The 57,490-nt window shown below is 66.5% G+C and carries 53 protein-coding genes (1 of these 53 cut by a window edge); 32 read left to right on the top strand and 21 right to left on the bottom strand.

All coding sequences use genetic code 11. The features are described 5' to 3' along the window. The 11 genes from B9Y64_RS18965 to B9Y64_RS18915 form a co-directional block, all read left to right on the top strand. On the top strand, positions 1-811 hold the 3' portion of the coding sequence (locus B9Y64_RS18965) for an alpha/beta hydrolase (protein ID WP_100442035.1). 107 nt of this gene lie to the left of the window's left edge; the window shows 811 of its 918 coding nt (coding positions 108-918); the start codon falls outside the window, past its left edge; the stop codon is at positions 809-811. Positions 812-883: 72 nt separating this feature from the next. Further along, positions 884-1,231 carry a carboxymuconolactone decarboxylase family protein gene (locus B9Y64_RS18960; RefSeq protein WP_100442034.1) on the top strand — a complete coding sequence of 116 codons (348 nt, stop codon included), beginning with the start codon at positions 884-886 and terminating at the stop codon, positions 1,229-1,231. 13 nt (positions 1,232-1,244) lie between these two features. Next, on the top strand, positions 1,245-2,180 hold the full coding sequence (locus B9Y64_RS18955) for an alpha/beta hydrolase (RefSeq protein WP_100442033.1): 936 nt from the start codon (positions 1,245-1,247) through the stop codon (positions 2,178-2,180). Between the two features lie 116 nt (positions 2,181-2,296). Beyond that, a complete protein-coding gene (locus tag B9Y64_RS18950) occupies positions 2,297-3,070 on the top strand; it encodes an SDR family NAD(P)-dependent oxidoreductase (protein ID WP_100442032.1) in 774 nt (257 codons plus the stop codon). An 18-nt stretch (positions 3,071-3,088) separates the two neighbouring features. Further along, positions 3,089-3,727: an SDR family oxidoreductase gene (locus B9Y64_RS18945; protein WP_100442031.1), complete on the top strand. Its 639-nt coding sequence runs from the start codon at positions 3,089-3,091 to the stop codon at positions 3,725-3,727. Positions 3,728-3,750: 23 nt separating this feature from the next. Continuing rightward, positions 3,751-4,458, top strand: coding sequence for an FMN-dependent NADH-azoreductase (locus B9Y64_RS18940; RefSeq protein WP_202909086.1), 708 nt, complete (start codon positions 3,751-3,753; stop codon positions 4,456-4,458). A gap of 20 nt (positions 4,459-4,478) precedes the next feature. Then, positions 4,479-5,234 (top strand): dihydrofolate reductase family protein, encoded by a 756-nt coding sequence (locus B9Y64_RS18935; protein ID WP_100442029.1) that lies wholly within the window; start codon positions 4,479-4,481, stop codon positions 5,232-5,234. A 29-nt stretch (positions 5,235-5,263) separates the two neighbouring features. Further along, positions 5,264-5,965 carry an SDR family oxidoreductase gene (locus B9Y64_RS18930; protein WP_202909085.1) on the top strand — a complete coding sequence of 234 codons (702 nt, stop codon included), beginning with the start codon at positions 5,264-5,266 and terminating at the stop codon, positions 5,963-5,965. Between the two features lie 24 nt (positions 5,966-5,989). Then, positions 5,990-6,820, top strand: coding sequence for an SDR family NAD(P)-dependent oxidoreductase (locus B9Y64_RS18925; RefSeq protein ID WP_100442027.1), 831 nt, complete (start codon positions 5,990-5,992; stop codon positions 6,818-6,820). Positions 6,821-6,830: 10 nt separating this feature from the next. Further along, positions 6,831-7,508, top strand: a complete 678-nt coding sequence (locus B9Y64_RS18920) for a flavodoxin family protein (protein ID WP_202909084.1) — start codon at positions 6,831-6,833, stop codon at positions 7,506-7,508. 66 nt (positions 7,509-7,574) lie between these two features. Next, the gene (locus B9Y64_RS18915; RefSeq protein ID WP_100442099.1) at positions 7,575-8,735 is read left to right on the top strand and encodes an NADH-dependent flavin oxidoreductase; all 1,161 of its coding nucleotides are present in this window, start codon (positions 7,575-7,577) and stop codon (positions 8,733-8,735) included. Between the two features lie 358 nt (positions 8,736-9,093). Here B9Y64_RS18915 and B9Y64_RS18910 read toward each other — a convergent pair whose 3' ends face one another. Beyond that, positions 9,094-10,077, bottom strand: coding sequence for a LacI family DNA-binding transcriptional regulator (locus tag B9Y64_RS18910; protein WP_100442026.1), 984 nt, complete (start codon positions 10,075-10,077; stop codon positions 9,094-9,096). Between the two features lie 158 nt (positions 10,078-10,235). Between B9Y64_RS18910 and ptsP the strand changes: the two genes are divergently transcribed. From ptsP to B9Y64_RS18885, 5 genes are all read left to right on the top strand, one after another. After that, entirely contained in the window at positions 10,236-12,746 is a 2,511-nt protein-coding gene (gene ptsP / locus B9Y64_RS18905; RefSeq protein WP_100442025.1) for a phosphoenolpyruvate--protein phosphotransferase, read from the top strand. Beyond that, positions 12,743-13,699 (top strand): 1-phosphofructokinase family hexose kinase, encoded by a 957-nt coding sequence (locus B9Y64_RS18900; RefSeq protein ID WP_100442024.1) that lies wholly within the window; start codon positions 12,743-12,745, stop codon positions 13,697-13,699. Before ptsP ends, B9Y64_RS18900 begins: the two co-directional genes overlap by 4 nt. A gap of 85 nt (positions 13,700-13,784) precedes the next feature. Further along, positions 13,785-15,488, top strand: coding sequence for a PTS fructose transporter subunit IIC (locus tag B9Y64_RS18895; protein WP_100442023.1), 1,704 nt, complete (start codon positions 13,785-13,787; stop codon positions 15,486-15,488). Positions 15,489-15,570: 82 nt separating this feature from the next. Continuing rightward, complete coding sequence (locus B9Y64_RS18890) at positions 15,571-16,824, top strand: carbohydrate porin (protein WP_100442022.1); 1,254 nt, start codon at positions 15,571-15,573, stop codon at positions 16,822-16,824. A gap of 130 nt (positions 16,825-16,954) precedes the next feature. Beyond that, positions 16,955-19,150 (top strand): hypothetical protein, encoded by a 2,196-nt coding sequence (locus B9Y64_RS18885; protein ID WP_100442021.1) that lies wholly within the window; start codon positions 16,955-16,957, stop codon positions 19,148-19,150. A 10-nt stretch (positions 19,151-19,160) separates the two neighbouring features. On the opposite strand, the gene B9Y64_RS18880 is transcribed toward B9Y64_RS18885, so the two are convergent. Beyond that, positions 19,161-19,835, bottom strand: a complete 675-nt coding sequence (locus B9Y64_RS18880; protein ID WP_100442020.1) for a ChrR family anti-sigma-E factor — start codon at positions 19,833-19,835, stop codon at positions 19,161-19,163. Continuing rightward, positions 19,832-20,455: a sigma-70 family RNA polymerase sigma factor gene (locus tag B9Y64_RS18875; RefSeq protein ID WP_100442019.1), complete on the bottom strand. Its 624-nt coding sequence runs from the start codon at positions 20,453-20,455 to the stop codon at positions 19,832-19,834. Before B9Y64_RS18875 ends, B9Y64_RS18880 begins: the two co-directional genes overlap by 4 nt. A gap of 133 nt (positions 20,456-20,588) precedes the next feature. Here B9Y64_RS18875 and B9Y64_RS18870 point away from each other — a divergent pair, with 133 nt between their 5' ends. From B9Y64_RS18870 to B9Y64_RS18825, 10 genes are all read left to right on the top strand, one after another. Continuing rightward, complete coding sequence (locus tag B9Y64_RS18870) at positions 20,589-21,356, top strand: hypothetical protein (protein ID WP_100442018.1); 768 nt, start codon at positions 20,589-20,591, stop codon at positions 21,354-21,356. Positions 21,357-21,437: 81 nt separating this feature from the next. After that, a complete protein-coding gene (locus B9Y64_RS18865; protein WP_100442017.1) occupies positions 21,438-22,388 on the top strand; it encodes an acyl-CoA desaturase in 951 nt (316 codons plus the stop codon). 1 nt (position 22,389) lies between these two features. After that, on the top strand, positions 22,390-23,667 hold the full coding sequence (locus B9Y64_RS18860) for an NAD(P)/FAD-dependent oxidoreductase (protein WP_100442016.1): 1,278 nt from the start codon (positions 22,390-22,392) through the stop codon (positions 23,665-23,667). Next, a complete protein-coding gene (locus tag B9Y64_RS18855) occupies positions 23,664-24,431 on the top strand; it encodes a DUF1365 domain-containing protein (RefSeq protein ID WP_100442015.1) in 768 nt (255 codons plus the stop codon). Before B9Y64_RS18860 ends, B9Y64_RS18855 begins: the two co-directional genes overlap by 4 nt. Then, entirely contained in the window at positions 24,428-25,687 is a 1,260-nt protein-coding gene (locus B9Y64_RS18850; RefSeq protein ID WP_100442014.1) for an SAM-dependent methyltransferase, read from the top strand. The genes B9Y64_RS18855 and B9Y64_RS18850 overlap by 4 nt, the downstream gene beginning before the upstream one ends. Position 25,688: 1 nt before the next feature. Next, on the top strand, positions 25,689-26,234 hold the full coding sequence (locus tag B9Y64_RS18845) for a DUF2878 domain-containing protein (protein WP_100442013.1): 546 nt from the start codon (positions 25,689-25,691) through the stop codon (positions 26,232-26,234). Continuing rightward, positions 26,231-27,016 carry a DUF1295 domain-containing protein gene (locus B9Y64_RS18840; RefSeq protein ID WP_100442012.1) on the top strand — a complete coding sequence of 262 codons (786 nt, stop codon included), beginning with the start codon at positions 26,231-26,233 and terminating at the stop codon, positions 27,014-27,016. The genes B9Y64_RS18845 and B9Y64_RS18840 overlap by 4 nt, the downstream gene beginning before the upstream one ends. Further along, entirely contained in the window at positions 27,013-28,086 is a 1,074-nt protein-coding gene (locus B9Y64_RS18835) for an SAM-dependent methyltransferase (RefSeq protein ID WP_100442011.1), read from the top strand. The genes B9Y64_RS18840 and B9Y64_RS18835 overlap by 4 nt, the downstream gene beginning before the upstream one ends. A gap of 8 nt (positions 28,087-28,094) precedes the next feature. Beyond that, complete coding sequence (locus B9Y64_RS18830) at positions 28,095-28,637, top strand: lipocalin family protein (RefSeq protein ID WP_100442010.1); 543 nt, start codon at positions 28,095-28,097, stop codon at positions 28,635-28,637. Positions 28,638-28,721: 84 nt separating this feature from the next. Next, the gene (locus B9Y64_RS18825) at positions 28,722-29,282 is read left to right on the top strand and encodes a fasciclin domain-containing protein (protein ID WP_100442009.1); all 561 of its coding nucleotides are present in this window, start codon (positions 28,722-28,724) and stop codon (positions 29,280-29,282) included. Positions 29,283-29,384: 102 nt separating this feature from the next. Here B9Y64_RS18825 and B9Y64_RS18820 read toward each other — a convergent pair whose 3' ends face one another. The 3 genes from B9Y64_RS18820 to B9Y64_RS18810 form a co-directional block, all read right to left on the bottom strand. After that, positions 29,385-30,599 carry an ABC transporter permease gene (locus tag B9Y64_RS18820; RefSeq protein ID WP_100442008.1) on the bottom strand — a complete coding sequence of 405 codons (1,215 nt, stop codon included), beginning with the start codon at positions 30,597-30,599 and terminating at the stop codon, positions 29,385-29,387. An 11-nt stretch (positions 30,600-30,610) separates the two neighbouring features. Continuing rightward, positions 30,611-31,930 (bottom strand): ABC transporter permease, encoded by a 1,320-nt coding sequence (locus B9Y64_RS18815; RefSeq protein WP_100442007.1) that lies wholly within the window; start codon positions 31,928-31,930, stop codon positions 30,611-30,613. Positions 31,931-32,050: 120 nt separating this feature from the next. Then, on the bottom strand, positions 32,051-33,541 hold the full coding sequence (locus B9Y64_RS18810; protein WP_100442006.1) for a serine hydrolase domain-containing protein: 1,491 nt from the start codon (positions 33,539-33,541) through the stop codon (positions 32,051-32,053). A gap of 25 nt (positions 33,542-33,566) precedes the next feature. Here B9Y64_RS18810 and B9Y64_RS18805 point away from each other — a divergent pair, with 25 nt between their 5' ends. Beyond that, positions 33,567-34,163, top strand: a complete 597-nt coding sequence (locus B9Y64_RS18805) for an ArsR/SmtB family transcription factor (RefSeq protein ID WP_100442005.1) — start codon at positions 33,567-33,569, stop codon at positions 34,161-34,163. A gap of 265 nt (positions 34,164-34,428) precedes the next feature. Here the strand turns inward: B9Y64_RS18805 and B9Y64_RS18800 are convergent, their stop codons facing one another. From B9Y64_RS18800 to B9Y64_RS18760, 9 genes are all read right to left on the bottom strand, one after another. Continuing rightward, on the bottom strand, positions 34,429-35,184 hold the full coding sequence (locus B9Y64_RS18800) for a SapC family protein (RefSeq protein WP_100442004.1): 756 nt from the start codon (positions 35,182-35,184) through the stop codon (positions 34,429-34,431). A gap of 110 nt (positions 35,185-35,294) precedes the next feature. Continuing rightward, positions 35,295-35,567, bottom strand: coding sequence for a hypothetical protein (locus B9Y64_RS18795; RefSeq protein WP_005409616.1), 273 nt, complete (start codon positions 35,565-35,567; stop codon positions 35,295-35,297). Between the two features lie 198 nt (positions 35,568-35,765). Further along, positions 35,766-37,802 (bottom strand): elongation factor G, encoded by a 2,037-nt coding sequence (gene fusA, locus B9Y64_RS18790; protein WP_100442003.1) that lies wholly within the window; start codon positions 37,800-37,802, stop codon positions 35,766-35,768. Positions 37,803-38,204: 402 nt separating this feature from the next. Further along, a complete protein-coding gene (locus B9Y64_RS18785; RefSeq protein ID WP_100442002.1) occupies positions 38,205-38,945 on the bottom strand; it encodes a hypothetical protein in 741 nt (246 codons plus the stop codon). 91 nt (positions 38,946-39,036) lie between these two features. Next, complete coding sequence (locus tag B9Y64_RS18780; protein ID WP_100442001.1) at positions 39,037-39,798, bottom strand: heme ABC transporter ATP-binding protein; 762 nt, start codon at positions 39,796-39,798, stop codon at positions 39,037-39,039. After that, positions 39,795-40,838: a FecCD family ABC transporter permease gene (locus B9Y64_RS18775; RefSeq protein ID WP_100442000.1), complete on the bottom strand. Its 1,044-nt coding sequence runs from the start codon at positions 40,836-40,838 to the stop codon at positions 39,795-39,797. Before B9Y64_RS18775 ends, B9Y64_RS18780 begins: the two co-directional genes overlap by 4 nt. Further along, positions 40,835-41,881 carry a heme/hemin ABC transporter substrate-binding protein gene (locus tag B9Y64_RS18770; RefSeq protein ID WP_100441999.1) on the bottom strand — a complete coding sequence of 349 codons (1,047 nt, stop codon included), beginning with the start codon at positions 41,879-41,881 and terminating at the stop codon, positions 40,835-40,837. The genes B9Y64_RS18775 and B9Y64_RS18770 overlap by 4 nt, the downstream gene beginning before the upstream one ends. 51 nt (positions 41,882-41,932) lie before the next feature. Further along, positions 41,933-43,309, bottom strand: coding sequence for a YncE family protein (locus B9Y64_RS18765; RefSeq protein ID WP_100441998.1), 1,377 nt, complete (start codon positions 43,307-43,309; stop codon positions 41,933-41,935). A 122-nt stretch (positions 43,310-43,431) separates the two neighbouring features. Continuing rightward, complete coding sequence (locus tag B9Y64_RS18760) at positions 43,432-44,460, bottom strand: alpha/beta hydrolase (protein WP_100441997.1); 1,029 nt, start codon at positions 44,458-44,460, stop codon at positions 43,432-43,434. 280 nt (positions 44,461-44,740) lie between these two features. On the opposite strand from B9Y64_RS18760, the gene B9Y64_RS18755 reads away from it, so the two are divergent. Next, complete coding sequence (locus B9Y64_RS18755) at positions 44,741-45,115, top strand: hypothetical protein (protein ID WP_100441996.1); 375 nt, start codon at positions 44,741-44,743, stop codon at positions 45,113-45,115. 42 nt (positions 45,116-45,157) lie between these two features. Here B9Y64_RS18755 and B9Y64_RS18750 read toward each other — a convergent pair whose 3' ends face one another. From B9Y64_RS18750 to B9Y64_RS18730, 5 genes are all read right to left on the bottom strand, one after another. Then, entirely contained in the window at positions 45,158-45,529 is a 372-nt protein-coding gene (locus B9Y64_RS18750) for a DUF805 domain-containing protein (protein WP_100442098.1), read from the bottom strand. Positions 45,530-45,632: 103 nt separating this feature from the next. Continuing rightward, a complete protein-coding gene (locus B9Y64_RS18745; RefSeq protein ID WP_238379937.1) occupies positions 45,633-46,910 on the bottom strand; it encodes a replication-associated recombination protein A in 1,278 nt (425 codons plus the stop codon). Positions 46,911-47,212: 302 nt separating this feature from the next. Next, entirely contained in the window at positions 47,213-47,851 is a 639-nt protein-coding gene (gene lolA / locus B9Y64_RS18740) for an outer membrane lipoprotein chaperone LolA (protein ID WP_100441995.1), read from the bottom strand. Between the two features lie 111 nt (positions 47,852-47,962). Beyond that, positions 47,963-49,906: a DUF3857 domain-containing protein gene (locus tag B9Y64_RS18735; protein ID WP_100441994.1), complete on the bottom strand. Its 1,944-nt coding sequence runs from the start codon at positions 49,904-49,906 to the stop codon at positions 47,963-47,965. 46 nt (positions 49,907-49,952) lie between these two features. Then, entirely contained in the window at positions 49,953-52,313 is a 2,361-nt protein-coding gene (locus B9Y64_RS18730) for a DNA translocase FtsK (protein ID WP_100441993.1), read from the bottom strand. A 233-nt stretch (positions 52,314-52,546) separates the two neighbouring features. Between B9Y64_RS18730 and trxB the strand changes: the two genes are divergently transcribed. Both trxB and B9Y64_RS18720 read left to right on the top strand, forming a co-directional pair. Beyond that, positions 52,547-53,518 carry a thioredoxin-disulfide reductase gene (gene trxB / locus B9Y64_RS18725; RefSeq protein ID WP_100441992.1) on the top strand — a complete coding sequence of 324 codons (972 nt, stop codon included), beginning with the start codon at positions 52,547-52,549 and terminating at the stop codon, positions 53,516-53,518. Between the two features lie 147 nt (positions 53,519-53,665). Beyond that, on the top strand, positions 53,666-54,790 hold the full coding sequence (locus B9Y64_RS18720) for a GNAT family N-acetyltransferase (RefSeq protein WP_100441991.1): 1,125 nt from the start codon (positions 53,666-53,668) through the stop codon (positions 54,788-54,790). 169 nt (positions 54,791-54,959) lie between these two features. Here the strand turns inward: B9Y64_RS18720 and B9Y64_RS18715 are convergent, their stop codons facing one another. After that, positions 54,960-56,228, bottom strand: coding sequence for a hypothetical protein (locus B9Y64_RS18715; RefSeq protein WP_100441990.1), 1,269 nt, complete (start codon positions 56,226-56,228; stop codon positions 54,960-54,962). 72 nt (positions 56,229-56,300) lie between these two features. Here B9Y64_RS18715 and aat point away from each other — a divergent pair, with 72 nt between their 5' ends. Continuing rightward, on the top strand, positions 56,301-57,041 hold the full coding sequence (aat, locus tag B9Y64_RS18710; protein WP_100442096.1) for a leucyl/phenylalanyl-tRNA--protein transferase: 741 nt from the start codon (positions 56,301-56,303) through the stop codon (positions 57,039-57,041). An 86-nt stretch (positions 57,042-57,127) separates the two neighbouring features. Next, a complete protein-coding gene (infA, locus tag B9Y64_RS18705; RefSeq protein WP_005409596.1) occupies positions 57,128-57,346 on the top strand; it encodes a translation initiation factor IF-1 in 219 nt (72 codons plus the stop codon). The last annotated feature ends 144 nt before the right edge of the window (positions 57,347-57,490 follow it).

Genomic DNA, 57,490 nt, shown 5'->3' with positions numbered 1-57,490 from the left:
CGTGTCCCATCCCGGTGGTGGCGTGAAGGAGCAGACCGCCGGACTGTACGCCAGGAAGCTGGCCGAAGCAGGCCTGGTCACGATTGCCTTCGACCGTTCGTACCAGGGCGCGAGCACCGGCGAACCGCGGCAGCTGGAGAACCCCTATGTCAGCACCGAGGATGTGAGTGCGGTCATCGACTACCTGACCACCCTCCCCTACGTGGACCAGGACAAGATCGGTGCGATGGGTATATGCGCCGGCGCTGGTTACAGCGCCAACGCCGCCATCAACGATCGTCGCATCAAGGCACTGGGCATGGTCAGTGCGGTCAACATCGGCCAGATGTTCCGCAATGGCTGGGAGAACACGGTCAAGGACGCCGATGCCGTGGGCTACCTGGACTTCGGCTCCAATGCGCGCACCACCGACATCGCTTCGGGCGAGTTCGCGACCATTCCTCTGGCACCGCTGCGCGAAGAAGACGCGCCCAATGCCGAGCTGCGCGAAGCATGGGAGTACTACCACACCCCGCGCGCCGAACATCCCAATGCCCCGGGCTTCGCGCTGACCCGCAACCTCAACCAGATCATCACCTACGACGCCTACAACAAGGCCGAGGCATTCCTGACCCAGCCGATCCTGGCGGTGGCCGGCAGCGTTGCGGGGAGCAAGTGGATGAGCGATGACCTGCTGGCCCGGGCCGCAAGCAAGGACAAGTCCCTGCATGTGGTTGAGGGTGCAAATCACATGTCGCTGTATGACGTACCGAAGTTCGTCGATGAGGCGGTTTCGGTCCTGGCCCCGTTCTTCCAGACCCGTCTGAAGTAATCCAGATGCCCGGTGAGGCGGCTACGGCAATGCCGGGCCGCCTGGGCATCCCATCGAATACGTGAGCAGAACATGACTACATCCACATCATCGAAGGACAAGGCACCTTCGGCGGCCCAGGCGGCCTGGGGCGATATCGCCCCCGCGCTGGCGGACTACACAGTCCGCGTTCTCTTCGGCGACCTGTGGGAGCGGCCAGGCCTGTCCCCCCGCGATCGCAGCCTGATCACCGTGTCTTCGCTGGTCACGCTCTATCGCATCAACGAACTGCCCTTTCACCTCGGAAAGGCTCTGGACAACGGCGTGACACGGGAAGAACTGGTCGAGCTGATCACCCATCTCGCCTTCTACTCCGGCTGGCCGACCGCATCTACCGCTCTCGGCATCGCCCGTCGCGTCTTTGAAGAACGCGGCATCTGACCAGGAGAACGCCATGAGCTCCATTTCCATCAAGACTGTCAGCTATCAGAACCTGGGCTGGCAGACGGCTGCCGACATCTACCTCCCGGCGGATTTCGACGAGAGCAGAAAGTACCCCGCCATCGTCAGTACCCATCCCATCGGCAGCTGCAAGGAACAGACGGCGGGCAATGTCTATGCCAAGGGCTTGGCCGAACAGGGCTTCGTGGTGCTGGTGCACGATGCCAGCTTCCAGGGCGCCAGCGGCGGGGAGCCCCGCTTCATCGAAGATCCGTCGATCCGCGTTTCGGATATCCGCTTCGCCGTCGACTACCTGCAATCGCTGCCGTACGTCGATGCAGGCCGCATCGGTGCCATCGGTGTCTGCGGTGGCGGTGCGTACACCATCCACGCTGGCATCACCGACCACCGCATCCAGGCGCTGGTGTCCATCACCGGCGTGAACTACGGCCGCCTGATCCGCGAGGGCTTCGCGCAGTTCAAGCCGCGCGAGCTGGCGGCAAATATCGCCGGCATGCGCACGGCCCAGGCGCAGGGTGCCGAGCGTGATGTGGCCAACCTGCTGCCGGATTCCGTTGAAGCGGGCAAGGCTGCGGGCATCACGGATATCGACGTATTGGAAGCCACCGAGTACTACAAGACGGCTCGCGGCCAGCAACCCAATGGTGCCACCAGCCAACTGATGTCCTTCAGCGGTGCGGCGATGGGTTGGGATGCGTTCCTCAACGCCGAGGTGCTGCTGACCCAGCCACTGATGGTGGTCATCGGTGACAAGCCCGGTGGCTTCGGCGCCTATCGTGATGGCTGGGAGATCTACAGCCGCGCGGCCTCAGAGAACAAGCAGATCGTCGTCGCTGAAGGCTGGTCGCACTACGACCTGTACGACAAGCCGGAGTCGGTCGCAATCGCGATGGCCCAGGTGGTTCCGTTCTTCAAGGCCAACCTGTGACGGAGCGGCGGCCGCCCGATCCCAAGCGGCCCCGAAGCTGAAAGCCGCGAATCTCATACGGCATCCGGTCGACCGGCGCATGCACGCCGGTCGACCCACACGCAATGGAAGTGAACATGAAACCTCTACTGACTGGAAAGACCGCCATCATCACCGGTGCCAGCAAGGGCATCGGCCTGGCCACGGCCAAGCTGTTCGTCGAGCAAGGCGCGAATGTCGTTCTTACCGCGCTCAAACAGGCCGACCTTGATGCCGTGGTGAAGGAGATCCAGGACGCCGGTGGCAATGCGCTGGGCATCGTCGCGGACTCGGCCGATCCGGCAGCGCCCCGGCTGGTATTCGCCAAGGCAATCGACGCGTTCGGGCAGGTCGACATCCTGGTGAACAACGCCGGGTATGGCGACATGATGTCCATCGAGGAGTACACGGACGAGCACTTCGACGAAGTAGTGCAGGTGAACTACGCCGGCGTCTTCCGCTTCTGTCGCGAGGCCGTCGGGCACTTCATGCCGCGAGGCACCGGCGCCATCGTCAACGTTACCTCGGTGAACGGATCACTGCCGCTGGGCGGCCTGGCGTACGTCTCCACCAAGGCTGCCGTGAACGCGATGACCACCAACATCGCAGTCCGCTTCTCGGGCACCGGCATCCGCTGCAACGCGGTGGCCCCGGGTAACACCGATACGCCGATGGCCCGTGACTGGGCGGCCGGCAAGCTCACCGGCGGATCGACGATGGTTCCCTACATCACCAAGCACACCGACCAGTCCCTGCCATTCACGCAGCCCGAGGATCAGGCGAACGCGATCCTCTATCTGGCAAGCGACATGGCACGCGCCGTCACCGGGCGGGTTCTGGTGGTAGACAACGGCGCCTACATCGGTGCCTGACAACAAGGAGTCGTGATCATGAAGAACGTTCTCATTCTGGGCGCAAGCGGCCAGATCGCCCAATGGGTCATCAGATCGCTCGCCACAGAGAAAAACATCCAGCAGACCCTGCTTCTTCGTGACCCGAAGAAACTGACGGGCAAAGAACCTGCCAACGCGAAGGTGGTCATCGGCAACGTCTTGGACAAGAAGCTGCTGAAGGATGCGGTCGCAGGACAGGACATCGTCTACGCCAACCTGACCGGCGAAGACCTGGACAAGCAAGCACAGGCGGTGATCGCCGCGATGAACGCCGCAGGCGTCAAGCGCTTGATCTTCGTCCTCTCGCTGGGCATCTACGACGAGGTCCCGGGCAAGTTCGGCGAGTGGAACAACGACATCATCGGCGAGGACCTCAAGCCGTTCAGGCGTGCAGCGGACGCGATCGAGGCCTCGGGCCTGGACTACACGATCCTGCGCCCGGCTTGGCTGACTGACAAGGACGAGGTGGACTACGAGACCACGGAAAAGGGCCAGCCGTTCAAAGGCACCGTGGTTTCCCGCAGAAGCGTGGGTGACCTGATCAGCCAGATCATCGTCGATCCGGCTCGCCACACCGGTGGGAATCTAGGGTTGAACAAGCCAGGAAGCGACGGCGACAAGCCGTACTTCATGTAACCGCGATGGATCCCGGGCGCCCAGTGAGAATCCTGCACCTTGATGCCAGTGGTCGCCCGGGCCTGCGAGCCATGTGTCCTCACGGCCAGCATGGCTCCTACTCGCGTCGGCTCAGCAGGCATTTCGTCGACTGCTGGTTGGATGCGTGGCCAGAAAGCGAAGTGGAGTACAGGGATCTGGGAGCGGCACCACCAAAACAGGTGGGTCCGCGCTGGATTCAAGCGGTGTGTGATGGCGGTCCGCTGTCACCCGCACAGCTCGACGCCGTGGCCGAGAGTGATCTGATGGTGGATGAGCTGTTCTGGGCAGACATGGTCGTCATTGGAACGCCGTTGTACGACCTGACCATGCCATCGTGCCTTAAAGCATGGCTTGCCAACGTTGTACACCAAAGCCGGACGGTGCCGGATGACGCAGAAAACGCCGACCCTCGACGAGCCTTCTGCGAGCGGTTCTTTCCCGTGGTCGTGCTGAGTGCGCGCGGTGGCCACGGCATGGATGAAGGCGGCGAGTTCGCGCACCTCAACAATCTGGAGTCCAGCCTGCGCGCTGCGCTGGGCCGCATTGGAATCACCGAGATACATGCCATCGCGGTCGAGCATACAGCCGAGGGAGGCCAGGCACTGCTGCAATCCCTGGCCAGCGCAATTTCGCGGATGGAGAGCCTGGCAGCCGCACTGCTTGAGCGCTGCCAGCGCGATCAACAGCGAAAGACGACTGTCCACCCCTAGTGAACGAATGAGGTCCATCCATGGAACGTCCCCACATCATCTGCCACATGGAAACATCCATCACTGGCAAGGCCTACGGTCCATTCATGGAGGTTCCATTGCGTGCTGCGTTGGCGCGCGCCTATGACGAGACGCATCTGAGCTTTGGCAGCCAGGCCTGGCTCTGCGGCCGGGTAACGATGGCGTACTTCGCCGGTACTGGGTCCCCCCGCTTTGATCCCAAGGCCCCCCGCGTGGCTCGACAGGACTACATCGGTGACGCTGGCGCGCGTGATTTCGTCGTCTCCATCGATGCTTCCGGAAAGCTCCCCTGGAACAAGAACACCGTCCAGTATGGGGTGCGGCCAGAGGCGCATCTGATTGAAGTGCTGACGGACCGCGCCTCTGATGATTACATCTCGTATCTCCACCAGCGAAAGATCTCGTACATCTTCGCCGGTGGCGATGAGCTCGATCTGGCCTTGGCGGTGCAGAAGCTGAAGGTCTTGTTTGGCATCCAGACACTAGTCGTATCTGGAGGCCCCATCGTCAATGGAAGCTTCCTCCATGCGGGACTGATCGACGAGATCAGCCTGGTGACCGTTCCTGCCCTGGATGATGCCAACGACACCCCGACCTCGTTCCAACGCCCGGCGAGCCTGAGTTCGCAGCCACCACGCACCTACACGCTGAAGTCAGCGCAGGTTCTTTCGGATGACGTGCTGTGGGTGCGCTACGTCACCCCCTTGAAACGGTCGAATCAATCCGGTTCGGCCCCTGAAGAGATACTCTCGTGAAACTAAGTAGCATTGAAGGAAAGATCGCCGTGATCACCGGTGCCTCGAGTGGCATTGGCGAAGCCGCGGCGAGAGCACTCGTTGCAGAGGGCATGTCGGTGGTGCTGTCCGCGCGCCGGAAGGACCGCATTGAGGCCTTGGCGGCCGAACTCGGACCGCAGGCACTTGCCATTGCAACCGACGTAGCGGATCCAGACCAGGTGGCGGCCCTCTTCAGCGAAGTCCGCCAGCGATTTGGCGGCCTGGATCTGCTGTTCAACAACGCCGGCATGGGCATTGCGGGCTCATTCGAGGGCAGCACGCCTGAGGACTGGCGCCGCCAGATAGATGCAAATCTCTATGGCGTGCTCCACTGCACACACGCCGCCCTGCCACTGATGAAGGGCCGGCCCGGGGCAATGATTTCCACGGTCTCAAGTGTCGGCGGGAAGACGAGCGCCCCCAACTGGGCGGTGTACTGCGCGACGAAGTTCGCTGTCAGTGGGTTCTCCGACGGGTTGCGCCAGGAGCTTGCAGGGCAAGGCATCCGGGTCTCGCTTATTCATCCGGGTGCGGTGCACACCGAGTGGGGCCACAACGTGCCTTCGGACGTGATGCGGGAGCGTCGTGAAGCGATTGACGCACTGCTTCCGGAAGACGTCGCCAACGCACTGGTCTACACCTTCGCTCAGCCGCCAGGCGTGCTGCTGGACGACATCGTTATCCGCCCTACCCTGCAGCTGACCCTCTGAGGTTGGCGCTTCAGGAGAATTGATATGAACAGAATCTGGTTTATCACAGGTGCATCGCGCGGCATGGGCCTCGAGATCGCCAAGGCTGCGCTCGCAGACGGCGATAGTGTCGTGGCCACGGGGCGCAACATGGAACAGCTACGAGCTGCCTATGCAGACGCGCCGCTGGATCGTATCGAGCTTCAGGTCCTTGATGTGAGCAGACAGGCGCACGCACAACCCGCAGTCGACGCAGCCATTGCTCGCTTCGGGAGGATTGACGTACTGATCAACAACGCCGGCTTCTGCCTGCTCGGGCGCTTCGAGGAGGCAACCGCCGCGCAGATCGAGCAGCAGTTCGCCACGAATGTCTTTGGCATGGCGAATGTGCTCAGGGCGGTGCTGCCGGTGATGCGTCGTCAAGGCCGTGGGCGCGTGATCAACACCTCGTCCATTGCAGGCGTGAAGGCTGTTGCCAATGCAACGTTCTATTCGGCGTCGAAGTTCGCCGTTGAAGGAATGACGCTGGCGCTGGCAGACGAGGTGGCGCCCCTTGGGATCCAGGTCACCGCGATCGAGCCGGGCTTCTTCCGTACCGAATTCCTGAATGACCGATCCGCCAGGTACGGTGACGTGTCGATTGCCGACTATGCACCGTTTGGAAACGCCCGAAGCCTGCTGGCATCGGCAGATGGCCAGCAGCAGGGAGACCCGGCCAAGCTTGCACAGGTCGTCCTTCAGGTCGCCGGCATGGCGCATCCGCCGCGGCAGCTGCTCATCGGCAACGATGCAGTGGACTTCGTCATGCCGACGCTGGAAGGCCGAATTGCCGAGACGGGCAGGTTCGAGGAACTGACCCGCTCCACTGACTTCTGAGGAACAGGAGGTGAGGCGCATTTCCTGGATCCAGATCATCGGCGCCTCGATCGTAGTGGCGTCTCTCGCGGCATTTGCCGTCCTGCTTGCAGTGAGTGTCATCGAGCGACGGCAGGCCGGCGAGACTGCGGGGATCGAGCCCTACATGCCGAGCGCAGACGCGCGCGTATCCGGTGTTGCGGTGGTGTATTACTCGCGCTCCGGGAACACGGGCCTTGCAGCCCGGCATGTCGCCAGGCATCTACAAGCGCGGCTCTACGCACTGAATGTGCCCAACCATGAAATTGGTGTCGGCAGTCTGGTGGGGGCGTTGAAAGCCGCAGTGGCGTTGAAACGGGACGCAGGGGCGCTGCCGAGGACGTGGCCGAAGACCATTGACCTGGCGTCCTTCGACGCGGTCTGGCTGGGCTCCCCGGTCTGGCTCTACAGCCCCGCTTCGCCCATCTGGTCATTCGTCGAGAACAACCGCTTTGATGGCAAGCACGTGGTGCTGTTCAACACGTACAACAGCCACATTGGCGATGAATACATCTCGGCGTTCCGGGACAAGGTGATGAGCCGCGGAGCGCGCTCGTTCGAGCATCGGCAGCTACTCCGTGGCCGTATGACACGGCAGCTGTCACCTGAAGAGATGCTTGAGGCGATTGACCGGGAATGGTTCGGAATCAACCCGGACTCGCCTCTTTAATACGAGTGGAAATTGAAACCATTGTGCGCCCCATCAGTGGGGTGCACCAACCATGTGAACGCAATGATGAATGATCTACTGCTTGAACCCTACGTGTTCAGCAACGGCACGGTGCTGCGCAACCGAATCGTGATGGCACCGATGACGACCTGGTCCTCGAACCCAGACCAGACAGTTTCCGACGAGGAGCTGTCCTATTACCGCGAACGCGTGCAGGGCGTCGGCCTTGTGCTGACGGGCTGTACCCAGGTGCAAGCCAACGGCGTCGGCTTCTCCGACGAGTTCGCGTCCCATGATGATCAATTCATCCCAAGCTTGCGGAAGCTTGCACAGGCCGCAAAGAGCGGCGGCGCTCCTGCAGTCCTCCAGATCTTCCACGCGGGTAACAAAGCGGTGCCGTCGCTGATCCCGGAGGGCGAGCTGGTAAGCGCAAGTGCCATGGCCGCGCCGAAAGGGCCCTTCAACAATGGAGAAGTGGCCAGCCGCGCACTTGACCCTGATGAGATCCTGGCAGTCATCCATGACTTTGGCGAGGCCACCCGTCGCGCGATCGAGGCCGGATTCGATGGCGTGGAGCTCCATGGGGCACATGGCTTCCTGATCCAGAACTTCCTGTCGCCGCTGTTCAATCATCGCTCCGACGAGTGGGGAGGTTCACTGGAGGCGCGGATGCGCTTCCCCCTTGAGGTCGTACGCGAAGTGCGTCGCGTGATCTCGCTTCGCGCCCAGCGCCCCTTCCTGCTGGGGTATCGGATTTCGCCGGAGGAACCGGGTGACGGTGCGTTGCGTGTCGGGGATGCACTGGCATTGGTGGACACGCTGATTGAAGAGGGCAACCTCGACTACCTGCATGTATCGCTTTACAACGTCCTGGCAGGCAAGCCTCTGGATGCGGATGATGAGCAAACCACCGCCGAGCTGTTCATTGAGCGCGTTGGCGGACGCCTGCCATTGATGGCCGCAGGCGAGCTACGACTGCCCCGGGATGCTCGCACCGCTCTGGACGGAGGGTTGTCTCTTGCTGTGGTTGGACGTGGCCTGGTGCTGGATTCGCAGTGGGTGGAGAAAGCGGTGGCGGCGCGCGAGGGTGACATCGTGACGGCGCTGGATCCTGACGCGGAGGCTGTTGGTTTGAAGATTCCGGCCAAGCTGTTCGGGGTGATCCGTTCGAATCCAGGGTGGTTCCCTGCGAGATCGGTTGCAACGCCGGAGGCGGCGTGCAGCTAAACGCGGCTCCGCACCCTCGTCGCGTAGATAGCTTGGCATCGCAGCGACCGATATTGCCCACTCATATCATATGAGCCGTACCAGCCTAGCCTGCTCTGATGGGTTGGATACTACAGAGGTAGATGCCTCACGGGGCGATGCAGGCATGTGGATGGGGTCTTAAGCGGCTATCCGATTGGTGCATCACGACCATGGGTGCTCCGGCACCCTATCCGCGCCGCCGACCCGCATCAACGCAGGTCAATCGCCTCCCCCCGCGATGTCCGCTTTCGACCAGAAGTGGACACTCGCCCTACCCCCGATAAACATCCCAAATCGACCCCTTCGCAAGCACCCCGATGAGCTCGCTCCTGTTGGACTATCGCGAGGCCGTCGATCCCCTCACCACGCATCGGCCCGTCATCACCAGTCTGCGCACCGGCAGTTCCGGCGTGCGCAGGCGCTCGAGCAACAGCGACATGGCTGCACGCCCCATTTCTTCGACCGGTTGTTCGACCACCGTGATGCCCGGTTCGACCAGCTCGGTCCAACGCTCGTTGTCGAAACCCGCCAGCGCCAGCGCCCCTGGAATCGACAGCCCCGCGCTGCGGGCCGCCTTCAATGCTCCCATGAGCAGCAGGCTGTTGCTGGTGACCAGCGCCTCGGGCCTCGATGGGCCAGCCAGCCACTGTCCGGCCGTTGCGATGGCGGCTTCGGCCGTGGGCTCAACCTCCCGGTATTCCGGCTCCAGGCCGTGCGTGCGCATCGCGGCCAGATAGCCGTCGCGGCGTTCGGACGCGGTGGTGCTGGTACTGCCGAACAAGCCGCCGATGCGGCGATAGCCACGCTCGACCAGATGTTCGACCAAACCGCCCATCGCCGCAGGGTTGTCGAGGACGACGCTGTCGATCGCCCCGCCGGGCACGGCACGGTCCACCAGCACCGTCGGATAGTCCAGCGCAAGCCGCTCCAGCCGGCCCACCGTGGTGCGGGTTGGCGCGAAGATCAGTCCACTGATGCGCTCCTCGTGCATCAATTGCAGGTACAGCGCCTCGCGCTCGGGGTCCTCGTCGGTGTTGCAGAGGGTGACGCGCAGACCTTCGCGATAGGCGACCTCCTCCACCGCGCGGATCAGCGCAGTGAAGAACGGGTTGCGGATGTCTGCCACGATCAATCCGATGATGCCGGTGTGCCGGGAGCGCAGGCGTCTTGCCTGCAGGTTGGGCCGATAGCCGGTCTGGCGGATCGCCACCTCGACCCGGCCGCGTACCTCCTCGCTGACCGGGCCGCCCCCGAGCACCCGTGACACTGTGGATTTGGATACCCCTGCCACGCGTGCGACGTCGTTGATGCTGATGCTCATTGGAAACGTTCCCGGAAACTGGCGCTGTTCATGGCCGAATGGCCGTTCAGGGCAATGCTAACGCCAAAGGACTATTGGCTTTTTGTGCAGTGCACATTGAAATGACGAGTGGGAACGTTCCCAATACATCACAGCCCCCCCCCCTCCCGGAGCCCGCCTTGCCTCCCCTGACCTCCCCCGCCCCCGTCAGCCGGGAATTGATCCGCCTGAACGCTCGGGCACACGACAAGACCGATGCCATCGCCCAGGTGGCCCAGATGCTGGTGGCCGCCGGCTGCGTGGCGCCGGGGTACGAAGCCAGCATGGGGCGCCGCGAAGCGCTGGCCAATACCTTCCTCGGCCATGGCGTGGCCATCCCGCACGGGCTGGGCGAGGACCGCCATCTGGTACGCCACGATGGCATTGCGGTGCTGCAGTTTCCGGGAGGCGTGGAATGGAATCCGGGCCAGATCACCCGCCTGGTGGTCGGCATCGCCGCCCAGTCCGATACCCACATCACCCTGCTGCGGCGGCTGACCCGGCTGATCCAGGATGACGCCACGCTGCAACGCTTGTTCACCACCACCGATGCGAGCGAGATCGTCAACGCGCTGACCGGCGATGTTGTGATCACGGCTGCCAACGTGCCGGTGGCTGATCTGGCCGAGCGTTTCGACTGGACCATCGCCTACCCCAGCGGGCTGCACGCGCGTCCGGCCACACGCTGGGCCGAGACGGCGCGCGGCTTCACCGCCCGCGCCCAGGTGCGTGCCGGCGATCAGGCGGCCGATGCCAAGAGCCTGGTCACGCTGCTGCAACTCGGGCTGCGCCATGGCGATGCGGTCAGCGTGTCTGCCGAGGGGGCCGATGCCCCCGCCCTGTTGACCGCACTGCGCAAGGTCATGGACGGGCTGGTCGCGCAGGAAAAGGCTGATGCCGAGCGCGCAGCACAGCGCAAGGCCGCGCCCGTTGCGGGCTGGAATCCGCCTGAAGCACAGGCGGCGATCGTCGGTATCGGCGCCAGCCCCGGGCTGGCGATCGGCCCGGTGCACGTGCTGGCCAGCATGCATACCGAAGTGGCCGACCGCCCCACCCCGCTGGGCGAAGGCGGCGCGCGCCTGCAGGACGCGCTCAGCCGCACCCGCCAGCAACTGGCTGCCCTGCAGGACGACACCCAGCGCAGGCTCGGCGCCTCGGATGCGGCGATCTTCAAGGCTCAGGCCACGCTGCTCGACGACACGGACCTGATCACCCGCACCTGCCAGCTGATGGTTGAAGGCCATGGCGTCGCGTGGTCGTGGCATCAGGCCATCGAGCAGATCGCCTCCGGGCTGGCGGCGCTGGGCAACCCGGTGCTGGCGGGCCGCGCCGCCGACCTGCGCGACGTCGGCCGGCGCGTACTGGCGCAGCTCGATCCGTCCGCCGCCGGCGGCGGCCTCGCCGATCTGCCAGCGCAACCGTGCATCCTGCTGGCCGCCGATCTGTCGCCGTCGGACACCGCCAACCTCGACACCGGCCGCGTGCTGGGCCTCGCCACCGCGCAGGGCGGCCCGACCTCGCACACCGCGATCCTCTCGCGCACGCTCGGCCTGCCGGCACTGGTTGCCGGCGGCGCGGAACTGCTCGCGATCCGCGCGGGCAGCGAGGCGATCATCGACGGCAGCAGCGGGCGGCTCTATCTGTCCCCCTCCGAAGGCGATCTGGCCTCGGCACGCACCTGGATCGCCGAACAGCAGCAGATCCGCGAACGCGAAGCCGCGCAACGCGCGCAGCCCGCGCAGACCACCGACGGCCACCGCATCGACATCGGTGCCAACGTCAACCTGCCCGAGCAGGTGCCGTTGGCGCTGGAACAAGGCGCGGAGGGCGTTGGCCTGATGCGTACCGAATTCCTGTTCCTCGAACGTGGCAGCACGCCCAGCGAGGATGAGCAGTACGCAACCTACATGGCGATGGCAAAAGCGCTGGACGGCCGCCCGCTGATCGTGCGCGCACTCGACATCGGTGGCGACAAGCAGGTTGCGCATCTGGAGTTGCCACACGAGGAAAACCCGTTCCTCGGCGTGCGCGGCGCGCGCCTGCTGCTGCGTCGCCCCGACCTGCTGGAGCCGCAGCTGCGTGCGCTGTATCGCGCAGCGAAGGATGGCGCACGCCTGTCCATCATGTTCCCGATGATCACCTCGGTGCCGGAGCTGGTCGCACTGCGCGCCATCTGCGAGCGGCTGCGCACCGAACTCGAGGCCCCCGAAGTGCCGATCGGCATCATGATCGAAGTGCCGGCAGCCGCGGCACAGAGTGATGTACTGGCCCGCCACGCCGACTTCTTCTCGATCGGTACCAACGACCTGACCCAGTACGTGCTGGCGATCGACCGCCAGAACCCTGAACTGGCTGCAGAGGCCGACAGCCTGCATCCTGCCGTGCTGCGCGCGATCCGCGCCACTGTGGAAGGTGCACGCACGCAGGGGCGCTGGGTTGGCGTCTGCGGCGGCCTGGCCGGTGATCCCTTTGGCGCGATGCTGCTGGCCGGCCTGGGCGTGGACGAACTGTCGATGACCCCGAACGACATCCCGGCCGTGAAAGCACGCCTGCGCGGCAACACACTGGCTGATCTGCAGGCGCTGGCCGGCAGCGCGCTGGACTGCGAAACCGCGCAGCAGGTGCGCGCCCTGGATGGAGCGCACGCATGAGTGCACATGCCGTCACCATCACCCTGAACCCGGCGATCGACCAGACCGTGCGGTTGGCGCGCCTGCAGCCCGGCCACGTGCACCGCGCCCGCAGCACCCGCGATGACGCCGGCGGCAAGGGCATCAACGTCGCCGCCTGCCTGGCCGACTGGGGCGTGCAGACCACCGCGCTGGGCGTGCTCGGCGACGGCAACGACGGCGTGTTCAACGCACTGTTCTCGGCGCGGCGCATCGCAGACGGCTGCCTGCGCATTCCGGGCCGGACCCGCACCAACATCAAGCTGGTCGAAGAGGCCAACGGCGAGACCACCGACATCAATCTGCCCGGTCTGACGCTGGGCGATGCCGATCTGGACGCAGTGTCCCGCCGACTCGCCGCCCTGCTGCAGCCGGACCTGCCGGTGGTGCTGTCCGGCAGCCTTCCTTCGGGGCTGCCGGCCGATGCATGGGCGCGATTGCTGGCGCAGGCCAGTGCCGGCGGCGCGCGCGTGCTGCTGGACACCAGCGGCGACGCACTTGCCGCCGCCTTGAGCGGCGCACAGCGCCCACTGCCCCACGCGATCAAGCCCAACCGCCACGAACTGGAGGCCTGGACCGGCACGCCGCTGCCGGATTGCGGCGCCCTGCGGGCGGCTGGCCAGGCACTGGTTGAACGTGGGGTTGCACTGGTGGCGATCTCGATGGGCACCGACGGCGCGCTGTTCGTTGATCGCCACGGCGCCCTGGTAGCGCGACCGACTCGACTGGCACAGGGCAGCACGGTCGGCGCGGGCGACGCCATGGTCGCCGGTATCGCCGCCGCATTGCTGGACCCCGCCCTCGACCTGGCCGGTTGCGCACGATTGGCGACGGCGTTCTCGATGGTCCGGCTGGAAAGCGGCGACGCACGAAGGCTGGACCCGGCCCAGGTGCGTGAGTGGACCGGCGATGTACTGATCGAGCGGTTGGATTGAAATCACTTCAGGAGAGCTGCGGCGGGCCTCGGGCCGTCTGTAGTGCCTCCTGCAAGGACGAACCCGAAGAATTCCAGGAGTTCCCATGCAAGCTTCCACCGTAGTCATCGCCGCTGGTGAACGCAGCATCGAAGCGGTTCTAGCCGCTGAAGCACTGCGCCGCGCTGCCCGCCAGCAAGGGTTCGAACTAGCGATCGAAGTCCGCAGCGAGCAGGGCGTGACCGGCGCACTGCCCACCCCGCACGCTGCCGCCGCAACGCAGTTGCTGCTGGTGGGCGATGGCGAGGCGGACACCGCGCGCTTCGGCAATGCCCGGATCGTGCGTGCCAGCCTCGGCGAGGTTCTGGACGACCCGGTTGCCGCGCTCGCACCGCTCGTGGCCGCACCGACCAGTGACGCCGATGCGAACGTGGTCAAGCGTATCGTCGCCGTTACCTCCTGCCCGACCGGCATCGCCCACACCTTCATGGCGGCGGAGGGCCTGCAGCAGGCCGCAACGGCGTTGGGCCTCGCGATTCGGGTCGAGACCCAGGGTTCGGTCGGCGCGCAGGACGCATTGAGTGATGAGGAAATCGCCGCCGCCGACCTGGTGCTGATTGCCGCCGACCGCGAGGTCGAGCTTTCGCGCTTCGCCGGCAAGCGAGTGTTCAAGAGCGGCACCAAACCGGCGATCAACGATGGCCAGAACCTGATCCGCAAGGCGCTGGCCGAGGCCAGCGTGCAGTCCGGCACGGCGGCTGCCGGCCGCACGACCGAAAAGAGCAAGGCCACCGGCCCCTACAGGCACCTGATGACCGGCGTGTCGTTCATGCTGCCGTTTGTAACCGCCGGCGGTCTGCTGATCGCCCTGGCGTTCGCACTTGGCGGCATCTACGCCTTCGACGATGCACACAAGGGCACGCTGGCCTGGTCGCTGTTCCAGATCGGCGCCAAGTCCGGCTTCATGTTGATGGTGCCGGCACTGGCCGGTTACATCGCCTACTCCATCGCCGACCGCCCCGGCATCGCGCCCGGCATGATCGGCGGGCTGGTTGCGGTGAACATGGATGCTGGCTTCATCGGCGGCATCCTTGCCGGCTTCATCGCCGGTTATGGCGTGCACTGGATCAACCGTGCGCTGCGCCTGCCGCGCAGCCTGGAAGGCCTCAAGCCGGTGCTGATCCTGCCCGTGCTGGGCACGCTGCTGGTCGGCCTGCTGATGATGTACGTGATCGGCACGCCGGTCGCCGGACTGCTGGCCTGGCTGACCGACTGGCTGCGTGGCATGCAGGGCAGCAGCGCGATCCTGCTCGGCCTGCTGCTGGGTGGAATGATGGCCGTGGACATGGGCGGGCCGGTCAACAAGGCCTCCTACGCGTTTTCCACCGCGTTGATTTCCAGCCAGGTCTACACGCCGATGGCGGCGACAATGATCGGCGGCATGACGCCGCCGCTGGGCATTGCGTTGGCAACGTGGTTGTTCAGCAACCGCTTCACCGCCGAGGAACGCGGCACGGCCGGTGCTGCGGGCGTGCTCGGCCTCAGTTTCGTGACCGAGGGCGCGATTCCCTACGCCGCGCGCGACCCCCTGCGCACTATTCCGGCGCTGATCCTGGGCTCTGCCGTGGCGGGTGCGATCTCGATGGCCGCGGGCGTCGAGCTGAAGGTGCCGCACGGCGGTGTGTTCGTGCTGCCAATCCCGAACGCAGTCACCCACCTCGGTGTCTACCTGCTGGCGCTGCTGGCCGGTGTGGGCGTCACGGCGGTCGCGCTGCGCGTCCTCAAGAAGCCGGTCACCACACCGGCCTGACCCTTCCCATCCCCACGATCATTGCGCGCCCCTGCACGTGCAGGGGCCCAGCGACATACGCCCTGCACAAGGAGCCCCGCCCATGACCTGCTCTTCCCGCCGCCCGTTGCTGGCAGCGATCCTGCTGGCCCTGCCGTCACTGGCCGCCGCTGCCGATGCAAGCGAAGTGTTCATCCCCAAGCTCGCCTACACGGGCGAAGCTGCCGCCACGCTCGACGGCGGCAAGCGCAGCGGCACGGCCTATGCCGGCCAGTTGATGTTCGGCGCCGATGTGAACCTGGACGCTGCGTTCGGCTGGCGGGGCGCGACGATCAAGGCCTACGGCATCAACCGCCATGGCACCAACCTCGCCAACAGCAGCACGGGCAACAGCACCTCGGTGCAGGAAATCTACGGTGGCCAGGGCACGCGCCTGGCCAATCTGACCCTTGAGCAGAAGCTGCTGGACGATCGCCTGGTGCTGGAAGCCGGGCGCAGCGTTGCCAACATCCACCACCTCGGTTCGGAACTGTGCCAGTACTTCCAGGGCAACTCGGCCTGTGGCAACCCGACCTACGTATTCCGCACCAGCAATTTCACCTGGTGGCCGGTATCGAGCTGGATGGCCGATGCCACGGCCTGGGTGACACCCGATGTCTACGTGCGCGTTGGCGCCTACCAGGTCGATCCCAGCCAGGCCGAAGACGGTCAGCATGGCCTGAAATGGAACACGAACCAGGCCACCGGCTGGATCGTGCCCTACACGATCGGCTGGCGCAGCCCCGCTTCGGCGCGCTTGAAAGCCAGGTATGAACTCGGTGGCTGGCAGGACAACTCGACCTATCGCGATCCGCTGCGCGATGCCAACGGCATCCCTGCGCTGCTCAGCGGCCAGGAGTACGCCACACGCCACGGTCGCTCCGGTGCGTTCGCCCGCTTCGAGCAGCAGCTCACCAGTGATGGCAGCGGCCGTGGCCTGACCCTCTTCGGCGCCGCGCTCAAGGGCACCTCCGGCCAGCTGATTGAAGATCACTTCCTGCAGGCCGGCCTGGTGCAGAAAGGGACGTTCGCCAGCCGACCGCAGGACAGCATCGCCTTCGTCGTGACGCAGCAGAAGTACAGCAACACTGCGCTGGAGAACCTGCGCCTTGCCCGTGCCGCGGCGGGCGGCAGCGGCACGCCACAGGGGAGCCAGGTGATGATGGAGCTGAGCTACGGCATCCAGCTGACCCCGCAGCTCCGGGTCGCACCGAACCTGCACTACATCGTGCATCCGGACCAGTTCAACGAACCCGCTCGCCAACGTGACCTGCCGAATGCGTTGATCGCAGGCGTGCGGATTGATTGGAGCATGTAGGAAAGTTCGTTTCTGAGCTGGTGACCAGGCCGGACACCAGCAGAAACAAGCCCGGGCCCCGTAGCTGCTTCACGTGCCACCGCCACCCGCTCCGTGATAGTTGAGGAAATTCCACCCTCCAGAGCAGTAGATGCCTCCTGTTTCAGCGCACACCCCGCAGCGGCGTCGACGATGGCGTATTCCGGCCTACGTCCTGCTGGGCATCTACCTGCTGTACCTGCTGGCCGGCAACCTCTTCCTCAACACGCCGCTGTTCGACCAGGTCACCAATCGCAAGCCTCACAAGTTCGTGATGACAACCGGCCCGGCCATTACCTTGTTGCCCGGCCACGTCATCGCCTGGAACGTGCATATGCGCGGCCACGTGAACCGCACTGTCTATGTGTTGCATGCCGATCGGGCAAGCGCCAGGCTGGCAGTGTTTCCCTTGTTCAGGCGCGAGGTACGGGTGCCTCGGCTGCAGGCCACCGGGGTGTCGGCCGAAATCAGCCGCGTGGAAGAAGCCATTCCGCCGCCGCCGCGCAGCGACCAGGGCTGGACCCTGCGTTTCGACGCCATCCACAGCGACAGCATCCGCAGCGCACGGCTCGGCAAGCTGCTGATCATCGGCAAGGGCCAGGGTACGGTCGGCTTCGTCAAGCAGCTGCGCGGCGGTCCTTCGGAACTGCTGGATTCAAACATCACGTTCAAGCGTGCGGACACCAGCTTCGACGGTGTGCAGCTGCTGGGCGACATGAACCTGGCTGCGCGCTTCAGCTACCCGCGCCACTACCGCGATCAGGCGCCTGGGCTGGCCAAGCTGAAGATCCTGCATGCCCAGCTGGACGTTGATGCACGCAGCCAGGGCCTGCGCATGGACACCGACGCCACCACCCCGAAGATCTCCAGCGCTCCGGTGCCGGGCCGCCTGCAGCTCTCCGCACACCTGATCGACGGCCAGCTGCAGCCCGGTGACCACGCGCTCTGGCAGGTGCCGCTCTTCCTCGGCGGCGGCGCCCCTGATCGCGGCGTACTGGCGGTGCAGCTGAACGTGGCCAACGACCTGCGCCTGCAGGCTCGCCTGCCCCCACGCCCCGGTTCGGGCAGCGAAGTAGACGCGGACCTGCACATCACCGGCCGCGATATCCCCTTCCAGGACCTGGCCACGCTGCTGGAGCGCAGTTCCGGCACCATCCGCGGCGAATGGACGTTCACCTCGCTCAACTGGATCCCTGCCCTGTTCGTGCGCAAACCGTGGCTGCAACTGGACGGCGGCGGCACGCTGAAGGCCGACCTGCGGCTGCGCAACGGCGAGCTGATCGAAGGCAGCACGGTGGATATCCCGGCTGCCGAAGCCGTGGCCGACGTTGCCGGTGTTCGCCTGGCAGGCACGGCCAGCGCCCATGGCGAATTGAAGGCCGGCACCCCCAACCAGGCACAGTTGGCGATCCGCCTGCCCCGCTTCACCGCACGCCCCGCCGATGCCAAGGAGGTACGGCTGTTCGACGGCCGCGATCTGGCGTTGGACCTGACCGGCGACGGCCGCCTGCAGGAATTGCGCAAGGGGGTGCGCGCGCACCTGAGCTTCAGCGAGGCCACGATTCCGGACCTGACCGCCTACAACCGATACCTCGGCTCGCCCCAGGTACGGCTGCTCAGCGGCACCGGCAGCCTGACCGGCGATGCCACCCTCGATACCGATGGCCGCGTCGGTCATGGCACGGCGCGGCTGCTGGGACGCAATGCCAAGGCGAAGGTGGCAGGGCTGGACATGGGTGGCGATGTCGATGTGAACGCAACGCTGCGCCGTGGCGACTTCCGCCAGCGTCACTTCGATCTGTCCGGCACCACGGTCGAGCTGCGCAACGTGCAGGTGGCCGGTACCGAACGCTCGACTGCATGGAAAGGGCGCGCGGCCTTCAAGCGCGGCCGCATCGACGCGCAGTCCCCCTTCCAGGTGGACGCCACTACCGATCTGGACCTGAGCGATGCCCGGCCTTTGCTGGCGCTGTTCGCCGAACGCACCGACTACCCGCGCTGGGCGCTCTCCCTGCTGGATGCCGGCCAGGTGGATGCACAGGCCAGGCTGCGCTGGCGACCGGGCCACCTGGTGATCGATGGCCTGCAGGCCGAGAATGACCGCCTGTCGGTTCGCGCACGGCTGGACCTGCTGGAACAGCGCAAGCGCGGTGATCTCTATCTGCGCTGGGGGCTGCTGGGAGCGGGCATCGAACTGGATGGCGACCGCCGCCAGTGGCATCTGGCCAAGGCACGCGAGTGGTTCGACGAGCGCCCTTCCCTGCTGCCGGCCAGTGAAGGATCCGGCGCCATTGGAACGTCGGATTGAGCGGAACCCGCTAGAGCTTCACAAGCCGCTGGATCTTCCGTGCCAGCCAGCCACTGAACACCAGCGGTGCATCCAGCGCCGACACGCAGATGCACGGCACCCCCGGTGCGGTTACCGGTTGATGCTCCACGTCCTCATCCAGATCCGCCACATCACCCGGTGCGAACAGCCCCAGCGCGTCGTTGTATGACCCCCGCAGGATCTGGGTCAGTTCGCTGCGCCCATGGCTGTGCATGGGAAGGCACTTGCCCGGTGCAATCTTCAGCATGATCAGCGAGGGCATCTGCGCGGCACGGATGCAGTGCACCCCCGGCGCCATCCAGCGCCAGCGCAGCGCGCTGAGCGAAGCGCCGAAGTAGGGGTGCAGCGAGGCGGGCAGATGATCCGGATCGGCCTCGGGCCGCTCCTTCGGCACAGGGCGCGCGGCTGCCGTCCTGGCAATCGGCGTTTCCGTGGCCAGCTGCATCAGCATGGCCTCGCGCAGCTGCTCGCGCCGCAGATCCGCACTGGCCGGCTGGGTCTGCTCCAGCAGTGCGGAGCCGATCGCCTCGGCCTCGCGCAGGCGCTGGCGGCAATGCGGGCACTGCTCCAGGTGCGCACCGGCCACGATGCTCAACGGCGCCGGCAGCGCGCCTGCGGCATAGCTCATCAGGGTGGATTCGTGCAGATGGTGGTGCGGATTCACAGCGCACCTCCCACTTTCGACTGCAGCTGCAGGAACGCACGCCGCAGGTGTGATTTGACCGTACCCAACGGCATGCCGAGCGCCTCGGCTATCTCGCTGTGGCTCTTGGCCTCGAAATAGGACATCCGCACCAGGCGCGCCTGCACTGCGGGCAGCTCGTTGATGCGCTGGCGCAGGCGTGCCTGGTCGGCGAACTGTTCGGCGCTGCTGCGATCGATCATATCCACCGTCGCAGCATCCTCCACCGCCGCCTGCACCTGCATCCAGCTGCGTTCGCGCCGTATGCGATCGATATGCAGGTTGCGGGCAATACGATACAGCCACGTACTCAAGGCACCCTGTGCGGGGTTGAAGTCGGCGGCCCGCAGCCATAGCCGCAGCAGGCTCTCCTGCGCCAACTCCTCGGCCACCGCATCGGGCACGCCCAGGCCACGCAGGTACACGCACAGCCGCGGCATGAAGTAGTCGTAGATCCGCATGAAGCAGTCACGGTCACGAAGCCGCGCCACGCCGTCCATGTCACCGGCCCAGTTCGTCGGCTCGCTGCTCGGCTGCTGGGCGCTGGACACGATGCGTACGCTATCGAAGGTGAGGAGATGGCTGGCGGCGTCAGGGTACATCGGCGTTCGCGGCGGGCGGGTGAAGGTCTGTCCTCTGTACGTGCGGAGGCCGCAATTGGATGCAGGCGGCACAACGCATCCAACCGGCCATCCCCGCCGTATGACCTGGGCCCTCCCCTTCCGGATGAACGCCATGCGCATTGCCTGGCTGCTGCTGTGCCTGCCCCATGCCGCGCTGGCGGCGCCCTGGCTGCGAAGCGAGGGCGTTGCCACCTCTGCCCAGGGCGACCTGCTCTACCGTGAAGTGCACTGGCGGCGCGAGGCCACGGAGGGTGCCGAGCGCTGGGTGCTGTACCAGTGCCCGGACGGCCAGCCCTTCGCGCGCAAGCATCTGCCGGCCAGCACCCGCCCGCAGGCGCGGGGCTACTCGCTGGAGGACCGCCGCAGCGGCCAGCAGGCCACGGTCGAGGCCGCCGGCGATTCCGTGTCGATCAGCTGGAAGGAGGACTCCACCAGCCCACTGCGCCAGCGCCGGCTTGAACTGCCGCCGGCTGCAGTGATCGATGCGGGATTCGACGCAGCCGTGCGCCTGCACTGGCCGGCACTGCTGCGCGGCGAACGCATCACGCTGCCCTTCCTGGTGCCAGGCCGCCAGCGCTACTTCCCGGTGCAGGTGCGGCGCACCGGCCCCCTGCGCTGGCAGGACATCGACGCCCAGTCGATCGAGGTCAGTCTGGATACCTGGTACGGCGGCATCGCGCCGCGCCTGGCCCTGGTCTATGCCAACGCCGACCGCCGCCTGCTGGAGTTCCATGGCACCAGCAACCTGCGCGATGCACGCGGCACCTATCCACTGGTGACGGTGCGCTTCAGCCTGCCAGCTGCCGAGCGGACTGCAAGCGAGTGGCAGGCAGCGTGGGCGCACCCGCTGGTTGAGCGCTGCGTCGTGACGCCCAGGTGAAGTCGAAATTTACTGCGCCGTGGCGCATCCATTCCGCATCCTGCTGCGTAAAGGAAGACACGACACCCGCCGAGATCCGCCATGGCCTCTGTAGCGCCCCTCCCCCGTCGACGCTGGCGCCTGCTGCGCACGCTGCAGCGCTGGTTCGATGCCGGCAACGCCGCAGAAGCCAACGGCGAGCAGCCAGGGCGCATCGATTGGCTACGCGCCGTGCCGTTCGCGCTGATGCACCTGGCCTGCATCGCGGTGATCTGGGTGGGCATCTCGTGGACAGCGGTCATCGTCGCCGTAGTGCTCTATGCGCTGCGCATGTTCGCCATCACGGCGTTCTATCACCGCTACTTCTCGCACCGCACCTTCCAGGCATCGCGTCCGGTGCAGTTCGTGTTCGCGGTGATCGGCGCGTCCAGCGTGCAGCGCGGGCCGCTGTGGTGGGCCGCCCATCATCGCCACCACCATCGGCACGCCGACCAGCCGCTGGACCCGCATTCCCCGCGCGAGGGCGGCTTCTGGCGCAGCCACATGGGCTGGTTCCTGACCCGCGAGGCCTTTGCCACCGATCTGTCACGGGTGCCGGACCTGGCGCGCTTCCCGGAACTGCGCTGGCTGGACCGCTTCGATACGGCCGTGCCGGTGCTGCTGGCCGCGGCGCTGTACGCACTGGGCGCCGGGTTGCAGCGCTGGGCGCCGGGCCTGCACACCTCCGGCCCGCAGCTGCTGGTGTGGGGCTTCTTCATCTCCACCATCGTGCTGTTCCATGCCACCGTCACCATCAATTCACTGGCGCACCGCTTCGGACGCCGCCGCTTCGAGACCCGTGACGACAGCCGCAACAACCTGTGGCTGGCGCTGCTGACCTTCGGTGAGGGCTGGCACAACAACCATCACTTCTTCCCCGGCACTGTCCGTCAGGGCTTTCGCTGGTGGGAAGTGGACCTGACCTGGTACGGGTTGCGCGCGATGGCGGCACTGGGCCTGGTCAAAGGGCTCAAGCCCATCCCCGAGTGGGTGCTGGCCAAGGCGAGGTACTGAGATGCGCATCGCGGTCATCGGCTCGGGTATCGCGGGGCTGGCCAGTGCCTGGTGGCTGGATGGCCAGCACGACGTCACGCTGTTCGAAGCCAACAGCCATATGGGCGGGCACACCCACACCCACGACGTGCAGGTGGATGGCGTGCGCATGGCGGTGGATACCGGCTTCATCGTCTTCAATCCCCTGCACTACCCGTTGCTGACGGCGCTGTTCGATGCGCTGGGCGTGGCCTCGCAGCCGACCACGATGAGCTTCTCGATGCACAGCGAGCGCAGTGGCGTGGAGTACAACGCCACCTCGCTGGATGGTTTGTTCTGCCAGCGCCGCAACCTGGTGTCGTCGCGCTTCTGGGGCATGCTGGCCGATCTGCGCCGGTTCTATCGGGATACACCGTTGCTGCTGGCCGAGCAGGAAGGACCGACGCTGGGCGAGTACCTGCGCAGCCAGCGCTATGGCGAGGCGTTCATCGAAGAGCACCTGCTGCCGATGGCGTCGGCGTTGTGGTCGTCTCCCACGGCCACCGTGCAGTCGTTCCCGGCCCGGTATCTGGCGCAGTTCATGGCCAACCACCAGATGCTGCAGATGACAGGCCGCCCGGACTGGCGCGTGGTCACCGGCGGATCGGCACGCTATGTGGACGCGCTGCGCCGCCGCTGGCGGGTGCAGGAGCGGCTGCAATGCCCGGTGACGGCCATCGAACGCATGCCATGGGGGGTGCGCGTGCACAGCGCCGCCGGCGCGGAGGCCTTCGACGAGGTGATCCTGGCGTGCCACAGCGACCAGGCGCTGGCCCTGCTGGCCGATGCCGACGCCGCCGAGCGCGACGTCCTGGGTGCAATCCGCTATCAATCCAATGAGGTGGTGCTGCATACTGATGCATCGTTGCTGCCGCGCAACCGCAAGGCCTGGGCGGCGTGGAACGCACACGTGCCACGCGATCCCGCTGCGCCCTGCACGGTGAGCTATTGCATGAACCTGCTGCAGGGCCTGCCCGGTGACACGCCCCTGGTGGTAACGCTCAACCGCAGCGCGGCCATCGACCCCGGCAAGGTGCTGCGCACCCTGCACTACGCGCACCCGGTGCACGACCATGCGGCGGTACGCGCGCAACAGCGCTGGGCCGAGCTGCAGGGCCACCGCCACACCTGGTTCGCAGGCGCCTATTGGGGCTGGGGTTTCCACGAGGATGGCATCCGCAGCGCCCGTCGTGTGGTCGATGCGCTGCAGGCCTGCGCATCGCACCGCTTGGCGCCGCCGCTGGGCGAGGTGGCGGCATGAGTGCCAGCGCGCTCTACTTCGGGCAGGTGATGCACCGCCGGCATCATCCGCGTCCACACGCGTTCCGCTACCCCATCGCGCAGCTGCTGCTTGACCTGGACGAGCTGGACACGGTGTTCGACGGCCGCTGGCTATGGTCGGTCAATCGCCGCAACCTTGCCGAGTTCCGCCGCAGCGACTACTTCGGCGATCCGCAACGGCCACTGGCCGATGCGGTGCGCGACCACGCTGCAGCCACGCTCGGCTACCGGCCCAGCGGCCCGGTGCGCCTGCTCACCCATCTTCGCTTCGCCGGGCATGTGTTCAACCCGGTCAGCTTCTACTACTGCTACCAGGCCGATGGCAGCAGCCTGGACTGCATCATCGCCGAGATCACCAATACGCCCTGGAAGGAACGGCATGCCTACGTCCTTCCGGTCGCTACGGCCCTGCACGAAGGCGCCTCGCTGCGTTGGCGGTTCGACAAATGCTTCCATGTCTCGCCTTTCATGCCGATGGATTGCCATTACGACTGGCGGTTCAACCGCCCGGATGAGGACCTGCGCGTGCACATGCAGGTCTGGCGCGACGGCGTGCGCCAGTTCGATGCCACCCAGGCCATGCAGCGACACGCCCTGGATGGCCGCGGGCTGGCGCGGGTGCTGGCCTGCTATCCCCTGATGACCACCCAGGTGGTGGCCGCCATCCACTGGCAGGCGCTGCGGCTGTGGCTGAAGCGCAACCCCGTGCACGACCACCCCACCCTTGCAGGGAAACCGCGATGAACTCGATGACTCCTTCGGTCGCACTGCCGCGCCCCGGTGCACTGGATGCCTTCCTGCGCCGGCGCCTGCTGGCCCAGCTCGCCCCGCTGCGCGAGGGCCGGCTGTGCGTGCGCGACGCACTGGGCGAAGTCTGGTTGGGCGATGCCCGCGGCGAACTGCAGGCCACCGTCACCATCGATGACCCGGCGTTCTACCGCAAGGTCGCCGCGCAAGGCAGCGTGGGGGCCGGCGAAAGCTACATCCACGGCGAATGGCGCTGCGACGACCTGGTCGCCCTGATCCGCCTGCTGGTGCGCAATCGCGACCTGCTCGACGGCATGGAGCGTGGCCCGGCCCGCGTGGGCGGCTGGCTGCTGCGTGGCTGGAACCGCCTGCGCCGCAACAGCCGCGCAGGCAGCCGTCGCAACATCGCCGCGCACTACGATCTTGGCAACGACTTCTTCGCCCTGTTCCTGTCACCGGACCTGATGTATTCCTCTGCCCTGTTCGCCGAGGAAGGCGAGTCGCTGGAATCTGCCTCGCGGCGCAAGCTGGACCGCATCTGCCAGCAGCTGCAGCTCACGCCGGGTGACCGCGTGGTGGAGATCGGCACCGGCTGGGGTGGCTTTGCGCTGCACGCGGCGCAGCACTACGGCTGCCACGTCACCACCACCACCATCTCTGCCGAGCAGCATGCGTTGGCCACCGAGCGCGTCCGGAACGCCGGCCTGCAGGACCAGGTCACGCTGCTGATGCAGGACTATCGCGACCTGCAGGGCCAGTACGACAAGCTGGTGTCGATCGAGATGATCGAAGCCATCGGTGCGGAATACCTGGGTACCTACATGGCTACGCTGCAGCGCCTGCTGAAGCCTGATGGTGTTGCGCTGCTGCAGGCCATCACCATCGAGGACCATCGCTACGAGCAGGCCCGGCGCAGCGTCGACTACATCAAGCGCCATGTGTTCCCGGGCAGCTTCATTCCGTCGATCAATGCAGTCATGGCTGCCAAGACGCGCTGCAGTGACCTGCAGCTGATCGCCCAGCAGGACTTCGGCCACTCCTACGCGTTGACCCTGCGCGCGTGGCGCACGCGCTTCCTGGCCCAGTTGCCCGCCGTGCAGGCGCAGGGCTTCGATGCGCGCTTCTGCCGGCTGTGGGAGTTCTATCTCGCCTACTGCGAGGGCGGCTTCCTGGAGCGTTCGATCGGGGTCTCGCATCTGCTACTGGCGCGCCCGGGCCATCGTCCGGGCGCCTCACTGGGTCAAGGCAACTGAGATGCGCCGGTTCTGGGCCAATCTGCTTGGCAACCAGCTGGTCTGGCTGTGCGCCGTGGCCGGCGCCGGACGCGGCTGGCAATGGCCTGCGCTGCTGGCGGCGACGATCTACATCGGCAGCCAGCTGCTGACTTCGCCGCAACCTCGGCTGGATCTTCGGCTGATGATGCTGGCGCTGGCCTGCGCATGGCTGGTCGACGCCAGCGCCGCCGCCAGCGGCACCGTGCGCTACGCCGCCGCCCCGCTGGGCTGGGCGCCGCCGCCCTGGATCATGGCGCTGTGGGCCGCGTTCGCGATGACGCTGACCACCTCGATGCGCTTCCTGCTGCGCCACCCTGCCCTGCCGGCCCTGTTCGGCCTGCTGCTGGCACCGCTGGCCTATCTCTCCGCGGCGCGTGGTTTCGATGCGGTTCGACTCACTGCACCGCTGTGGCAGGGGCTGCTGGTGCTGGGCGTGGGCTGGAGCATCGCGCTTTCGCTGCTGTGCGTGGCCGCCCGGCGCGGTTCCCGCACTCCCCCGCCATCCCTGGCCGGAGCCTCGTCATGATCACTCTGTGGTGGGTGCTGCTGTATGCCGTGCTGGTGATGAGCTGGGGTTGGGCCTGGCAGCGCCGCCACCACAACATGGGCGTGGTTGACGTGCTCTGGGCCAAGGGCGTGGGCGCCGCTGCCCTGCTGCTGGCGCTGCTCGGCGATGGCGCGGTGATGCCGCGGATGGCACTTGGCGTGCTCGGCGGCCTGTGGGGCAGCCGACTGGCGCTGCACCTGTGGCATCGGGTCCGTCACGAAGAGGAGGACGGTCGCTACCGCTATCTGCGCGGGCATTGGCAGGGGCATCAAGGCCGGATCTTCGGTTTCTTCATGGCCCAGGCACTGTTGGTGGTGCTGTTCGCCCTGCCGTTCGTCGCGGTGGCTGCCAATCCCCGCGCCGGCCTGACACCGTGGGTCGTGGCTGCGGCGCTCGCCTGGCTGCTGAGCGTCGGCGGCGAGAGCTTGGCTGACCGCCAGCTGGCCCGGTTCCGCGCCGACCCGGCGAACAAGGGCCGCACCTGCCGCGATGGGCTCTGGCGCTACTCCCGCCACCCGAACTACTTCTTCGAGTGGCTGCATTGGTTCACCTATGTCCTGCTGGCAGTCGGTTCACCCCTGTGGTGGCTGGCCTGGATGGGCCCGCTGCTGATGTACGTGTTCCTGCGCTACCTCAGCGGCATCCCCTTCACCGAAAAGCAGGCGCTGCGCAGCCGTGGTGACGACTACCGCGCCTACCAGCGCAGCACACCGATGTTCTTCCCCTGGTTCCCTCGTTCTTCCAAGGAGCATTCCGCATGAACGCGATCCCGTCACAGAACCCTGCCGAAGCGGGTGAAAGCGGGCTGATCGCCTGGGCCGAACGCGGGCTGGTTCCCGACGCCGCCCTGCGTGCGGGCATCCGTCGCCTGTGCGCACAACGCCTGCACGAGGAAATGGCGGGAGGTATCGAGGCACAGTCCGCGCGCTTCAGCCGGCGCATCGCGGAACTGGCCGACAGTCCGCTCGCACTGCATACCGAAGCGGCCAACCGCCAGCACTACGAAGTTCCCGCGGCGTTCTTCCAGGCCTGCCTGGGCAAGCGGCTGAAGTACAGCAGCTGCTACTACCCCACCGGGCACGAAACGCTGGACCAGGCGGAGGACGCGATGCTGGAACTGTACGGCCAGCGCGCCGGTCTTGCCGACGGCCAGCACATTCTCGAACTGGGCTGCGGCTGGGGTTCGCTGACCCTGTGGATGGCCGAACGCTATCCGCAGGCCGCGATCACGGCGGTGTCCAATTCGCACAGCCAGCGCCAGCACATCATGGCGCAGTGCGCGTCGCGCGGGCTGCACAACGTCGAGGTGCTCACCCGCGATGTCAACCAGCTGGAGCTGCCGCACGCGCAGTTCGACCGCTGTGTTTCGGTGGAAATGTTCGAACATGTGCGCAACTACCAGCGCCTGCTCGCCCGCATCGCGCAGTGGCTGAAACCGGACGGTGCGTTGTTCGTGCACATCTTCGCGCACCGCACGCTGATGTATCCGTTCGAGACCGACGGCGGCGACAACTGGATGGGACGTCATTTCTTCACCGGCGGCCTGATGCCCGCCGCCGACACGCTGCTGCACTTCCAGCGTGACCTGCGGCTCGATCAACGCTGGCTGCTGGATGGCACCCACTACCAGCGCACCGCCGACCACTGGCTGGCCAACCAGGATGCGGCCCGCACGGAGGTGATGCCGGTACTGGTTGCCACCTATGGCCAGGCTGCGGCGAAGATCTGGTGGCAGCGCTGGCGCATGTTCTGGATGGCATGTGCCGAACTGTTCGGCTACGACAACGGCCAGCAGTGGCTGGTCGCCCACTACCTGTTCCGCCGCCGTTGAGGTGTGACATGCGCATGCGCTCGCTGCTTCCCCTGCTGGCATTGAGCCTGTTTGGTTCCGGCTGCAGTTCCAGCGATACCCGTCCCCTGCCGCGCGCGCCATCAGTGGACGTGCCGCGCTTCATGGGCGACTGGTATGTGATCGCCCATATCCCGTCATGGCCGGAGCGTGAGGCCTTCGACGCACTGGAGAGCTACGCGTTGAAGCCGGACGGGCGCATCCAGACCACCTTCACCTATCGCAAGGGTAGTTTCGACGCCCCGCAGAAGTCGATGCACCCCGTGGGACGGGTCGAGAAGGAAGGCAACGGCGCGATCTGGGGCATGCAGTTCATCTGGCCGATCCAGGCCGAGTATGTGATTGCCTGGCTGGATGACGACTATGCGCAGACCATCGTCGCCCGCAGCAAACGTGACTATGTCTGGTACATGGCACGCACCCCGCAGGTCTCCGAAACCGACTACCAGCAGGCCATGCAGCGCATCGCGGCCATGGGCTACGACACCGGAAAGCTGAGGCGCGTGCCGCAGTCCGTGCGCGCCACGCCGTGAACGCTCCCGATTGCATCCATCCGCGCCCTCGGTACGTATAGGAAGATGCCTGCATTCTGCAGGCCTCCCGTCGAGGAATGCACCATGAACACCCTTCAGCGCATTGCCGCCGCAATCAGTTTCGTCGTACTCGGGTCAACAAGCGTGACCGGTTTCGCCGCCAACACCGTGATGGTCGGTGGCGCGGAGATGTACCCCACCCGCACCATTGTCGAAAACGCGATGAATTCAAAGGATCACACCACGCTGGTGGCGGCCGTCAAAGCCGCGGGCCTGGTGGACACCCTCAATGGTGCCGGTCCGTTCACCGTGTTTGCGCCGACCAATGCGGCATTCAACAAGCTGCCGGCAGGAACCGTCGAGACGCTGGTCAAGCCCGAGAACAAGGCGCAGCTGACCAGGATACTGACCTACCACGTTGTGCCCGGCAATTACAGTTCTGCCTGGCTGATGTCCGATGCCAGGAAGCACGGCGGCAAGGCCACGCTCAAGACCGTCGAGGGTGAGCCGCTCACCGTGGTGCTGCGCGACGGCAAATTGTGGGTCGTTGATGCAAAGGGCGGCAAGGCCTCCATCAGCATTGCCGATGTCGGCCAGTCCAACGGCGTGATCCACGTCATCGATACCGTACTGATGCCGAAGTAACGGCGCGTCGCGCAACGGGCATTCCCAGGAGTGCCCGTTGCGGCATGTGCAGATCGCCCCTCCGGAAAATCGGGCAGGCCATCGCCCGATTGAGAGCAGCGGCTAGACCGTACGGATCGCCTGCATCGGTGCAATCGCAGATGCCTTCAACGCAGGCGCCAGCACCGCCGCCTGCCCCAGCAGCCACAACAGCAGCGCACTGAGCGGCAGGTACGCCAACGGCAGCCGCGGCAGCTCGTAGAATCGCATCAGCCCAAGGTTGAGCCCGTAGGCCAATACCATCCCGACCACGATACCCAGGCTGACGATCAGGAAATTCTCCAGCTGGAAATAGCGCAGGATATCGGTGCGGGTCGCACCCAGCGCGCGGCGGATGCCGATCTGCTTGCGTCGCTGCTCCACCCAGTAACCGGCCAGGCCGACAATGCCCAGCGCGGTGGCCCCGAGCAGGGCGACGATGACACCCGCCAGCAACATCATCATCAGTCTCACGCTCTGGAAGTAGTCCTTCCTCAGCTCGGGCAAGGTCCGGCTGGCTTCCTGATCGAACACCACATCCGGCGCGACCGCCGCTATTGCCTGCTGCACGCGGCTGATTACCCGCGGCAGGTCCTGCGGCGAAGCCCGCACCAGATAGCGGCCGGACAGCTGCGGTCCGGGCTGGGCCGGCATCAGCACCGACCAGTCGTTGCCCAGTGCCTCGCCTCCACCCGGTTGCGACACCACCAGGTGCTCGACCACACCGATAACCGTGAAGCGACTGTCCATCGACCACAGGCTGCGCCCAATCGCCGACTCGCCAGGCCAGTAGCGTTCGGCAAGCTGGCGCGTCACCAGGATCGGCGCATTGGCAGGCACGTACTGCCCGACGGGCGCGTACTCGCCGGCTTCGGGTAGTCGTCCGGCCAGCAGCTTCAGATCCAGCGCCTGGATCGCTGCCGCATCACCCAGGTAGAAATCCAGCACACCGCCGAATACGGTCTTTGCCTCGTCGATGTTGACGCCCGCCCGCACCCCGGGCTCCCCGAATGGAACAGCGCTGATGATGCCAACGGAGCTGACACCCGGAATCGACCGCAGCGCGTCGGTCACCCGTGCGTTGAGGTCGCTTGCCTTCTCCGGATCGAAGCCGGAAAGCTGCACCACGCCCAGTGACGATTCGGCAACACCACTGTCCAGGCTCAAGGCCCGGTTCTTTTCCATCAGCATGAAGACTGCGTTGCAGAGCACGGCGCAGGCCAGTGCGATCTCCATCGCGATCAACAGGGTGGCCAGCCGATGCTTGCGCAGGGCGGCGATGATCAGTCCAGTCTGCATGACACTCTCCCTTACAGCAGCTTCAGTTGTGCCACGGGCTGGATCGAACTGGCGCGATAGGCGGGAATCGCACCGGCCACCAGGCTCGCCAGCAGGGATAGGCCGAACGTAGCCATGAACATGGTGAAGTCCAGATGGATCAGGTCCGCGTAGGCAACCGGCTGTGAGCGGATCACCCACAGGCCCAGCAGTGTGAGCAGCAGCCCACCGAGGCCACCTGCCATGCCGATCACGCCTGCCTCCAGAAGGCATTGCATGAACACCGAGCGCCGGCTGGCACCGAGGGCCCGGCGCAGGCCGATCTCTCCGCCATGTCGCATGAAGCGGGCCAGCAGCAGCCCGACGACGTTGGCCAGGCACACCAGCAGGAAGGCAAATGACATCGCCGCCTGCACCTTCACATCGCTGGGCACCACCTGATTGAAGTCCAACCACTCCATCAACGAGCGCAGCCGGGTGTTGTCCGCGTGCCGGAACCGGCCCAGGCGCTGCTGCTCGGCTGCATAGTTGGCCAGGTAGTGGCGATACGAGGCCACCTTTTCCGGACTGCCAAGTTCGACCCATACGCCCACCGCCACGCAGGGCGAGTTCAGCAGCGCGCCCGGCTTGTCCGGCATCGCCCAGCAGGTGAAGGGCTGGAAATCACCTTCATTGATGTCCAGGCTGGTGGACATCGGCAGGAAGACGTCGTCGGCCGCCGCATAGAAGCTTGAGGTCTCCCCACCTGAGAACCGCCCTCCCCTCACCTTGTAGAACAGCGGCGAGGGCCGCCATTGGTCCAGCACGCCGATGATCTGTACGTGGGTGTCCTTGACCCGCAACGTCTGGCCGACACTGTCGCGGCCGCCAAACAGGCGCTCGTTCAAACGCGAGGAAATGACCGCCACACGCCCCCGGCGCTGGTCATCATCGGCTGTCCATGCCCGGCCGTACCGGAATGGCACGTCGAACATCGCAAAGAAATCGGCGGTGGTCGAAATCGAGGACCCCATCAGCGGGGTCGACCCCGCCCGATCCGAACCGAGCTTCACCGGATTGACCACCACCATGGTCTGCCGGTCAGCCTGCGCGGAAGACCAGAGGTCATGGGCTGTCCGGTAATCCATGACGTCGTGCGGCTCGCGGCCTTTCGAGCCCGGGTCGACATCAACCTGCGGATAGAAGATCTGGTGGCTCCTGCCTGGCAATGGATCGCCGGAAAGCAGGTGGGTCACGGTCAGCGTGGTCATGCTGGCACCGATCCCCACGGCGACCGCCAGAACCATCAAGGCGGTGATGACTCTGTTGCGGCCGGCGTTGTGCAGCGCCAGCTTCAGGTAATAGCCGATCATGAAGTTGCTCCCCCTTGCGTTCGTCCCGCTCCATGCAGATACGATGCCGGGGTTGCCGGAAAGGTTTAAACCAACGCCGGGGGCGATGAGCAACAACCCCGCGGGCCTGCCAGCCCGCACTCAATCCAGCGCGAATCCTGCAACCCTGCCCTCTTCATCGGGGCGGATCATGTACGGCATGAAGACGCCTGGGCCGAAGGTTGCGACATAGCGGTACATCGTGCCTTTCGCGCTGGCCTGCGTACCCTTGAAGATCAGGGTGGCCGGCTTCCCGTAGGGCCCGATCGCCTTCGACAGCCCAACGCCCAGCCCCGCCTCCAGCTTCCCGCGCAGGCTCGCGCTGAAATCCGCATAGTCACGTCCGGCCTGCAGTTGCTCGAACGTCGCACGCGCTCGCTGGGTCACTGCGGCATCTTCCCCGGGCGCAGGCCGGCTCCACGCGGCGACAATGGCTGGATGAAGCGCACTGAAGACCGCGTTGGTCAGCGTGATTCCGGCCTCCGGCGTCTTGTCCCCGAGATTGGTGAAGGCAATGATGCGCAGCCCAAGATCGGGGAAATACTCGTCGGCGGTGGTGAACCCTTGAGATCCGCCGGTGTGGCCGATCCGGGCCTGGCCGTAGACCGTGTTGACGAACAATCCCAGCCCATAATCGGCACTGCCGCCATCACGGGTCTGAACCGGGGTCGTCATTTCGATGTAGCCAGCATTGCTGACCACCCTGCCCCCGGCCAGGCCGCGATCCCAGCGCGCGAGGTCGTCCAGCGTACTGACCAGGAAGCCGGCGGCGCCACTCCAGTCCGGGTGGAAGTAAGGGGACCGGCGCAGGGCACCCGCTTCATGCCGATACCCCACGGCCATGCCCTCCAGCCGCCCAGTATCGGCCAGGGTAAAGGTATGCCGCATGCCCAGCGGCTCCAGCAGATGCCGGCGCACGTAGTCGACGTAGCGCTCCCCCGATACGACCTCGATGACACGACCGAGCAGCACATACCCGGTGTTGGAGTACGACCAGCGGCTGCCAGGTTCGAAATCGAGAGGGCGATCGCTGATGCGCCCGATCAGGCGATCAAGCGCAATCGGCTGCGTCACCCGTGCGTCGACCTCCTGTTCGGGCCCGTCGAAATAGTCGTGCAGGCCACTGGTATGGGACAGCAGTTGGCGCAGGGTCACCGCGTGCGCATGCGGTGCGTCTGGCAGATACCGGGCAAGCGGGTCATCCAGCGTGAGCTTTCCGGCTTCCTGCAGCTGCACCACCGCTGCGGCAGTGAACTGCTTGGTGATCGAGCCGATCTCGAAGGGCGTGTCGGCGCGCACCGCCAGCCCCAGGGCCACATCGCGCTGGCCATAGGCCTTCGCATGGATCTGCCGGCCGTCCTGGAGGACCATCACCGCGGCACCAGGAACGTTGAACCGACGCATGACCTGTTCGACGCCACTGTCGATCCGCCGGATCGCGGCCGCATCCAGTGCGGCGCCCTTGCCGCTGGACGGGGGAACGTGGACGACTTCCGCAGCAACAGCAGGTGTGGCGGCGGCAACCGTCGCCAGCAGCAGTCCGCCCAGGGCAATCCAAAAACGTGCCGTGCGCATCTCCGAACCCCACTTCATTCAAATTTGTACTATATTTTGAATTATGAAGTCGCCCACCGCAAGCCAGCCCTCTCCGGCACCCCTCCAGCTGACCCCCACCCAGCTTGCCGCCATGGCGTCCCCGGTGCGGATGGCGATACTGCAGCGCCTGGACGCGGAGGGTCCGGCGAGCACCCGCGAGCTCGCCGAGCGCCTGGGCCGCCCGGCGACAGCGCTCTACCATCACCTGGCGCACCTGGAGAAGAATGGGCTGGTGCGCATCAGCGAACACCGTGACACCGGCCGCCGGCCCGAGGCCGTCTACGCGACGGCGTCACCGCTGCTGTCCTCCCGCAGCGCGGTGCGCACAGCGTCCGGTCGCCGCAGCCTCGTCCGCGTGGCGGCAAGCGTCGTCGGCGCCACCCTGCGCGCCTTCGCGTCTGCGGCCACGCATGCCGCCACCCGCTTTGAAGGGCCGCGCCGCAACTGTGCGGTCAGGCACCTGTCTTTTCGCGCCGACGACCAGCGACTCGCCCGCATCAATGCACTGATCGAGGAACTTGAGGCAGCGGGCACCGATGCCGGCGCGCAAGGCGACAACATGCTGCTGACCGTGCTGATGGCGCCTGCCGCACGCAGGTCGCGCAAAACTCCGACCTGACCCTGGTGGTGGGCAGTGCCCATCGCCTGCTGGCATCCCGGCAGGAGGCGGCGACCCGGGAGGCTGCACGCCTATCCCATCCTGCAGGGCTGGATCGGGGCTGCCTGGCCGACATCGACAGCGAACCGCCCGACATCACACACGCCATGGATGCACCCGATGGAAATGCACTGCGCCATCACGCACGCCGCCTGCAGGGCGCGCTCCGGATCTGCGACGCAGCGGGCATGGCTTCCGCACTGCGGAAGCCATGCCTTGGGCCTGGTCAGGCGGCCAGGCGCTCGACCTGGCGGCGGGTCAGGTCATTGAAGCGGCCCAGCGACATCAGGTGCTGGTGGATCAGTGCCAGCCAGCCACTGCGGTGCCACTCGACCACAGTCGCTTCCGGCAGTGCAACGAACTTTTCGACGTCCACGACCAGGAAGCCGTTGAGGTTGAACTCGCGGCCATCCGGGGTGCGAATGGTCGCATTGCGCTCGACCAGCAGGCCGTTGTCGGTCAGGGCCTTGGAGAAGGCCAGGGTCTGTTCGTGCTCGCGGGTGTACTGGCCGCAGAACTCCAGCGCCTGCTGCACCATTTCGGTAGCCTTGCCATCAACGAACAGCGGCTGGCCTTCTTCGCCACCCTTGACCACGCGCGGGCTTTCCTCGTCGATGCCCAGCAGGAAATCATTCTCCGCGCCGGTGTCGATGAAGATGAAGGGGTGGCGGCGCAGGTAGGCCGGGATATAGGCCTCGTCTTCCCACAGGCCGTCCTTGATGAACAGGTTCTGGTCGGACACGCCAACGGCGGCCATCGGAACCGCGCCGGGGCCGGCGAACAGGATCGGGAAGTGGTGCAGGGCCAGCGAGAACTCGCCCAGCACCAGCGGAATGGCGTTGTTGCCGGCGGCGAAGTCGAGCTTGCCCGGCAGGATGCGCAGATCGGCATGCACATCGGCCTGCAGCGGCACCGGTCGGGTATAGAACAGGGGGGCGCCGCTCTGCGCCGCTTCGGTGGTGGTGTCGCTGGTGGTGGTCATCTTGGGAACCGTTCGATCATGCGCGCCTGCCATCCCGGGCACGCCAGCGGGAACAACCTGAATCCCGCATTATCAACAAGCTCGATGACAACGGCCACCCCAGCGGCGAACTATTTCAGCTGCAGGGGGTAGCGCTGCCAGAGCACATGGACCAGGAAACCGGCCAGCTCGGTGTCGCGGGCACTCACTGCTGCACGGATCTTGTCCAGCAGCACCATGTCACTGCAGGAACGCACGTCGGCGTGGTTGGCCTGCCCTGCCCGGCGCGCACGGTAGCGCGCAGCCCGCTGCGCATCGCTCATCGCGTACCCGAACTTGGGCGGACGACCGCGCTTGCGCGGCAGGGTCAGCTCCAGGGTTCCGGGGTCTTTGTCATCACGCATGGGCAGGGTGCGGGCGGCGGCGAGCAACGGGGGGTGCGCAATTTATCGTGAGGCATCACTTTAATCCAGCTTTTTCTGCAGTTTTGTTGCAACGCAGTGCAAAAAAAGCGCACCAACACGGATTCGCTCGTCCCTGCAGTGCGAGTGCGGATCCGAACACAAAAAGGGAGCCCGCGAACGGGCTCCCCCTTGCCTTCCTCATGCCGCGCGCACCGGCTCGTAGCCGTGCAGGTGCGCCTCACTGCTGGCCCGGCCCTGGCTGAGCGAACGCAGTGAGGTGGTATAGCCCACCAGCTGCGCCAGCGGCGCGAAGCCACTGACCTCGGCGCGCCCATCCTGATCGTCGATGCGGGCAATACGACCATGGCGACGGTTGAGGTCGCCGACCACATCACCCACCGACGCTGACGGCGAATGCACCGTCACCGCCATCACCGGCTCCAGCAGCTGCGTGCCACCTTCGGCCAGCGCCGCCTTGATCGCCTCGGCACCTGCGCGATGGAACGCCATCTCCGAAGAGTCCTTGGCATGGGTCTGGCCATCGACAAGGCTGACCTCGATGCCGACCACCGGATGACCCTGCGGGCCTTCCGACAGCGCAGCACGCACGCCCTTTTCCACCGCCGCAATGAAGCTGCGCGGCACCACGCCACCGACGATGCGGTCGTTGAACACCACCTGGTCGTCCTCGCGCGGCGATACATCCAGCACCACGTGCGCGAACTGGCCCTGGCCGCCGGTCTGCTTGACCAACCGCCCCACTACGCCGGCCATCGCACGCATCGGCGTCTCCTGGTAGGCCACGCGCGGCGCACCCACGCCGACCTCGACCTTCCATTCGCTGCGCAGGCGCTCGACCATCACCTCCAGGTGCAGTTCGCCCATGCCCCAGACCAGGGTCTCCGCCGTGTCGCGATCGGTTTCGACACGGAACGAGGGATCTTCCTGGGCCAGGCTCGCCAGGCCCTGCGCCATCCGGATCAGGTCGGCGGCGCGCGCCGGCTCCAGCCGCCAGGCCAGCACCGGTGCCTGTGCCTGGATGCTCTCCAGGCGCAGCGGCTGCGCACGACCGCTCAACGTTTCACCGCTGACTGCATCCTTCCAGCCCAGCACCGCCACGATGTCACCGGCCACAGCCTGTTCGATGTCGTGGGTCTGGTCGGCCTGCACCCGCACCAGGCGGCTGACGCGCCGCCCCTGCGGATGCTGCGAGCTGGCCACCGCATCGCCCACCCTCAAGGTGCCCGAGTACAGCCGCACGAAGCTCAGCGCGCCGTGCTGCTGGTGGGTGATCTTGAACAGCAGGCCGGCCAGCGGACCGTCCGGATCCGGCGGCAACACCACCTCGCCATCATCGCTTTCAGCGCTCACGGCAGGGCGATCCAGCGGCGACGGCAGGTAATCGACCACCGCATCCAGCAGCGTTTCGATGCCCTTGTCCTTGAACGCCGCACCGGCCAGCACAGGCACGCCCGCACCCGCCAGCGTCGCCCGGCGGATCGCCGCACGCAGCAGCCTGGCATCGATCACGCGACCTTCCAGCCAGGCATCGGCCAATGGCTCATCGTGATCGGCCACGGCTTCGACCAGTGCATCGCGCTGTGGTTGCCACTGCGCACGCGCAGTGTCGTCCCACGGCGTAATGGTCGTCGCTGCACCGTCCTGCCACTGCAGCACACGCTCGTCGACCAGATCGACCCAGCCGTTGAAGTCGCTTTCGCTGCCCAGCGGCACGCCCAGCGCCCATGGCCGCGCCTGCAGCTTGTCCTGCAGCTGCTCCAGCACGCGCCCGAAGGAGGCGCCAACGCGATCCATCTTGTTGACGAAGGCAATCAGCGGCACGCGATGGCGGCGCGCCTGGCGCCACACGGTTTCGGACTGCGGCTGCACACCATCCACGGCCGAGAACACGGCCACGGCACCGTCGAGCACGCGCAGCGAACGCTCGACTTCAATGGCGAAGTCGATGTGGCCGGGGGTGTCGATCAGGGTCAGCCGATGCGGCGGCAGGTCGCGCGGCGCCCACTGCGCCTGCACGGCGGCAGCGCCGATGGTGATGCCACGTTCGCGCTCGATCGCCGAGAAATCGGTGGTCGCGTTGCCATCGTGCACTTCACCGACGCGATGGATCTCGCCGCTTTTCCACAGCAGGCGTTCGGTCAGCGTGGTCTTGCCGGCGTCGATGTGGGCAATGATGCCGAGGTTGCGACGGCGGGAAAGGACTTGGGTGTTCATGAGAAAGGTTCCTGCAAAGCCAACTTCGGGGGCCGCGCACCCCGGTTGGCGACAGGGTGCGCGGCTAGCGTTCGGTCTCGGCGATCTGGTGCATGGCACGTTCTCCTTGCGGTACTGGGTGATGGGTAAAACGAAAAGAGCGCCCCGGAGGGCGCTCTGTCGAAGGTCCAGCGATGGCCGTTTCAACGGCCTCGTGGGGCTCCAGGCAGACACGCCCGTTCCGCGCTTGCGCGGGTCAGGGTGAAAAACTTCAGGAGCGGCATCCGGTTCATGGGGCGCATTCTAGACCTGCCAATCTGGCGCGCAAGTGAATATTGCGCGCATGAATGGAACGATGCGGCCGGTCGGCGTTGGGGTCAGATCCCTTTGCCACAGGCAAAGGGATCTGACCCCAACAGTGTCTTACTTGCAGTCGTGCAGCGTGCGCGCCTCGCCCACCGTAGCCGCCCGCTTCTCGACGGTGGGTACCCAGCCCTTCAGCGACATCGACGCATCGGCACCCGGCTGTCGCGGCCCGTCGTGGATCAGCAGCTCGGTCCAGCTACCCACCGGTGCCAGTTCGGACAATCGCGCAGCCTGGTCCTCGTCGGTACTGAAGGTATCGTCCGGCGTGGAAGGCCTGGCCTTGTTGACCGTCTCGGTCTTCAGCGCACGCACCCGCACCGCGCCATCCGGCAGGCGCTGGGTGATCACCTCGTAACGCTCCACGCCATACGCCCACGAGCGTTCGCCGGTGCTGTGCCGTTCGCTGCCGTCATCGGAAAAATCGAGCGTCTCGCCGGTCACGCCTGCCAGCCCGGCGATGCCACCGATGCCGGCCATCATCGCCTCGTAGGCGACCATCTGCCGTTGCTCGAGGGTCAGCTTGCCAACCTCCGGTTTCATGCCGGGCAGGCTCAGGTATGCGACCTTCCCGCACAGCAACAACACACGTTGATCGTCCCAACCCATCAGGGTTTCACCATTGGCGAAGTACTGGGTCGTGAACGACGTCACCGCAGCGCCCGGCCCCATCGAGTAGCGGGTCTCGATACTGGCGGCGTGCTCGGCCGCATGTTCAAGCGACAACGTGCCGGCATGTGCGGCACCGGCGAGGGCGATCAGCGAAACAGACAGCGCACAGCGGCGCACGATACGGTTCATCGGGGTCAATCCTTTGAAAAATGCGAACCGCCCATGATAGTGGGTTGTGCAGCGGCCGCTACGACCACGCCAGGGCGCCGGCAGATCCAGGCTAGGTCACCACCACCAGCGGCACACCACGCCGCGGATGCTCCAGCACCACCACGTCCTGCTGGTAGACCCGCTGCAGGTTGTCTTCGGTGAGCACCTGCAGCGGCGTACCATCGGCCGCCACCCTGCCCTGCTCCAGCAGCACGATGCGATCGGCATAGCCAGCGGCAAGATTCAGGTCGTGCAGCACCACGATCACGCACGCACCGGCTTCGGCACAGGCGCGCACGCTGCGCAGCGTGCGCTCCTGGTGGCGCAGATCCAGCGCAGCCGTGGGCTCATCGAGCAGCAGCAGCGGCGTGTCCTGCGCCAGCACGCGCGCGAAGGTGGTCCGGGCAGACTCGCCACCGGACAGCTGCTGCACCTCGCGCAGCCGCAACGCCTGCAGCTCGGCAGCAGTGATCGCCGCCTCCACCTGGGCGTCATCCCTCGCCGGATCAGGAGGATGCGGCAGCCGCCCCATCGCCACCACTTCCTCCACGCTGAAGGCAAAGCGCACGCCGTGCTCCTGCGGCATCACCGCGCGTTCGCGCGCCAGTGGCCCCGCCCTGTAGCCGGCCAGTGGCCTGCCCAGCAGGCTTACCTCGCCCGCGTCAGCACGCAGGTCGCCGGCGGCCACCGCCAACAGCGTGGATTTACCCGCGCCATTCGGGCCCACCAGGGCAGTCACCGTGCCCGGCTCGAACGCCAGCGAGATGCCATGCAGGATCTCGCGCTGCTGGCGGCGCACCACCACTTCGTGCAGCTTCAGCAGCACGCTCATGGGGCCGCCTTGCGGCGCTGCTGCAGCACCAGCCAGAGGAAGAACGGCGCGCCCAGCGCGGCCGAGAACAGGCCCAGCGGAATCTCCGCCGGCGGATCGAGCGTGCGCGCAGCGGTGTCTGCGACCACGATCAGCAGTGCACCGAGCAGGCCGGACAACGGCAGCAACCAGCGATGGCCCGGGCCGACCAGCAGGCGTGCCACGTGCGGCACCACCAGGCCGACGAAGCTGATCGAACCGGCAAAGGCCACCGCCGCGCCCACCAGCAGCGCACTGAACGCAACCAGACGGCGGCGGGTGCGGGTCACATCCAGCCCCAGATGCTGCGCCTGGCGTTCGCCCAGCGCCAGCATGTCCAGCGGCGTGGCCAGTCGCTGCAGCGCAAACACGCCCAATGCAAACAACGGCACCACCGCCGCCACGTCGGCCCAGTTGGCACGGGCCAGCGAACCCATCTGCCAGAACACCAGCGATTGCAGTTCACTTTCGCTGGCGATGTAGGTGAGGAAACCGATCAGTGCCGAGCAGAACGCTGCCATCGCGATACCGACCAGCAGCAGCGTCGCGTTGCCCGTACCCTTGCCGGGCCGGGCCAGCGCATAGGTCAGGCCGATCGCCAGCGCGCCGCCAGCGAATGCCGCCACCGGCACCAGCCAGCCGGCCGCACCGGCAGCCCCAAGCACGATGGCGGCCACCGCCCCCAGTGCCGCGCCCTGGCTGACACCGACGATGCCGGGGTCGGCCAGCGGATTGCCGAACAGCCCCTGCAGGCTGGCACCGGCCATCGCCAGCGACGCACCGACCATGGCGCCCAACAGGGCACGCGGAATGCGCAGCTGCCAGACCACCGCCAGATCGCGGCTGCTGACCGCCTGCGGATCGAGCAGGCCCAGCTTCACCGCCAACGCCTGCATCACCTCCAGCGGCGGCAACCGCAACGGACCCACGGCGAACGACGCCAGCACTGCCCCCAGCAGTGCCAGCAACGCCACCAGCAACATCGTCCGCCCGCGACGGCGGCGCCGATCCGCCGGACTCATGCCTTCGGCAACGCCGCCAGGGCCTTGGCCAGGGCCAGCGCACCGGCGCCGGAACCCACGCTGGTGTACTTCAGCTGCACATCCGGCATCACCCAGACCCGGTTGGCCTGCCCGGCCGGGGTCTGCTTCAGCGTCGGGTACGACTTCCACAGGCCTTCGGCGCCGCCGAACAGCTGCAGGTCATGCTCGGTCACCAGAATCACTTCCGGTGCCGCGGCGACCACGCCTTCATTGCTCAGCTGCGAGTAGTTCTTCACCCCTGCCTCGGTGCCGATGTTGACACCACCGGCCAGTGCGATCAGCTGCGCCGACGCACTGTCGGCACCGGCAACGGTCGGTGCGCCCCCGGCACCGGTTGCCGAGACGTGGATCACTCGTGGCGCATGGCCCAGGCCCTTGCCAATCGCTGCAGCCTCGTCGAGCTGACGCTGCAGCTGCGTGGCAAGCGTCTGCCCTGCCTCGGCCAGCCCTAGTGCGGCGGCCACCTTGCGCACCTTGTCCGGCGCCGGCTGCAGATCGTCGATGACCACGGCCGGCTCGCCCACTTCGCGCAGCTTTTTGGCCAGCTCGGTGTGGCGGCGCAGGCTGTTGCCGAGGAACAGCGAGCCCTGCAGGCTCAGCACGCCCTCCACGCCGGTGGTCCGGTTGAACAGGAACTGGTGCGGCGCGGCCAGGCCGGCCTGGGTGGTGGTGTTGGTCGGCGCGGCAAATACCTGCTTGCCCAGGCCCAGCGCCTCGATCACCGCAATGACGTCGTCACCGCCGGCGATGATGCGACCGGTGTCGGCCACCTCGACGTCGGCGCCATCGTCGGAGTGCACCTTGGCCGGCAACACGGCCTTCTGGTCGTGCACGGACGGCATCCCGGTGCCGGCCACGCGCTGCCAGCCTGCGGGCAATGCGGTTTCGGCAGCTGCCGTTGCGGCGGGCGGCTCGGCCGCCTTCTGGCCATCAGGCGGCGTCGACGAACCGCTGCAGGCGGACAGCGCCAGCGAAACAGCCAACGGAAGCGCACACAGGCGCAGACGGGACGCGATGTTCATGGACGTTCTCCTTGCTGGCAGGGCGACGCGCACGCCGCCCCGCCGTGTGACTTACTGCTTCGGGGTGATGCGGGTGATGCGGTCACCCTTCGGGTCTTCGGCACCGCGCGACTTGTTCACCGCGAACACGTTGCCCTTGCCATCGGCACGGACATGGTTCGGCAGCGTGCCGCCATCGAGGTTGGCGACCACCTTGCCGTCACCGTTGACCACGGTGACCGTGCCGGCGCCGCGGTTGCTGACGTAGGCCAGGCCGGATGCATCATCGAAGGCGACGTTCAGCGCGCCGGCACCGACCGGCACGTCGTGCAGTACCTTGCCGGCGGCCACATCGACGATGAGCAGGTTGTCGGTACCCTGCGAGGCGACGTACAGGCGATTGCGCGCCGCATCGAAGGCCACGCCCGAGGCGCTGATCGAATTGCCCAGGTCGATGACCTTGTCGACCTTGCCACTGGCCACATCGATCACTGCTGCTTCAGGGGTACCGATGCTGACGGTGAACAGCTTGCCGGCCTTTTCGTCCAGCACCAGGCTCATCGGGGTGAACTTGCCGTCATCCACGCCGGATTCCAGCGTCACTGCCGGCAGTTCCCTGAAGGTCTTCGCATCGAACACCGACAGGTGGTCCTCACCCGTGGCCGAGGCGAACACCTTGCCGTGGGCGCCATCGACCACCACGTCGCGCGCATGCGGCACGCTGTCGACCGGGAACTGGTGGACCAGCGACAGGTCCTTCTGGCGGTAGACGGCGATCGAGTTCTGGCGGGTGTTGGTCACCCAGACGTTGCCATTGGTGTCATCCACGCCGACGCCGTAGACCGCATAGACCGCGCCATTGGTGCTGCCCGGCACCTGTGCCGGGGTGATCGCCCTGGTCACCTTCAGCGACTTCGGGTCCAGCTTCAGCAGCTGCGACTGGGTCACCGGCGGGCGGCCGACCGCCGAGGTCACGAACACCGCATTGCTGGCGGCGCTGTAGGCGGACTGGTACAGGCCCGGCACCAGCTTGTTGGACTGGGTGGCGAACTGCGCCTGGCCGGACAACGGCAGCTGCGGCGACACGCGCAGCTTCAGCACGGTGGCTGCGGCCGGCTGGCTGGCGCGCACCACCACCGGGTGGGTACCCGGCACCGCGTCGCCCGGAATGCTCAGCTGGGTCTTGAAGTTGCCATCGGCGTCGACCACCACCGGCTGCGCGTTGAGCACGCTGTCGCCACGCAGCAGGCTGACCTTCTGGCCCGGCACGAAGCCACGGCCGACCACGTCGGCGGTACTGCCGGGAACCACGTTCTCACCGCGTGAGACAACCTCACCCTTGAAGGTGGCGTTGGCCGGCTGGTCGAACACCGGCTGCGCGGTGGCGGTGACCGCCAGCAGCAGGCCGGCAGCGAGAGAGGTAAGGCGGAGGGACGGACGGAACGACATGGCAGGCTCCTTGCACACGTAGGCCGCGCCACGTGGCGCGGGATTCATCGGTTGCCTGGGCCGCTGCTCGCCGGCAGCCTCGCCTGGGTAGTGGGGTCGCACGGCATCGCGTGCGGAGGGATTCATTCGGCGGCGTTGTCACCGCCATTGGACGCGCCATCGCCGGCACTGCGGTCGGTCACGCCGTACAGCTCGTGCAGCGCGGCGTGGAACGAAGCCGGCAACATCGGGCCGTGGCCGAGGCCGTCGAATTCGCGGTACTGCACGCTCAGGCCCGGCACCTTGCCCAGCCGTTCGGACAACTGCATCGCCGCATCCGGTGTGGCACCGCCGATGCGGCGCAGGTGCGCGACCACGCGCGGGTTGTTCATGTCGCGCTTGCCGCGATCACCAACCCGCTCGGCACCGCCCAGCATCAGCCAGAGCTTTGCCGGCTGGCCGTGCACGTTCTGCACGAACTGCTGTTCCGGATCACCCAGGGCCGCGCCCTGGCTCCACCACAGCGACGGGCTAGCGGCCAGATAGGACTGGAAGGCTGCGGGGCGGGTATACAGCGCATTGAGCACGAACAGCCCGCCCAGCGAGTGCCCCCACAGCGCTTGCTGCTGCGCATCGATGCGTGCGCGACGCTCGACTTCGGGCTTGATGCGGCGCTCGATCACATCGAGGAAGGCCGCAGCACCACCGCCGACCGCCTGGGTGCTGCCGCTCTCGTCGTCCGCGCGGTCGATCCACGCGGTGTAGTCGCGGGTGCGCGCCTTGGAGTCGATGCGCAGGTCGTTGTCGTAGCCGATCAGCACCAGCACCGGCGGCACCTTGCGTGCGGCCAGCTCGGCCAGCAGCGGCTGATCCAGCACCATGGCGACGGCGTTCCCGTCCAGCGCGTACAGCACCGGCAATGGCGCCTTGCCGGCCCGGGCCGGAATCGCCAGGTTCACCCGCCAACGGCGTTGCTGGTCCGGGCTGTCCACCACGAAATGTTCAAAGCGATAGCTCGCCGCCGGCTCGTCGAGCACGGTGTGGCCGATCTTCTGCAGCGGATTGCGCTGCTGCGCATGGGCGTACGGGGTGGCCAGGAGCAGACCCATCATCAAGGCGGCCAGTCCGCAGGCCAGCGGCCCACGGTACGAAGGCAGGACGAAATGCTTCATCGGCGGCGGCAGGAGCGGCCCATGGCCGCCGGTTCACAAGGGACCGCAGTCTACCTCAAACGCGAATGATTATCACATCGATCAAACGTCACGCTGTGTATCACGCGCGCGCATGCCCCGGTTGCGCAGAGGGCAGCAATTCACCTATTTTGCCGCCCACCGGGGCATTGGATCGCCCCGCTTCCAGCGCAGCCATGGATGGCGGGCACGTGCCGCCCACCGGGTTGCGTTCATCTGCGCACAACCGCCATGGGATTGGATCCCATGATTGTGAGACCCCTTGAAGCACACTGCACTGATCGCCCTTACCTTCGGCCTGCTCGCCCCGCTGGCCGCCCACGCCGCACAGGACCTGCCGACGCTCTACCAGGCCTATGAAGAAGCCGGCAATTCGACGCTGAGCATGGAAGAACTCAACCAGACGGTGACGTTCACCGCGGTGGCGCTGGGTGTTTCCAGCAACCTGCAGGGCGAGCCGCTGATCGAGGCAGGCGATGACCAGGGCAATGTCCTGGCCCGGCTGACCACCTCCGATGACCAGCAGGCCGCCAAGCTGGGTGCCCTGGAAGAAGGCGCCGTTTTCACCGCCAGCTGCACGCTGCAGTTCAGCTCCGGCACCGACTACCTGTCGTTCGGCGATTGCACCCTGAAGTAATCGTGCTTCTGAAGAGCCGGGCCATGCCCGGCTCCCACAGCGTCAGGGCCCGGTGGGCACCGGACCGTATGCATTGTCCTGCGGTGTGCCCGGCAGCAGCGCGAACACCAGGATCACCAGGCCACCGAACGGAATGAAGGCCAGCAGGTACATCCAGCCCGACTGGTTGCAGTCATGCAGGCGGCGCACGGTGACGGCGATGACCGGAAGCAGGGTGGCCATCCAGAACACGACAAACAGAATGACCGACGCGATGCCCAGGCCGTCGGACTGCATCATCAACGCGGCGATGAGCGGCACCATCAGGACGGCTGAGACTATCAGCATGAACAGTTGGAACATCCAGTATTCGCGACGGTTGGCACGACCCTCGAACTGGGCGTAACGCTTCAACGGCAGAATCATTTCCTGCACGGCATCCATCCTTGAAAAAAGTAGCCGCGCAGTGTGCCAAATGCGGGCACGCAGGACAATGCAGCGTCGAGCCATGCCCGACCCTGCACGAGCACCAGCCGGCTCAGCGGCCCTTTGCCGCCCGCGCCGCTTCGCGCTCGGCGCGCAGGCGGTCCAGCTTTTCCTTCAGCTTGATCTCCAGGCCGCGTGGCACCGGGTTGTAGTACACGCGTTCGCCCATCGCATCCGGAAAACCGGTCTGGTCCAGCGCGATACCACCTTCGGCATCGTGGTCGTACTGGTACTCGGCGCCGTAGCCCAGCTCCTTCATCAGCTTGGTCGGCGCGTTGCGCAGGTGCAGCGGCACTTCTTCGGTGCCGCTTTCGCGCACATCGGCCTTGGCCTGGTTGAAGGCCGCATAGCCAGCGTTCGACTTGGCGGTGCTGGCCAGATAGAGCACCAGCTGGGCGAACGCGAGCTCGCCCTCCGGACTGCCCAGCCGCTCGTAGATGTCCCAGGCTTCCAGCGCCATGCTCTGCGCGCGCGGATCAGCCAGCCCGATATCCTCGATCGCCATGCGGGTCAGCCGGCGCGCCAGATAGGATGGATCGCAGCCGCCATCGAGCATGCGGGTCAGCCAGTACAGCGCAGCATCGGGATTGGAACTGCGTACCGACTTGTGCAGTGCCGAGATCTGGTCGTAGAACTGCTCGCCGCCCTTGTCGAAGCGGCGGGTGCGATCGGCCAGCACCTGGGTCAGGGTCTGCGGGGTGATGCGACCGCCCTCCCCGCCCGCCAGTTCGGCGGCGATCTCCAACAGGGTCAGTGCACGGCGCACATCACCATCGGCAGCGGTGGCGATTTCCAGCAGCAGCTCGGGCGCCACTTCGATGTGCTCTTCGCCGAGCCCGCGCTCGCGATCACCCAGTGCACGCTGCAGCGCCTCGACGATGTCCGTGGGCGAAACACCTTCCAGCACATGCACGCGGCAACGCGACAACAGCGCCGAGTTCAGCTCGAACGACGGATTCTCGGTGGTGGCGCCGACGAACAGGATGGTGCCGCGCTCGATGTGCGGCAGGAAGGCGTCCTGCTGCGCCTTGTTGAAGCGATGCACCTCATCCACGAACAGCACCGTGCGCCGGCCTTCGGCGAAGCGCTGCGCAGCCTCGGCCAGCACCTGGCGCACCTCCGGCAGGCCGGACAGCACGGCGGAGATGGCGCGGAATTCGGCGTCGGAATACTCGGCCAGCAGCAGCGCCAGCGTGGTCTTGCCGCAGCCCGGCGGCCCCCACAGGATCATCGAATGCACGCGACCGGATTCGACCGCGCGGCGCAGCGCGCTGTCCGGCGCCAGCAGGCGCTTCTGCCCGACCATTTCGTCGAGGGCGCGCGGGCGCATGCGCTCGGCCAGCGGGCGCAGATGTTCCCGATCGACGCTCAGCAGATCGGGGCCAGGGAAGGAAGTGGAGCGATGTCTTGGCACCCGCACATTGTACCGCCATGACCGGTAGTGCCGGCCGCTGGCCGGTAGGTCAGAAGCGTGCCAATCAACGGTTGGCACCCACCCGGTTGGCACCCACCAGAGCCGGGCCATGCCCGGTAGTGCCGGCCGCTGGCCGGCAGGTCAGAAGTGTGCCAACCAACGGTTGGCACCCACCCGGTTGGCACCCACCTCAATTGCCGATACGGCTGGCAGCCACCTCAATTACCGATGACGTCGGTGCCCTTCGGCGGGGTGAAGCTGAAGGTGCCGGCGGCGAAGCCCGGGTTGCGCTTCCAGCCACTGAAGCTGATCACGGTGCGCTGGCCGACCGCGTCGGTGATTTCCATCTTCGCCAGGCCCTGGGCATTGAAGCCCAGCGCGGCGTACTGGAAGCTGGCTTCGGTATCGCGCTTCGGCGACAGCGACAGCCACTGCAGGCCGTCGCGCTGCGCGGCCTCTTCACTGACGTCGTACTGCTGCTCCAGCAGCGCCGGGTTGATCAGTGCGGTCAGCGGGCTGTTCTGCTCTTCCTTGCCCTGCTCGCGAACAGTGGCCTGCTCCAGGTCCGGCTCGTACATCCAGACCTTCTTGCCGTCAGCCACGATCAGCTGTTCGTGCGGGCGCACGTATTCCCAGCGGAACAGGCGCGGCGCCGACAGGGCCACGCGGCCGCTGGTCGATTCCTTCACCTTGCCACGGCTGTCGAACACCTGCTGGCTGAACTGGCCATCCAGGCCCTTCAGGCCGCCGGTGAAGGCCTTCAGGTCATCGCGAGCGCCAGCCCAGGCGCTGCCGGCAGCGGCGCAGGCCACGGCCAGGGTGGTGGTGGCAAGGAAACGGCGGAAGCGGAAGTTCATGCGGAAATCCTGTGGGCGCGGGCGCCAGGAAAGGTGGTGGCCAGTGTGCCCGGGCAAAGATGAATGGGCGATCAGGGCGACATTATGCCGCCCCGAACGTCCATCGGCGATTCAGCCGCCGGATGCCGGCAGCTTGCCGTACAGCACCTGGCCACGGAAGCCGCGCCGCACTTCGCGATACAGCGCGCGGAACGCGGAGTAGTCCTGTGGCTGGCACAGTGCCTCCGGGCCACGCACCGCATTCTGCTGCAGGCGATGGTGCACGATCACCTCCTGGCCCTCGCGACTCCAGTCCACCCGGTACTCGCCGGCGGCGTTGGCAAAACGCTGGCTGGCCGGGATGGCGATGATCGGTGCGTTGGCCGGGAACTGCAGGCGATAGGTTTCCTCGCGCAGGCTGGCATTGCAGTAGAACGGCGTCTCGTTGGCTGGCGCCGAGGCGGTGGCGTACAGCCCGCGCACCGACTCGCCACCCGGCGGGTCCGGTACGGCCATGCCGCCGGCCACGCTGAAGTCGGCGTAGTCCTCGGCCTGGAACGCCATGCGGTAACCGAACGGGCGGGTCAGGTCGACCGGCACGCCCTGGATCTGCAGCTGCCCTCGCCCGTCGAAGCCCGAAGACGCCATGATCTGCTCTTCAGCGCGCGCACGGTTCTGCGCATTGAGCTGGGAGAACTGGGCGCGCATGCCGATCTCGGCGTTCTCGCCCAGCTTCGGGATGGTCTCGCCGCGCAGGTTGCCGTTGGCGTCGAAGGTGAAACGCACCTCCATCGAGGTGGCATTGCGCTCGGGCGTGTTGGCCGGGGTGCGCGCCAGCGTCGCGTCGCGGGTACGCATCACCGGCGCACCCAGGTCACCTTCCGGCAACTGCCCGAAGCGCGCCCACGCAGTGGTCGAATCCAGGTACAGATCGAACTCGGGGATGTAGGTGATGGCGTGGTTGAAGCGGCCCAGCACCGGAATCTTCGGCAGCGTCGGGCCGCCGCCGGCACCGATCAGCACCGGCGAGCTGGCGATGCCCTTGGCCGCCAGCAGCGCCTCCAGGATCGTCACGTGGTCCTTGCAGTCACCGTAGTGGTTGTCGAGGACGCTCTGCGCGCTGTTCGGCTCCAGGCCACCATTGCCCAGGTACACCGCCACATAGCGGATGTTCTGCGCCACCCAGCGGTAGAGCGCATCGGCCTGTTCGCGGCGGTCGCTGATGCCGGCGGTGACCTGGTCGGCCAGCGCCTGCAGTTCCGGCGTGACCTGCGCGGCCGGGCCGGCCTTGAGCTGGTAGGCGCGCCCCATCTGCGACCAGTCACGATAGGTGCTGGCCATGATGTTCGGGCCGAACTCCCAGCCGGCTGCCGACCAGTTCTGCGCTGGCATGGCCTCGCGACGCTGGTAGCGCCAGCGCCACTGCGCCTGGCCGTTCTTCACCGTCGGGCGATCGCTGCCCTGCACGCCGCGGCTGTCGACGAACATCGGCAGGTTGGCCGGCGCGCTCAGGGTGACCTCGGCGTCCTCGTACTCGGTGAACACATTGAAGGTCTCCCACAGGCCGAAATAGCCCGGGAAGTACGGCGTGGCCTGGGTGCGGCGCACCTGGTAATACAGGCGCGTGCCCGGGGCCAGGTTCGGGAACACGATCACCCGCACCTTGCGGTCGGCATACATCGCCGCCGAAGCGCTGGAGTAGCTCTCCTGGGTGTAGATGCGGTCGGCCGGCACGTCGCGGCGCTGGCCGTCGGCGGTGATGGTGTAGGCGCCGAGCACTTCCAGCGTCTCCATCTTCTCGCTGTAGCTCAGCCGCACCTGGCTGAACTGCTCGACGGACGCCTTGGTCTTGAGCAGGACTTCGTAGGTTTCGGTCTGCACATTGCCCGCATCCGGCCGCACCTGGTAGTCGGCGCGGTAACGGACAATGCTGAAATTATTGCTGGCTTCGGTATCGCCGCTGGTGGAAGGCGGCGCCGTGGCGGGCGCGGAGGTGGCGGTTTCTGCCAGAGCCGGGCCGGCAGCCAGGAAGGCTGCCAGCGCCAGTGCCAGCGCGCTGGGTACGGGGTGAAGCATGCGTCGGTTCCTTGGACGTCGTGGGGGATACGTCGGGCCTTGGGCCTTACTTCGGCGGCGGCGGTGCCAGCACCGTGCGGTCGCCGTTGTGCTCGGGCGGGCTGACCACGCCGGCCGCTTCCATGGCCTCGATCAGTCGCGCTGCACGGTTGTAGCCGATCTTCAGCCGGCGCTGCACGCCGGAAATCGAGGCGCGGCGGGTCTCGGTGACCACCCGCAGCGCTTCGTCATACAACGGGTCGGACTCATCGCCGGCAGAGCTGTTCTCGGGCAGGCCGGTGGCACCGACCACCACGCCGTCGCCCATCGTCTGCACTTCGTCCAGCACGCCGTCGACATAGTCGGCCGGACCCATCGCCTTGAGGTGTTCAACCACGCGATGCACTTCCTCGTCGGAGACGAAGGCGCCGTGCACGCGCTCGGGCATGGCCGTACCCGGCGGCAGGTACAGCATGTCGCCGTGGCCGAGCAGGGTCTCCGCGCCGGACTGGTCGAGGATGGTGCGCGAGTCGATCTTGGAGCTGACCTGGAAGGCGATGCGGGTCGGGATGTTGGCCTTGATCAGGCCGGTGATCACATCCACCGACGGACGCTGCGTGGCCAGGATCAGGTGGATGCCGGCCGCACGCGCCTTCTGTGCCAGGCGTGCGATCAGCTCTTCCACCTTCTTGCCGACGATCATCATCATGTCGGCGAATTCGTCGATGAAGATGACGATGAACGGCAGCGTCTCCAGCGGTCGCGGCGCCTCGCCCAGTTCCGGGTTCGGCTTGAACAGCGGGTCCATCAGCGGCTGGCCGGCGTCCTGGGCTTCCTTCACCTTCTTGTTGAAGCCGGCCAGGTTGCGCACGCCCACTGCGCTCATCAGCTTGTAGCGGCGCTCCATCTCGGCCACGCACCAGCGCAGGCCGTTGGCGGCCTCCTTCATGTCGGTGACCACCGGCGCCAGCAGATGCGGAATGCCCTGGTAGACGCTCAGTTCGAGCATCTTCGGGTCGATCATCAGCATCCGCAGGTCTTTCGGCGAGGCCTTGAACAGCAGGCTCAGCACCATCGCGTTGACCGCCACCGACTTGCCCGAACCGGTGGTACCGGCCACCAGCAGGTGCGGCATGCGCGCCAGGTCGGCCACGGTCGAGCGCCCGGCGATGTCCTTGCCCAGCGCCAGGGTCAGCACGCTGGCCGACTTGTCGTATTCCTTCGAACGCAGCAGCTCGGACAGGTAGATCATCTCGCGGGTGACGTTCGGAATTTCCAGGCCGATCACCGACTTGCCCGGAATCACGTCGACCACGCGCACCGACTTCACCGACAGGCCGCGCGCGATGTCCTTGTCCAGCGAACTGATCTGGCTGACCTTGATGCCCGGTGCGGGCTCGATCTCGAAGCGGGTGATGACCGGGCCAGGGTTGGCACCGACCACCTGGGCTTCGATGCGGAAATCCTTCAGCTTGAACTCGATCTGCCGCGACAGCGCGTCCAGGGTTTCCTTGTCGTAGCCCACCGGCTGCGGCTTGGGGTCGTCCAGCAGGGCCAGCGGCGGCAGGTCCGAGCCATCGCCGTTGACGCCACGGAACATCGGGATCTGCGTGTCGCGCTTGGCCCGGTCACTCTTCTCGATCACCGGTTCCGGGCGCGGCTCGATCTTCACCGGCTCGCGCTTGGCGCGCACCTCGGCATCGGCCTTGCGCACTTCCTGGCGCTCCTCGCGCATCACCCGGGTCTGCTGCCACTCGGTGACTTCTTCCTTCTTGCGCGCCAGCAACGGCGCCAGCGACATCACGCCGCGGCCGATCTTCTCCATCACCGTGAACCAGGACAGCCCGGTGGCCAGGGTGATCGAGGCCAGCAGCAGCACCAGCACGAACAGGTTCGCACCCAGCGCACCGAAGCCCACCGTGAGCGAATTGCCGACCAGCTTGCCGAGGATGCCGCCGGCACTGGAGACATCGCCACTGAACAGGCGTACATGCAGGAAGCCGGTGCCGGCGATCAGGAAACCGACCAGGCCGACCAGGCGCAGCGCCGGGTCCAGATCGTTCTCGCCCTTGCTCTCGCGCTTGAGGCCGAACATGGCGATCCACGCCAGCGCGCCCAGCACCACCGGCAGCAGGAAGGCGATGTAGCCGAACAGCTGCAGCAGCACGTCGGCGATCCAGGCGCCGGCGCGGCCACCCAGGTTGTGTACCGGCGCGACCACGCTGCCGGTATGCGACCAGCCCGGATCGGTAGCTGAATACGTGAAAAGACTGGCCGCCAGGTACAGCAGGGCCGGCGCGATGGCGATCAGGCCCAGATCGCGCCAAAGGCGCTGGCGGCGTGGATTGTCGGTCGTCGCCGCCGCGGCCGTGCGACGTGACGCCTTGCTGTCGTCGGACTTGGAGCGTTCGGGGACCTGCTTCGCCACCTTAGACCATACCTTTGGAATGCGCTGTTAGTGATTGATAATAAATGAGACGGCGTCAGTTTTCAGTTATGCGACATCTGACAGAGTCTGTAGAGGGCCGGAACCACCGCTGGATGACGGCGTTCTGTTCATCGGCTTGAATCGCCCTGCCCCAGCCGCCACTCTATGACTTGCCACGGATGCTGCGCAAACATCGCCAGCGCCTTGTCCCATCTACCTTTTCGCGAGTTTACATGAGCACCAGCCTGCCCTCCCGCCACCAGCGCCTCGTCATCCTCGGTTCCGGCCCGGCCGGTTGGACCGCCGCCGTCTACGCCGCCCGCGCCAACCTGAAGCCGGTCGTCATCACCGGCCTGCAGCAGGGCGGCCAGCTGATGACCACCACCGAGGTGGACAACTGGCCGGGCGACGCCCATGGCCTGATGGGCCCGGACCTGATGGCGCGCATGCAGGCCCATGCCGAGCGCTTCGAGACCGAGGTCATCTTCGACCACATCCATACCGCCGACCTGTCGCAGCGCCCGTTCAAGCTGATCGGCGACAGCCACGAGTACACCTGCGATGCGCTGATCATCTCCACCGGCGCCACCGCCAAGTACCTGGGCATCCCGACCGAAGAGGAGTTCAAGGGCCGCGGCGTCTCCGCCTGCGCCACCTGTGACGGCTTCTTCTACCGCGACCAGGACGTGGTCGTGGTTGGTGGCGGCAACACCGCCGTGGAAGAGGCCCTGTACCTGTCCAACATCGCCCGCAAGGTCTACCTGGTCCACCGCCGCGACACCCTGAAGGCGGAGAAGATCATGCAGGACAAGCTGTTCAGGAAGGTGGCCGAAGGCAAGATCGAGACCGTCTGGCACCACCAGGTGGAGGAAGTGCTGGGCAACGATGCCGGCGTGACCGGCGTGCGCGTGAAGTCCACCCTGGACGGCAGCACCCGCGACATCGACGCCCATGGCTTCTTCGTGGCGATCGGCCACCACCCGAACACCACCCTGTTCGACGGCCAGCTGGCAATGAACAACGGCTACCTGGAAATCCGTTCGGGCCTGGGCGGCAACGCCACCCAGACCTCGGTGGAAGGCGTGTTCGCCGCCGGCGACGTGGCCGACCAGCACTACCGCCAGGCGATCACCTCGGCCGGCTTCGGCTGCATGGCCGCGCTGGATGCCGAGCGCTACCTGGACGCGCAGGGCAAGGCCAGCTGAGGCCTGCGTCGCACCCTGTCTGACCTGGAAGGCCGACGCGAAAGCGCCGGCCTTTTCTTTTCAGTAGTGCCAGGCCATGCCTGGCAATCAAGCTCACGCTCTCCGGGACCACCTCGCGTTACTCCACCTGCCCTATCCTTGCCAACCATGCCTTCCCCCCGCTTCCTCGATTCCCTGCAGTCCATTCCCGCCAGCGACTGGGATGCCCTGCACGACGGCCGCAACCCGTTCGTCAGCCACGCCTTCCTGTCCGGCCTGGAACAGCACGGCTGCCTGCGCGAGGACTGGGGCTGGCAGCCGCAACACTTCACGCTCTGGCAGGGCGACGCCCTGGTTGGCGCCATTCCGGGCTACCTGAAGACCAACTCGCACGGCGAGTTCGTGTTCGACCACGCCTGGGCCAACGCCTATGCCCGCCATGGCCGCGACTACTACCCGAAATGGCTGGGCGCGGTGCCGTACTCGCCGGTCACCGGCCCACGCCTGCTGGCCCGTCACGATTCAGAACGCGCCACACTGCTGTCGGCAGTGCGCGAGGCGCTGCCAGCGCTGGACGTGTCCTCGGCCCATATCAATTTCCACGCAGCGGGTGACGAGGCGCTGTTCGGCGACGACTGGCTGCTGCGCGAAGACGTGCAGTTCCAGTGGCAGAACCCGGGCGACTGGGCCACGTTCGATCAGTTCCTCGGCGCGATGGACCACAAGCACCGCAAGAACATCCGGCAGGAACGGGCCAAGGTCACCCGCCAGGGCATTACGTTCCGCGTGGTGCATGGCGACGAGGCCAGCCGCGCCGACCTGCAGGCGATGTATCGCTTCTACCTGCAGACCTTCCTCGAATACGGCAACGCCCCCGCGCTGACCGAGGCCTTCCTGCGCCATCTGGCCATTTCACTGGGCCGCGGGCTGGTGCTGTTCCTGGCCGAACAGGAGGGCCAGCCGATTGCCGGCGCACTCTGCCTGCGCGGCGGTGACACGCTGTACGGCCGCTACTGGGGCGGCGCCACCCTGCCCGGCCTGCACTTCGAGGCCTGCTACTACCAGGGTATCGAGTACTGCCTGCGCGAAGGGCTGGCCCGTTTCGAGCCCGGCGCGCAGGGCGAGCACAAGCTGGCGCGCGGTTTCCTGCCCACGCTGGTGCGCAGCCGGCACTGGGTGGCCGACGCGGAGTTCGCCGGGGCGCTGCAGGACTGGTGCCGGCAGGAGCGGCGCGATGTGCGGCGTTACCAGCAGGAGCTGCAGGGGCATGGGCCGTTCCGGGTAGAGCCGTAGCCGAACCGGCCCGATCAACGCGTGCCAACCAAGGTTGGCATCTACCAGGGCATTGGGCCAACCAGGGTTGGTGCCGACCAATGCATTCGGCCAACCAGGGTTGGCGCCGACCAATGCACTGGGCCAACCCAGGTTGGCACCTGCCAGGGCGATGGCAGGCGCGCTGCGCTCAGGTGCACTGCCAGAAGTGCCCGCTGACCCGGCAGGTCGCGCACCAGAACGTATAGAGCATGCCACCACTGCCCCACAGCAGCGTGCCCTCAGCGGTGGTCGGCAGCGTCGAATCCAGCTGCATCACGAAGGGCATCTCCTCGCCGCAATCGATGCACGCCGGATACCGCGCACTCTGCACCCAGCTGGGCGCGCCGCCCACGCGCGACAGGTTCTGCCGATGATTGGACTGCCCCCAGTCCTGCTGCTGCCAGCGCATGGCGTCCATGGCGGCCAGGCCCACCTCGGCCCGCATCAGGTCGCCGCTGTCGGTAGGCCTGGCGGGCACCTCCAGATGCTGGCTCGGGTGGCAGCTCGGCAGGCCGGCGGCGTCATGGCGATAGAAGCGTACGGGTGGATCTTCCCAGCCGCAGCAGTCCAGGCACAGGCCCAGCGTGACCTCGCCCGGCGCACCCGGCTGCAGCGCGGCGGCGTCGGTCTGCAGCAAGCGCTGCAGCGGCGCATGGCAGCTGCCACACAGCGCGTCCAGCGGCCCGCCCATGTGGCCGGCGTGATGCAGCTGTCCGCCATTCCAGGTCGGATGCAGGCGCCAGATGCGTTTGCGCCAGCTCGGCTCGTCGGCCAGCTGCGCACGATGCTGCACCCGGCCGAAGCGGATGTGCAGCGGCTTCTGATCGTGCAGGCGGCGCGGCCGCGCGCCGTCGGCAACGCCAGCCCAATGCGCCCAGGCCTCGGGATCCAGCCGCCCCCAGTCGGCGAGGTAGCCGCGGGCCGCCGGATAGCTCTCCGGCTGTATGGCGAGCAGCAGTGCCCTTGCCCGTGCCATCTCGCGATCGTCGTCGGCCTCAGCCAGGATCTGCGCCCAATGCGCGGCCACCCCAGGTGGCAGGGCTTGCCACACCTGCGAGGCCAGCTGCACCTCGTCTTCGGCGGCCATCACCAGCAGTGCGTCCCAGTCGCCCTGCAGCACCTGCGGCGCCTGGTAGCTGGCGAACTCGATCACGCTGGCCAGCAGTTCACCGCGCTCGCCCTCCCGATAGCGCCGCCAGGCCTCGGCACAGACCGGCGCCACGGACTCGTCCGGCAACAGGTCCAGCGCGGTATCGAGGAAGGTCGAGCTGGGCGAGCGCCGGGCGAGTGCCTGCAGCATCAGCTGGCCCAGCTGCAGCGGTGACTCACTGGCCAGCGCCAGCAGCATCCCCTGGCTGTCGTTGCGCGTGCGCGGGGCGTCGTGCACATCGAGGATGGCGCTGATCGGGTCACTCATGCGTAGGCTCCTTGCCGTTGAACGCTGATGGTGCCAGACATCAGCGATCACCACGGCGAATACAATGCCGGCATGACCCGCCAGCTGCCCTGGCGCCTGGCCGATGCGCCGGACGCGCCCTTCCCCCCGGCCGAGACTGCCCTGCGCCAGCCTGACGGCCTGCTGGCAGTGGGCGGTGACCTGCATCCGGCACGCCTGCTCAATGCCTACGCCGGCGGCATCTTTCCGTGGTTCAGCGAGGGCGAGCCGATCCTGTGGTGGTCGCCGGACCCGCGCATGGTGTTCCGCACCGACGGCGTGCATCTGTCCAGCCGCTTCCGCCGCCAGTTGCGCAGCAGCACATGGGAGGTCACCGCCGACACCGCTTTCAGCCGCGTGATGCGCGCCTGTGCGGCCGCACCCCGGCCCGGCCAGGACGGCACCTGGATCAGCCCGGCGATGGTCGAGGCCTACAGCCAGCTGCACGACCTCGGCTTTGCCCACTCCTTCGAGGTCTGGGACCGGCAGTCGCTGGTCGGCGGCATCTACGGGGTGGCGATCGGGTCGATGTTCTTCGGCGAGAGCATGTTCAGTGGCGCCAGCGGTGGCTCCAAGATCGCGCTGGCCGCGCTGGCCTCCACGCTTCGCGGCTGGGGCTGGGCGCTGATCGATGCCCAGGTGGAAAATCCGCACCTGCTGCGGATGGGCGCCGAACACCTGCCGCGCGCGGAATTCCTGCAGCACGTGCGCCAGGCCGTGCGCGGTGACGGCCGTGAAGGCCCTTGGACACAGGCGGTCGGACGCTTGCCGGCACAGCGTTTGGCCGGCGGTTAACACAAACTTTGCAAGCTGGGCCCGTCACGCGTAAAATACCGCGCCTTAGGCCCAGCGTGGCCGTTTTCTGAACCGCACAGGACTACATGTCGAAAGACGATTCCATCGAGTTCGAGGGCACCGTCAGCGAGACGCTGCCGAACACCACTTTCCGCGTTCGTCTGGAAAATGGGCACGAAATCATCGCCCACATCTCCGGCCGCATGCGCAAGAACTACATCCGCATCCTCACTGGTGACCGGGTCAAGGTTGAAATGACCCCGTACGACCTGACCAAGGGTCGTATCACCTACCGCATGAAGTAAGCGGTCGGCGCGCTGCGCCACTTCGACAAGGCCAGCCCTGGTTGCTGGCCTTTTGTCATGCCTGCAATCCGGCCCTGCCGGAGGTCATCGTGACCGAACTCACCGTGACGTCGGTCAGCCCTGCTTGCGGCAGATTCGCCTCTG

Source organism: Stenotrophomonas maltophilia (genome assembly GCF_002799245.1).
Taxonomy (GTDB): Bacteria; Pseudomonadota; Gammaproteobacteria; order Xanthomonadales; family Xanthomonadaceae; genus Stenotrophomonas; species Stenotrophomonas maltophilia_S.
This window is presented reverse-complemented; position numbering and strand designations above follow the sequence as displayed.

Bases quoted from the DNA above. Each gene is read 5' to 3' on its own strand.
- B9Y64_RS18955 (WP_100442033.1), top strand. From the start codon at position 1,245: ATGAGCTCCATTTCCATCAAGACTGTCAGCTATCAGAACCTGGGCTGG.
- B9Y64_RS18770 (WP_100441999.1), bottom strand. From the start codon at position 41,881: ATGAACATCGCGTCCCGTCTGCGCCTGTGTGCGCTTCCGTTGGCTGTT.
- B9Y64_RS18800 (WP_100442004.1), bottom strand. From the start codon at position 35,184: ATGACCACCACCAGCGACACCACCACCGAAGCGGCGCAGAGCGGCGCC.
- fusA (WP_100442003.1), bottom strand. From the start codon at position 37,802: ATGAACACCCAAGTCCTTTCCCGCCGTCGCAACCTCGGCATCATTGCC.
- B9Y64_RS18845 (WP_100442013.1), top strand. From the start codon at position 25,689: ATGCGCCGGTTCTGGGCCAATCTGCTTGGCAACCAGCTGGTCTGGCTG.
- B9Y64_RS18735 (WP_100441994.1), bottom strand. From the start codon at position 49,906: ATGCTTCACCCCGTACCCAGCGCGCTGGCACTGGCGCTGGCAGCCTTC.
- B9Y64_RS18765 (WP_100441998.1), bottom strand. From the start codon at position 43,309: ATGTCGTTCCGTCCGTCCCTCCGCCTTACCTCTCTCGCTGCCGGCCTG.
- B9Y64_RS18910 (WP_100442026.1), bottom strand. From the start codon at position 10,077: ATGAGCATCAGCATCAACGACGTCGCACGCGTGGCAGGGGTATCCAAA.
- B9Y64_RS18830 (WP_100442010.1), top strand. From the start codon at position 28,095: ATGCGCATGCGCTCGCTGCTTCCCCTGCTGGCATTGAGCCTGTTTGGT.
- B9Y64_RS18850 (WP_100442014.1), top strand. From the start codon at position 24,428: ATGAACTCGATGACTCCTTCGGTCGCACTGCCGCGCCCCGGTGCACTG.
- B9Y64_RS18810 (WP_100442006.1), bottom strand. From the start codon at position 33,541: ATGAAGTGGGGTTCGGAGATGCGCACGGCACGTTTTTGGATTGCCCTG.
- B9Y64_RS18945 (WP_100442031.1), top strand. From the start codon at position 3,089: ATGAAGAACGTTCTCATTCTGGGCGCAAGCGGCCAGATCGCCCAATGG.
- B9Y64_RS18865 (WP_100442017.1), top strand. From the start codon at position 21,438: ATGGCCTCTGTAGCGCCCCTCCCCCGTCGACGCTGGCGCCTGCTGCGC.
- B9Y64_RS18895 (WP_100442023.1), top strand. From the start codon at position 13,785: ATGCAAGCTTCCACCGTAGTCATCGCCGCTGGTGAACGCAGCATCGAA.
- B9Y64_RS18885 (WP_100442021.1), top strand. From the start codon at position 16,955: ATGCCTCCTGTTTCAGCGCACACCCCGCAGCGGCGTCGACGATGGCGT.
- infA (WP_005409596.1), top strand. From the start codon at position 57,128: ATGTCGAAAGACGATTCCATCGAGTTCGAGGGCACCGTCAGCGAGACG.
- B9Y64_RS18890 (WP_100442022.1), top strand. From the start codon at position 15,571: ATGACCTGCTCTTCCCGCCGCCCGTTGCTGGCAGCGATCCTGCTGGCC.
- B9Y64_RS18855 (WP_100442015.1), top strand. From the start codon at position 23,664: ATGAGTGCCAGCGCGCTCTACTTCGGGCAGGTGATGCACCGCCGGCAT.
- B9Y64_RS18870 (WP_100442018.1), top strand. From the start codon at position 20,589: ATGCGCATTGCCTGGCTGCTGCTGTGCCTGCCCCATGCCGCGCTGGCG.
- lolA (WP_100441995.1), bottom strand. From the start codon at position 47,851: ATGAACTTCCGCTTCCGCCGTTTCCTTGCCACCACCACCCTGGCCGTG.
- B9Y64_RS18795 (WP_005409616.1), bottom strand. From the start codon at position 35,567: ATGCGTGATGACAAAGACCCCGGAACCCTGGAGCTGACCCTGCCGCGC.
- B9Y64_RS18960 (WP_100442034.1), top strand. From the start codon at position 884: ATGACTACATCCACATCATCGAAGGACAAGGCACCTTCGGCGGCCCAG.
- B9Y64_RS18925 (WP_100442027.1), top strand. From the start codon at position 5,990: ATGAACAGAATCTGGTTTATCACAGGTGCATCGCGCGGCATGGGCCTC.
- B9Y64_RS18875 (WP_100442019.1), bottom strand. From the start codon at position 20,455: ATGTACCCTGACGCCGCCAGCCATCTCCTCACCTTCGATAGCGTACGC.
- B9Y64_RS18745 (WP_238379937.1), bottom strand. From the start codon at position 46,910: ATGCGCCCGCGCGCCCTCGACGAAATGGTCGGGCAGAAGCGCCTGCTG.
- B9Y64_RS18785 (WP_100442002.1), bottom strand. From the start codon at position 38,945: ATGAACCGTATCGTGCGCCGCTGTGCGCTGTCTGTTTCGCTGATCGCC.
- aat (WP_100442096.1), top strand. From the start codon at position 56,301: ATGACCCGCCAGCTGCCCTGGCGCCTGGCCGATGCGCCGGACGCGCCC.
- B9Y64_RS18900 (WP_100442024.1), top strand. From the start codon at position 12,743: ATGAGTGCACATGCCGTCACCATCACCCTGAACCCGGCGATCGACCAG.
- B9Y64_RS18950 (WP_100442032.1), top strand. From the start codon at position 2,297: ATGAAACCTCTACTGACTGGAAAGACCGCCATCATCACCGGTGCCAGC.
- B9Y64_RS18860 (WP_100442016.1), top strand. From the start codon at position 22,390: ATGCGCATCGCGGTCATCGGCTCGGGTATCGCGGGGCTGGCCAGTGCC.
- B9Y64_RS18915 (WP_100442099.1), top strand. From the start codon at position 7,575: ATGAATGATCTACTGCTTGAACCCTACGTGTTCAGCAACGGCACGGTG.
- B9Y64_RS18720 (WP_100441991.1), top strand. From the start codon at position 53,666: ATGCCTTCCCCCCGCTTCCTCGATTCCCTGCAGTCCATTCCCGCCAGC.
- B9Y64_RS18825 (WP_100442009.1), top strand. From the start codon at position 28,722: ATGAACACCCTTCAGCGCATTGCCGCCGCAATCAGTTTCGTCGTACTC.
- B9Y64_RS18840 (WP_100442012.1), top strand. From the start codon at position 26,231: ATGATCACTCTGTGGTGGGTGCTGCTGTATGCCGTGCTGGTGATGAGC.
- B9Y64_RS18815 (WP_100442007.1), bottom strand. From the start codon at position 31,930: ATGATCGGCTATTACCTGAAGCTGGCGCTGCACAACGCCGGCCGCAAC.
- B9Y64_RS18715 (WP_100441990.1), bottom strand. From the start codon at position 56,228: ATGAGTGACCCGATCAGCGCCATCCTCGATGTGCACGACGCCCCGCGC.
- B9Y64_RS18935 (WP_100442029.1), top strand. From the start codon at position 4,479: ATGGAACGTCCCCACATCATCTGCCACATGGAAACATCCATCACTGGC.
- B9Y64_RS18775 (WP_100442000.1), bottom strand. From the start codon at position 40,838: ATGAGTCCGGCGGATCGGCGCCGCCGTCGCGGGCGGACGATGTTGCTG.
- B9Y64_RS18835 (WP_100442011.1), top strand. From the start codon at position 27,013: ATGAACGCGATCCCGTCACAGAACCCTGCCGAAGCGGGTGAAAGCGGG.
- B9Y64_RS18760 (WP_100441997.1), bottom strand. From the start codon at position 44,460: ATGAAGCATTTCGTCCTGCCTTCGTACCGTGGGCCGCTGGCCTGCGGA.
- trxB (WP_100441992.1), top strand. From the start codon at position 52,547: ATGAGCACCAGCCTGCCCTCCCGCCACCAGCGCCTCGTCATCCTCGGT.
- B9Y64_RS18805 (WP_100442005.1), top strand. From the start codon at position 33,567: ATGAAGTCGCCCACCGCAAGCCAGCCCTCTCCGGCACCCCTCCAGCTG.
- B9Y64_RS18780 (WP_100442001.1), bottom strand. From the start codon at position 39,798: ATGAGCGTGCTGCTGAAGCTGCACGAAGTGGTGGTGCGCCGCCAGCAG.
- B9Y64_RS18820 (WP_100442008.1), bottom strand. From the start codon at position 30,599: ATGCAGACTGGACTGATCATCGCCGCCCTGCGCAAGCATCGGCTGGCC.